Origin of the sequence: Paenibacillus sp. FSL R7-0340 (genome assembly GCF_038002205.1) — a bacterium.
Taxonomy (GTDB): Bacteria; Bacillota; Bacilli; order Paenibacillales; family Paenibacillaceae; genus Paenibacillus; species Paenibacillus polymyxa_B.
Genome location: NZ_JBBOBY010000001.1, coordinates 519,044 through 576,714, shown reverse-complemented (window position 1 = coordinate 576,714; position 57,671 = coordinate 519,044). Strand labels below are relative to the sequence as shown.

The following is a 57,671-nucleotide window of genomic DNA, read 5'->3' as shown; positions in this document are numbered from 1 at the left end:
GGCCTCAATGATTTTCCGGCGGATCTCACTGCTTTCACGTTCTCGGCGTTTGATATGTTTCATGAGTAGATGTACTTGCCCCTTCTGCCTACCCCAATTTGGCGGCGATACGATCAGCTTCCATTATACCCGAGTTCATAGCCCCTTGAAACCCGCCCCCAGGCTGTGTCCACGCCCCTACCAATGACAGACGGTCTACTGCTGATTTGTGCTTCAGTCTTTTTATGCCGGACTGGCGGACCGTTTGTGCGTAGCCATAAACGGCCCCGTCGGGATTAGCGGTATAACGCTGCATCGTGCGCGGTGTGCCCAACTCGGCCACCACTACCTTGCTGCGAAAACCAGGATACAGCTGTTCTAGGCATCCCAGTATCTGCTCTGTCACGGCTTCTTTTTTGGCTTTATATTCGGGACGTGCGGCAGGCCAGTTCTCCAATCTGTCCAAAAATGTAATTGCAATGACACCCTTCCCCGGTTCATTGAGCTTAGGGTCCATAGCGTTATAATTGGTGAGCATCCAGTTGCCTTTGGTATACTGGCCGCTCATCATAACTTCATAATCTGTTTCCGAATCCGGCTCATTACGTAGGATTAAGTCTTCTTCGGTGATACCAAGCTCATGGGGTTCACATGATAATCCCAGATATAGCTGGGTGAGAGATATGCCAGTCTCCAAACTGCTGACAGCTTCCAGCTCACGACGGGCAGCATCATAGTTTTCCAGTAGGCGGCCATAGGTATGATGGGGACTGATACCAGACACAATCCAGTTGGCTTTATATACATCCCCTTTTTTCAGACGGACACCAGCTGCTTTACCGCGTTCGAGCATAATCTCAGACACCTGACTGCGCAGGTGAACTTCTCCTCCCGCTGACTTAATAGCGTCAACCAGTGCATTGGATAAAGCCTGTGCGCCTCCCTCAATGTAATACGTCCCCTCCAAATGATAGCCGATCCAGGGAATGAAAAAATACAAGGCCGCAAGCCGTTTTGGAGGCAATCCATAATAGGCCCACAACGCGGTGAAAAATTCCGTGAATCGGTCAGACAACCCGAACTGGCTTACAGCTTCCCAGGTAGTCATCTGCGTCCAGCGGAAGAAGGTTCCTGCTTTGAGCAGGCCAGCCGCCCTGCGCCAGGAAGTGAGGGAAGAAAAAGCAGAGAAGCCTGTTTCAAAACGGCGAATGCCCGCGAATAGACTATCGATGGCTGCCACCTCAGCAGGAAACATGTTTTTGAGGAGCTGCACATACTCCTGAACATCGGACGGAATATCAATGGTCTGCCCTTCCCAACGAATGGAGTAAGGGTGCTTTTTGCGGAGAGGAACAATTCGCTGGTCCGCATTACAGTCCTTTAACATCCGACCGAAGCTGCCTTCCCCGAGTCCACCGACACCATGCAAGGAGACATCAAAAGTGTAGCCCTTTCTTGTAAATTCAGTTGCGAAACCGCCAGGCAGAGTGTGGCTCTCAAAAACAGCTGTTCGGTAACCGAGCGCGGAGAGTCTTGCTGCACAGGACAAGCCACCCAGTCCTGCACCGATGACAATAGCATCGTATTGATTCATGATTTCATCTCCTTTATTAACATTGTTATATAAGTTAACGGTGTTAAGTTAAGAAGATTATATACCACAACATTCCCGTTGGAAAGCCTCGGTTTCTTATCTTCCTGTCATAGACGAATACAATCTTTTCGATCTATCTATTTGCTGATTACAAATCTCTTCAATGGATTTTTGCAAAATTCTAAGTTGCGAAAGTAGAATTTTTTATAAAAAACATCCAAAATTGTAGCGCTTTCACTTGTCAGATTCCAATGAAGGTGCTATCCTTCAAGTGGGATTGTTACTGAAAAGGCAAAACCCGAGTACACTTGTGTACCCGGAGTTTGCCTTTTTTTTGATTTGTATGAATTCCACAGCAAACAGTCAACCATCCCGAACATGTAGTAAGCGCTTTAAAAAATGACACCAAAGGAGATTAATCTCATGCAAAGAAGACGTTTTGCCCTTGTTTTATTATCTTTCGTGTTCCTGCTTACGATCTTTTTCCCATCCTCCAGCTCTGCCGCAGCAGCCGATGTCCCAGCGCCACAGGCTACCCTGCTTACTCAGGTACAGCCCTTGGGCGAAGTCGTTTCTGCTGTTGTACTGAAATACAGCACCCATATTGACGGGGCATCCTTATCCACTTCCAGCTTTCAGGTTCAATCTGTACTCAATGATGTATATACAGACAGAACCGTAACCGGTGTATATACCAATGATACTGGAGCCATCACCAACCGCAGTACTCATGGTAAATATGTCGTGATTGAGCTGGATACGCAAGATAAAAATGCAAGTACCCTTACTTACGATGCAACAAGCGCAGTTAACCGCATCAACACGTTGAATTATACGATTAGTCAAAAGAAAGATATTGCAACTTCAAAGAAAATAGTTATCCCAGCCTCTGCACAGATTGTAAAAGCAACGGATAAAATTACACCGATCGTGGACGATTTCCAAAAAAACACCTTTGAAAATAAAGAAGGCTTCAAGCTGAACTACTTTACGTTTGAGCCTAAAGTAGAGCCCGGCAAAACCTACCCTCTGGTTGTGTTTCTGCACGGAAACGGCGAACGTGGTGACGGAAACGGAGTAAACCTGCTGGCAAATGCCGGAGCTGTTACTTGGGCTTCTCCTGAGCAGCAAGCCAAACACCCATCCTTCGTAATCGCTCCACAAAGCCCGATTGACCTGGAGCATAAATTCATTTGGGCGGATGAGCCACGCAACAGCGCTGTAGCCGATTTGGTACGTGAAACGGCGTTAAAATACCCGATCGATACCAACCGAATCTATATTGTTGGTATTTCTCAAGGAGCTATGGGAACGTGGAGATTGTTGGAAAAAAATCTTGACTTGTTCGCCGCAGGTGTACCGATTGCCGGTTTGACCAACTATGAAAAAGCCGTTAACATGTATGCGCCTGTTGAACCTACACACGTCGAAGTATTGAAAAACGTTCCTATTTGGGCCTTCCATGCTGCAGACGACACCACTGTAAGTCCTAAAAACTCGCAAGAAATGGTCGCTGCCATTAAAGCACAAAACGGAAACCTCATTCACTTCACTGAATACGAAGCAGGGATTATCAAACCTACAGGACACTTCTCCTGGGTTCCGGCTCTGCAAAATCAGGATATGATTGAATGGCTGTTTGCACAAAAGAAATAAATGTAGTTTTTGTATTAAAACCGAACTTAAAAGTTTCATATTGTGCCACTACGCAGTCGGATAGTGCTTCCCATCGCCACCGCCCCCGGATTTCTTGAACAAAGCCTTTTATAGAGTAGTAATCCGGGGACAAAAGCGATCGCTTCGCTTGTACAGCACTATTCCGTCTACTCCATTTTTATGTTCATTTTAAGTTTGTTTTTTTATATCTCCAAATAATGCGCCAGAACGGTTCGATACCCGTCTGGCGCTTTTTTATATCATTCAAAAAAAGGCACCTGCCTTCCTGTGTACCACCATCAGGAAAGCAGGTGCAATATCAAAACGAGGAGACTGAAAAATTTGACACTGGTATTGCCATTTGCAGTTAACTTGGAACCTGCTACTTCGCGCGTTTCGCAGCTTTGATCGTTTTCAAAGCTCGTCTGCGAGTTACCTTGTTCGGACTCCGAAGCTGTCTTCTGGCAGTTGCCACATCTGCTTTAGCCATGTGCACATCACCATCCTATTCACTTAGGCTCATATTGGGAGCATGCACCTAAAGACTGTTAGTAATGATTATGATTCTCATTATCATTTAAGATTATATAATGAAATCTACTAGCATGCAAGAGCTTTTGGGTAGAGTATGTATCTTTATTAGGACGGTGTTCATTTCACCCTTTTACGCTTCTGTGTTACATTATATAAGTAAAACGAGAACAAAAATTCGAATCAGATTTACGTTCGTCATTTTCATAGTCCTTTATTCCGAACTAAATCAAAGTCTATATCTTCCCGACATGTGTTCCATAACAATTCATCTGTAAGAAAACTTAATGCATCCATGTTGCGCAATCGTTCGACCAACTCAGTAATCACATCTATGTCTTCACGTTGTACATGCCTTGCAAGAGTGAATTCCTCCCGTGTCACCATCAACATATAGATGCGAATGATTTCTTTCCTTTTTTACATGTCGAAGAGTAAGCACGCTATTGTCGATCATCATGACGTAACGGTCCTTGATCAGATAGCCTTCAAAAAGCTCATACATATGCGGAAGATCACAGGGACCAGACCAAGAATGACACTTACTTTTTCAAAATTACTTTTGTTCATTTAGATTTAGCTCCCTTCACATCTATTAAAACGGTCTTTACTAAAGATTAGATTTGTAAATTTTATAACTTTTAAAGATTAACCTTTGTAGTTATTTTATATCCTTTGAAGATAAACTTCAATAGTTAATGTTATTTCTATTTAAATTTCTATAATGAGGTGTATGTATGGGAATTGTTTTTAAACTTGAAGAATTACTTCGAGAAATCGGGATTACTAAAAACGCTCTCGCTCGTGAGGCAAAAATCAGGCCTAATACCATCTATGAGATGTGTAACAATACATCCAAGCGAATCGAATTTAAAACATTTAATACCGTGATGGAAACACTGATTCGGCTCTCTGGTCGTCCATTAACTCTACATGATGTTCTCGAATATATACCTGAAAATGAACTAGAGAAACACTAATTCATTCACAGAATAGTCCGCTGCACCTTATATCTCTGCCCCTGGCAGGGATATTTTTTCCCTTGTTATTTAGCATAATTGTTATCATTATTTCAGAGTACGTGTAACTAGAATCTATACTGATAAAGGAGTATTTTTCAGAAGCAAAAATACGTCCGGCTACCGTAATAGATATGGTAAATGGCAAAACCAAAAGACTTGAACTGGAAACACTAGTCCATATACTTGATGCTTTGAATAGATTTGCCCGCCAACGAAGATTTACAAGGGCTATTACTCTCGCTGATATTATAGAATACATTCCTGAAGATGGAATTGAGAGACAGTGAGACTGTAACATGAGAATGAGGATTACTATTAGCCCAGTGGGCATTTCCATGACAAAATAAGAGGTTGCTAAGGCCCTCTTTTCCCCATATTAAAGAAGCGTTGGGCTTGTTGTCCCAACGCTTCTTTATGGTAAAACAACAACTTATACTATGATTAATCCACTTTGCCGCCCTCTACAACCAATTGATCTGTAAAGCCTTCTCCATAAACAGAGGTCAATGTGTCCTTGTAGGCTTGATGCACAAAGTTTTCCTTGCCTAATGTAGCCAGCTCATTGTTGATCCAGTCTAACAACTCCTTATTTCCCTTTGCTACTGCGGGTGCAATTGTATCTTGACCACCAAAGGCCGGGATGGTTACGGTAAAGCCGGGGTTGGCCTTGGCCCAGGCGATCAGCTCTGTATTATCGTTGGCAATGGCGGCACCGCGTTTGTCTTTGAGGGCTGAGAAGATTTCTGTGTATTGATCGAATTTAAGCAGCTTGATGTCAGGATAATTTTTCGTGAAATAGGTTTCAGCCGTCGTTCCCTTTGCGACAATCAGCTTCTGGTCCGAATTCTTTAATTGGTCAATCGTGGTGATTGGAGCGCTGTCAGGTGACACAATGCCAAAGGATAATTTCATATATGGATTGGCAAAATCGACTTTTTCTTTACGCTCATCCGTCACCGTAAAGTTAGCCATGATGATATCTACCTTGTTGGATTCCAAATAGGCGACCCGGCTGGCAGCATCCACCAGGACAAATTCCACCTTGGACTCGTCACCCAAGAGATCTTTGGCAAACCGCTTCGCAATGTAAACGTCAAAGCCTTGATTCTTCCCTTCCGAATCCACGTAGCCAAAAGGCGGCTTATCTGCAAATACACCAATTCGAATCTTGCCATTCTTTTTAATGTCCTCAATCGAAGCAAATTTAGCCGAGCCTGAACTACCGTTGGTATTTCCGCCTCCTGCACATCCCGCCAAACCAACAAGCAGCAAGCTTAAAGCCAGTAATAACGTCGTGAACTTCATTCCTTTTCTCATCTGTATTCATCCCCCTGTTTATATCGTTTCGTACTGAAATATATCCAGAAAGTGCTGGGCACGCTCTGTTTCCGGTTGGGTAAAAAATTGCTGCGGTGTAGTCATTTCACATATCTGTCCTTGATCCATAAAAACGATACGATCTCCTACCGACTTGGCAAATCCCATTTCATGCGTCACGATAATCATGGTCATGCCCTGTTGTGCCAGCTCTCGCATGACATCCAGCACCTCTCTGACCATTTCCGGGTCCAAGGATGCGGTGACTTCATCAAAGAGCATAATTTCTGGGTTCATACACAGGGCGCGCACAATCGCAATCCGTTGCTTTTGCCCGCCTGATAATTGTCTCGGATACGCATCTTTGCGATCCAGCAGACCCACTCGCTCCAATAGCTGCTCCGCTTGCTCAAGTGCCTCCTGCTTGTTTCTCCGCTGAACTTTAAGCGGGCCGAGCAATATATTTTCTAAGACCGTCATATGCGGAAACAATTCGTAGTTCTGGAACACCATTCCGATATGCTGCCGCACCTCGCGCCAATTCACTTTCTTATCCGTCAGGTCCTGCCCTCTATAACGGATAGCTCCGCTCTGGACTGGTTCCAGACCATTGAGACATCGGAGGAGTGTGCTTTTTCCACATCCCGAAGGACCGAGAACGACCACGACTTCCCCCTTCGTTACATCCAGATTAATCTGTTGCAGTACTTTTCGGTCTTCGAAGCTTTTGTGCAGCCCTCGAATTTCGAGTAAAACCTCCACAGCCTCTCCCATGACACCCACCCCATCCTGCTAATTTTGCCATCTGCGTTCAAATCTTTTGGAAAGTCTGGATAACGGATAGCATACGAGAAAATACAATATGAAAATAAAGCCGTACACCCAGAAGGATGCCGAGGGCGCTTTGATTACACCGAGCTCAATAATCTGCTGTCCGACCTTGACCACTTCCACTACACCGATCAGCACCACTAATGAAGTGGTTTTGATCATCCGTGTCGCCAGATTAATAGAACCGGGAAGCATTCGGCGCACCGCCTGGGGAATGAGCACATGGCGGTATAACTGTCTATATGTCAGTCCCAGTGCCTGCCCGGATTCCACCTGATGCTTGGGCAGTGATTCCAATGCACCACGAACGATGTCACCAATCTCGGCCGCTCCCCACAGGCTGAATACGATAATTGCCGTCAATTCCCCGCTGATATTCACATTCAACAAAGGAGTAAATCCAAAATATACGACATACAACCACACCAGAATTGGAATAATGCGGAATGTCTCCAAATATAATTTCAGCACAAACCGAATCGGTCTTGATTTTAAGGTGCGCAGCAACCCCATCAAAATGCCTAATAGAGTACCGATAATAATGGAAAGTAGCGCAATCTCCAGCGTAACGAGTAATCCCCCTAATAGACGCTCGAAATTGGAACCTTCAAAGAGCACATTAATCCCCGAATTCAGCATATCGCACCTTCCTTTCCACCCACGTCAGCAGTATCGACAAAGGTAAAAGCAGGACGAGATATGCCAATACCAGCAGAATTAGTGATTCTGTTGTTTTGTAGTACATGCCGATCAGGTCTTTTGCCACATTCATCAGATCTAGTAAAGCAATGGCGCCAACAATGGAAGTCTCCTTGAGCAAAAAAATCGCATTCGCTCCCAGAGACGGAACGCTGATGGCAAAAGCCTGTGGCAAAATAACATATCTCGCCAGTTGTATCTTGGACAGCCCGAGACTCAGCCCGGATTCCGTCTGGGTTTTACTCACTGCTTCCATTCCCCCACGGAACGCCTCAGCCATATACCCCCCGCCCAAAAAGGTCATGCCCACAATGGCACACGTCATTTCGCTCATATGCAGACCTATTTTCGTAAACCCATAATACAGAAAATATAACTGTACAAGCAGCGGCGTATTTCGGGAAAGCTCAATATAGGCAACAATGATGCCGCTAATTCCCCTTACCTTGTAATACAGTACTGTGCTGCACAGCAAACCGACGACTAGTGAAAATAGAATAGCAAAAAAGGCGATCTTCAACGTCAGCCACATAGCTTCTCCATATAACGGCAAGCTCTCAACAATAAACTCCCAGTCTAAGTTCATATGTGCATACCTTTCGATTTTCAATTATTCCTATGTATTTGCTCTGCTTAATAACAATGATTGTATTCCTGCCCAATTATTACGTCAATACTTTGATGAAAATTTGTCATATTTATCTATGATTTAGGAAGAAAAGTGTTGTTTTCTTTCAGAAATAAATAAAAAAAGCTTGAAATGAATAAATTTCATTTCAAGCTTTGATTTATGCTATACGATTCATCACACGAGTGGCTCTGTAACTACAGGACCGCCGAGCTTCTCTATAATTAAACGGCTTTCCTCATTTAACCCTTGCAGGGTAATAGATTTGCCGGATTTCGTATACTTTTGCAGCACCTTGCCGATGGCAGTAACTGCGGAGTGATCCCAAATATGAGAATGGCTAAAGTCCACCACGACACGTTCTGGATCATCCGAAGGTTCGAAATGATCGACAAAATGAGTCGTTGAAGCAAAAAACATCGGACCCCTGACATGGTACACCTTCTCATCGTTGTTCTCCGTCGCGCTAATGCGAATTTTAGCCATTTTCCAGCCAAAATGCAGGGCACTCAGCAGTACGCCCACGATCACGCCCTTGGACAAATCATGCGTAGCCACCACGATGATCACCGTGACTACCATAATTAACGTATCTGCTTTCGGAACCTTGGCAATGTTTCGGAGCGATTTCCAATCCACGGTTCCGATACACACCATGAACATGACTCCCACCAATGCGCCCATTGGCACTTCCTTTACAACCCCGCCAAGCACAAGCAGCAGAAAGGCCAGAAACACCCCAGCCGTAAAAGTGGACAAACGCCCTCTTCCGCCTGAGCTGACATTAATGACGGATTGTCCGATCATGGCACAACCACCCATACCACCAAAAAAGCCATTTACAAAGTTGGCAATCCCTTGGCCGCGGGCTTCCCGGTTTTTATTGCTTTTCGTTTCGGTCATTTCATCCAAAATACTGGCTGTCAGCAGCGATTCCAGCAGTCCAACCAGTGCCATCGTAAAGGAATACGGCAGCAAAATCCGCAAAGTATGCCACGACCACTCAATTTGCGGCAAATGGAATGAAGGCAGCGAGCTGGTTAGCGTACCGATATCTCCTACCGTTTTCACATTCAATCCAAATACATACGTAATGATCGTCATAATGATGATTGCCGTCAATGGAGCAGGAATGCTTTTCACAAATCTCGGTAAAATATACACAATGAGCAGCGTCCCCGCTACCATCGCGTACATGATCCAATTAGCTCCATGAAAGTGGGTGAGTTGCGCCATAAAGACGAGGATCGCCAGCGCATTCACAAATCCGGTCATGACCGGCTGCGAAATAAAGCTTATAAAACGACCTATTTTCAATACACCCAGCAGCACTTGTATGATTCCTGCCAAAATGGTAGCTGCAAACAGATATTCCACGCCATGATCCTTCACCAGGCCAACGACCAGCACAGCTACAGCCCCGGTCGCTGCCGAGATCATCGCCGGACGTCCACCTGCAAAAGAGATGACAATTGCCATCGAGATGGAGGCGTACAGTCCGACCATGGGATTGACCCCTGCAATGATCGAGAAGGCAATCGCCTCGGGAATTAGTGCTAGCGCCACAGTCATGCCCGCAAGTATATCGGCCCGGATATTACCGAACCATTGTTGTCTAAGATTCATACTGTCTCGTTCCAGCCTCCTATATTTACAGAGAGTAGCGTGTTGACTCGCAACCCGTGTGTTTCGGGCATCCGTCCAGCTGCCAATCGCCAAGGCTCTCCTATCATTCAGCTCGTCTCTCTCAAACGAACCCGGTCCGTTACATTCAGTCCATCATTATAACGTAAGGAATTTGCAGAGACGAATGAGTTAAAAGGCTGTTTACAGAAAGAAATCATCTATTTCCTTGAAATATCGCCCAGTATCTTCATCTTATTCGTTTTCTTATATTTAAAATTTTCGCAATTACTAAGATTCTAACCTGCTAAAGTTTATCACCTTAACTTCATACTCAGACTCCGCGAACTGTAAATCTTGATCCGCCGTAACCAGTACCAATTGGTTTATAATAGCTGTCGCAAGAATCAATGCATCTGGGGTCTTGAGCTTTCTTGCAAACTTATCTTTTTGTTCTCTTCTGATACGCCCCGCTTTAACTGCGATCTCTGAATTAACTGCAATAAATTCCCCGCCAAGAAAAGGTATCGAATCTAAGTCAGTATCAGTGGGCAACCCGGCTATAAACTCGGACTGAGTTATAACAGAAAAGAAAATATTTTCTTTATCTTCCTCAGCTTGTCGTATCACTCTATCCAAAGATGAGTCAAGCCTATGAAGGGCAATAGCTGCATTCGTATCAAATAAATACCCCCTCTAATCCCAATCCTCTCTGGATTGTTTAACACTCTCTTCGATCTCAAGTAATTGCTCCTTACTTAGGCTGCCTCGGGAATTTAAAACAGCTTGCAACCCTTTCGGTAACGGGGACTCTAAATCAATAACCTCAGTTTCCCCCTGTTTATTTTCTATAGTAACTTTTGATGGTTCAAACCCAATATCACGAAGGAGACTTAGGAGACGTATTCGATGTATATCAGTTAATTTTTTTGCCACTAAAATCACTCCTTAGCAAAAGATTAGTTTCCAGTCATAGCTCGATTGATTCGTTTTCTTATATTTGAAATTTTCGCAATTCCTGTACAAGCTCCGATAGAGCTTCAGCAATCTCCGAGTCCGCATGGTGCTGAAGTAGGCTTTCAAAGTCAGGCAGTGCTTTCTTCAATAATCGATAGCTATAGTCATAATAACTCCAAAAAGCTACCGGATCATAACCGCGTGCTTCTTCCTCTTCCCACTCCAGTTCATCTTCTTCTGGATCGCTGTCTGCCGGCCATAGATATTTTTCGTCCAGCAGCATGGTTAGAGATTCCACAGACTTCTGTGAATCCTCCTGTGCATTTTCCATGTCCAATGCTCCAACAACCGCATGGTACAGTTCCAACTCACTCAGCGTGATATCATCCGAATTTCTCGTATGCATATTACGCAATAAGAAAAGTAACACCCATGGCGTAACCTGCCACAGTGTGCCTTGATGCTCTATCAGATCAGCAATTGCTGCGTACTCCCCGTTGGATATCAATTGTGGCAACTCCGTGCCCCTACCATAAGGAGTAATCAGGCGGTGCCATGGCACATCTGCAATTAGGAGATTATTCATCTTATGTGTATCCATAACCCCCTCCTTCCTGGTCGGTATCTAAAACCTTCCCGATTTAAAAATGGAATACAGTAAAAAGGCAACCATTAAGAGAGCTACAACAAAGCCGATTTCAATGGCAGGTACATTCCACAGCATGGTCGCCTGATGATTCAGCGATGAACCGATAATCAGTCCGACCATAATAATGCTGAACGCTAACAACACGATACTGAATGACAGGCGGTTGCTGATCTGATCCAGCCTGCGCAGAAGCATTTCCAGCTCCGGCACAGTAACCTCCAGCTTAAGCTTGCCCTTGCTGATAATCGAGGCCAAATGTCTCGCCTGTCCTGGCAGTTCCATCAGCGTCTCCACCAGCTCGGTTGCACCACCCAGCAGCTTGCCACGGATACGACGACCACTGAAGCGTTCCTTCAACAGCTTGTTACCAAAGGGCTCAGCCAAAGCAATAATACTGAGATCAGGGTCCAGATGCTCCACGACCCCCTCCAGTGTCAGCAACGCCTTGCCTAGCAACAGGACGTCCGACGGCAAACCAATCCGATGGCGCTGTGCTGCGCCAAACAGGTCGTTCAAAGCGTCACCAATACTGACCTGTGAGAAAGGAACGTCTGAGTAATCTTCGCGTATCTTGTCCAGATCGGCACGCAACGCATTCAGGTCAGTGTCTGGTTCGACCAGACCTAACCGTTCGATAGACCGAACCATGGCATCGGTATTTTTGCGCATCAGGGCAATAATGAGGGAAGCGAGATGATTCTTCATCTCTTCGCTCAGCCTTCCCGTCATACCAAAGTCCAAATAAGCGAGACTGCCATTTTTCAGAACGAGTAAATTCCCCGGATGGGGATCGGCATGAAAAAAACCCTCCATAAAAATTTGATGCAGCATGCTGTTCACCAGCCGCTGCGCCAGTTCTTTCAAGTTATATCCACGGCGTAATAGCTCTTCACGACTACCCAAGTGAGTTCCGTCTAGAAACTCCATGGTCAGTATACGGGAAGAGGTATGATCCCAGTATATTTTCGGAATATAGATATGTGGGTCCTGCTCAAATTGGAGCGCAATCTTCTCTGTGTTACGGGCTTCATGGTTGTAATCCAGCTCCTGAATGAGCGATCTCCCCAGCTCCTCTACCATCTGGCGAAGCTGATACCGCTCTACCCATTCCCAGCGCTTGGCTGCCATAGCGGTCAGTTCCCGCAAAATGTCCAAATCTCGCCGAATAATGCGATTAACGCCAGGACGCTGGATTTTAATGGCGACCATTTCGCCGCTGTGCAGCTTGCCCAAATGCACTTGCCCGATCGAAGCAGCGGCCAGCGGAACATCGTCAAAACGAACCAGTATGTCCTCTAATGACGTGTCCAGCTCCTGCTCTAGAATGCCACGCGCCGTTTCAGATGAAAACGGCGGTACCTGATCCTGAAGCTTAACCAGCTCACGGATAATAGGCTCCGGCAGCAGGTCAGCACGTGTGCTTGCCAACTGTCCAAGCTTGATGAATGCAGGCCCCAGATCCTCCAGCACAAGTCGAATCCGTTCACCTAGCGTTTTGGACTCGGGAGTTTCTCTCGTCAGCCACTTGCGAGGCAATGACAGCAGCTGGAACAGTCCCATTTCTTCCACCATATAGCCAAAGCCATGACGCGCCAGCGCCATGGCAATTTCCCGGTAACGACCGGCGTGCTTCATACGAACCGCCATTTTAATCCAGCCGGTTCGCTTCTTCAGCGTCGCTCGAACCCGTAAGCGCCGCCTTTTCTTTTTCCAGCTCCGCTACCTGTTTTTCCAACAATGCCACACGCTGCTCCAAACTTGTAACATCATTTTCGGTAGGTACTTCCAGCTCCTGCAAAATGCGGCTAACCTGTTCGCGGATCACTGTTTTGAATTGTCCCTGTTCCTCTGCCCCTCGTTCGATCAGACGATCGACCAGCGCTTTGGATTCCGAGGGCGCAAGTTCTCCCCGGTTTACGAGATCCTCGACGGCTTTCTCCACCTTTTCTTTGCTGACAACGGTGAGGCCCCACCCCAATGAGATGGCTTTTTTGAACAAATCGCTCATAATATATCCTCCCCTACCTGTGATTACCTATAGTATAACCTGAAAAGGGGAGCCGCATAAAGCTCGCAGCTCCCCTTCCTCAATGAATGGAATGATCTATGTTTAACCTGGAAAGCGTCCAGCCCACTTGGCAGCCTGAAGCAGCAGCTTGCGGTATCCCTCGTGCTGGAAGCTTGGCTGATTATGTCCAGGCATCAAATAGACGACCCGACCCAAGCCATAGGACAGTGACCATGCCGCCGGCCACCACTCGCCCTCGTGTTCATATTCCATCAGTAGTGTTTTTTCAGTGAATGGATCAAAGTCAAAACGATACGGTTCCTCTTGGATCTCAAACGGCTCGATTCCTTCCATAATCGGATGATCCGGCGCCGTTACTTTGAAGGAAAGTGGTCCGGCAGCCGGATGCCGCAAGAAACGCGCCCCCATTAATTGTGCAATCTCATACCGTCCTTGCAATGTGATTCCGTTATGCAGCACAAGCAATCCACCCCCGCCGCTAACATAGGACAGCAATCCTGCTGTTTGTTGAGGAGACAGAACCTCCTTGCGGCTATCACAGTACGAGATACATAGATCGAATGGGGTTAGATTTTCCTTGAGCAGCATTTTACGATTCTCACTGCATTGTACGGTCATCCAATCCTGTAAAATATGGCTAATCTCTTCGTCCACCCCTTGCAGCGGGTGAAACTCCGGATACGAATAATCTCCTAACAACAATGCTTTTCTTTTTTCCATGATAAATCCTCCTTGCCTGACTTGTATATAAGGACTTTAAAGGCGGGACCCGTGTCATTTATTCTTGTTTGTGGGGTCAAAACGCTCAGAAAATTCCGTTTGGCCCTCATCCATTTCCCATAACACCGCCATCATTGTCCGAGCTACGGCATATATAAATAATTCTACAGACGGCCTATTAAATCCTTTAGCAGAAGATTATAGCATATATGTTCGCTCGGGATAAACTTATTCAAAACTTATTCAAAATTTATAAATCTGAACGATGGCGATTCGGCCTGTTTATGGTATACTCGTAAGAAAAAAAGTGCGTCCATGCTTGATTAACAATAAAGGGCCGCTTTTTGTAAGAATTTATGCTTGCGGTTATAGAATTGATAAGAATTGCCTCAAACCTTATACATTCTATAAATCTTAAAAAACCGGGGAGGTTGCATGAATGAAAAGGACTGGAATGACCCGGCCCTTGGACAGCTTGGGGCGAATTGTGCTACCTAAAGAGTTGCGCATGACGATGGAGATTGACATCGGCGATCCATTAGAGTTTTTTATTGAAGACCAGACACTCATGCTCCGTAAGTACAAATCAACCAACTGTATATTTTGCGGTTCGGTTGATACCAACACCTACTTTAAAGATCAGTTTATCTGCGATGAATGTGCAGCCTCGATGAAAACGGAAGATTTACTTCCGGTCACAGCGACTGAAACCCATTCACCCCCACTTAAGCAAAATATGCATATGAAAAAAATTTATCAGCGCACAGATGTTATTTTGGAGAAAATGAGAGAGCTTATGGAAGAACATCCAGCATCTTCACAAAAACAACTCGCCTCCATGCTTGGTGTGAGTCAGGGAAGGATTTCCCAACTGAAAAAGCTCATGTAAGCGAATCACCAAAAAAGTAATGTATACGCTTCCAAACTATGTAAGGTTTAAGTCTATTGAAATTTAGAAAAGCCGGACCCTTTAGGGGAATCGGCTTTTTTTCGTTTTTATGAAGTAGTGGACTCGTTTGCAAAACTATTGACCGTAAGCCCGGCATTGTTCAACCCAGCGTGCTGCCGCTTTGGGAAGAGAAGCGAGATGAACATGCGTGTAGGCTGCCAAAAGGTTCCCTTTCGCATAGCCCTCGCTCTGGAGACCACGCATCCCCTTGGTTTGATAGGCATAGAAGTAGGGGGCGGATGATTCATCATAGTGCATGACAGAATAATGAAATTCATGTCCCCGAATTGTCTCTCCAGCCTCCAGCAGCAAGCAATCCTGCAAAGCGGTTGCTTCCCGGTATCCCAGTGCGGCCCGTTTCTCCTGCATGCGGACGTCCGACGGAATAACCCCGGCCATGTGATGGGCATTACCCATACGATCCGTAAGTGTCCGTGCCAGTACCATATAACCGCCGCATTCGGCGAATACTGGCATATCCCGGCTCACCGCGTTGCGGATATCTTCCAAAAAGCCTGTATTTGCAGCGATATCTGCGGCAAACTCTTCGGGGAAACCGCCGCCCAGATATAGGCCGCTTGCCTGCTCAGGTACGCGTTCTCCCGCCAGAGGACTGAAATAGACAATCTCCGCTCCCGCCTGACGTAGCAAATCCATATTTTCCGGGTAGTAAAAATTGAAAGCCGCGTCTCTGGCGACGGCGATGACGGGACGTTCCTCGGTATCAGCTTCATGCCCTGCTGATGGAAGCCAACCCGGGGAAAACAACGGTTGTGCGGGCAGAGACAACGGCGGAGCCGAATCTGCCAATGCCCGCAGTGCATCCAGATCCGTACCCGCGCGGATCAGCTCTGCCGCCCGTTGGAAAAGCGGCTCCAGCTCGCCGCGTTCCACAGCAGGCACTAATCCCAGATGACGCTCGGGAATATCCAGCCCGTCATCACGCTTTAACCAGCCGAGCACGGGGATGCCGCACTCCTGCTCAATCGCCTTTTTGACGATGCCATAGTGCCCTTGGCTACCGCAGCGATTCACAATTACGCCCACAATGCGCAGCTTGGGCTCCAAGCGCTGAAAGCCGAGCACAATAGCGGCGGCGCTTCGTGCCATACTGCGCACGTCGACCACCAGCAATACAGGGCTGTCCGTCAGCATGGCGATCTCAGCGGTCGAGCCGGTGTTGCTGAGCGGGTCCTTGCCGTCATACAGCCCCATGACGCCTTCAATCACGGAAATATCCGCGCCTTCAGAAGCACGGATAAAGATTTCACGCACCGTATCTGGTGAGGTCATCCATGAATCCAGATTACGGGAAGAAGTCCCGGTCGCGGCAGTATGATAGGTCGGATCAATATAATCCGGTCCGCACTTAAAACCCTGCACTCGCAGGCCGCTATCGGCGAACGCCTTCATCAGCCCGAGGGTAACCGTCGTTTTGCCTGCACCGCTGCCTGTGCCAGCAACAACAATACGGCTTCTGCGCGTAGCGGCAGATGGATCAGACTGTACAGCAGCCTGCTTCATGACGTCAGTCATAGGAAACCCGCGCTACAGACAACGTCATATTGCCGCTTTTTTTCTTCTCCAGCAGCCAATGGTCTGCACCAGAAGACAACAAGGCTGAAGGTTCACTGACCCCATATGCGCCAGTGTATTTGAAGACGGTTTCCGATGGATTGGGAAGCTGCACCGTATTCAGCTCTGACGGAGTATACGTCACCAGTTCCCAACCGTATTTGGCGCAAAGAGCAAGTAAGCCCTCTTCGTCCTTTTTCAGATCAATAGTGGCAATATTCCGTACGCTTTTCACGGACAAACGCAGCTCCTTCAAGGTGTCCAGCACACCCGCCTCCAGCTCCTCTAATGCAGTCCCACGGTTGCAGCCGATGCCAAGCACCAAGCTTTTCGGACGGTACAGCACGCCATTAGAAAGAAGCTGCTCCTCTTCCTCCGGCTCCAATAAACGGTCACTCACGACCAACGCGGCGTTAAATGGTTCTTGTAATGCTTCTGCCGTCGAAGCATATACCTTGATATGTCCAGGTACAGGCTTGTCATAACGCCACCAGTTCCGTTCGCCTGTCTCTTGTATGAGCGCAACAGGCTCCTCGTTCACAACAGCGGCGCTCACAGGAGTGGCCTTGTCGAAGCTATCGACCACCCATCCCAATTCCCGACCAAACATGTCCACCGGAATCGTGCCCTGCACGTCTGATGCAGTCGTGATTACAGCACGTGCGCCTAGTACAGTCGCTACATGGCGGGTCAATTCATTGGCGCCACCCAAATGGCCAGACAATACGCTAATGACATGCTCGCCTCGATCATCAATGACAACTACCGCTGGGTCTACCTTTTTATCCACCAAAATTGGTGCAATCATACGAACTACTGCACCGAGAGAAATAAACAAAATAATACCGTTATATTGTTTAAATAAATCCGGCAAAATCAGCTTGACTGAGCCTTCGAACAACTGAATGCCACGCTCCTGCTCGTCGCCACGCTCAAACTTGGACATGTAATACACATCCGTGCCCGGAAAGCTGGCTCCCAAATTGCGAACCATTTCCACTCCATGCTTCGTGATCGCCACAGCGGCAAATGGATTACTCACCGGACTTCACTCCCTTCCGGTAGCCATGGGTGAACGACTTGTCGTACAGCTTGGAACGATGCGCATCCTTGTCCACCAGTCCCGGGTCCAGCGCCCAGCCTGCCAGAATCATGGCATGCATCGTTATGCCTGCTGCACGCAGATCAGCTGGCAATTGGGCAAGCGTCGTGCGTACGATCTTTTGATCCGGCCAGGTCGCTCGCTGTACAACCGCTACAGGTGTGTCCTCGCTCCAGCCTGCCGCCAGAAACTCAACGACTACCTTCTTCGCCAGCGTTGCACTGAGGAATAAGGCCACTGTGCAGTGATGGGATGCCAAATCACGCAGCTTTTCCCGATCTGGTACAGGTGTACGGCCTTCGGCACGTGTCAGAATGACGGTCTGCGTCAGGTCAGGCACAGTTAGCTCTGCACCCAACACGGCCGCAGAAGCAAAGACCGAGCTGACGCCCGGCACGATTTCGTATGCTACTCCGCGCTGCTTCAGCAACACCATCTGCTCCAAAATGGCTCCGTACACTGCCGGATCGCCTGTATGTACGCGAGCTACACTGCGTCCAGCCTGCACAGCCTCGCTCATGATCTCGACCTGCCGCTCCAGGTCCATGCCTGAGCTTTGCAGTACCTGCGCCTCTGGTTTGGCCGTGGCAATCAACTCGTCGTTCACGAGTGAATCCGTGTACAATACCACATCGGCCGTGCGTAGAATCCGGGAGCCTTTGACAGTAATCAGCTCCGGGTCGCCGGGACCTGCTCCTACAATATATACTTTGGGCTCCAACGTCATTTGCTCACCACCATTAAACTCAAATATTCAAGTTCCTGTCCGCGCAGCTCACGTGCGTTGCGCCATACCATTTCATAAGGAGAAGTGACCTTGGTAATGACAGAAGCACGGTCCCCAAGATGGAGTTCATCCAGCACATCCAAAATCAAATCCAGCACCTTGGCAACCTTGATAAACACGACCGTATCGTGATTCTCAATCGCCCGCTTCATCGCTTCCCGATCATCCGTAGCCGGAATAATACCGACCTGCTGATCTCCGTCTGCCAAAGGCAATTCCAGCGCTGCCGCCGCCCCCAACACAGACGAAATGCCCGGAATAGATACAATCGGCACCTCAGGATGGAGATCCTTCATGAGCCGTGCCAAATGAATAAAGGTACTGTACAGATTAGGGTCTCCCTCTGTGACAAAGGCTACATCCTTGCCTTGACTCAGTGCCTCCCAGCAAGCAACCACCGTTTTGTTCCATTCACGCTCCAGTACAACCGGGTCCTTGGTCATTGGAAAAATGAGTCCCAGCATCTCCTTTTCCTCCGGGTTGACGTACAACTCCACGATCTCGTGAGCATACGACTTACCTCCCCGGCGTTTCTTCGGATAAGCCACAACTGCACATTCCTGAATCATGCGATACGCCTTGACTGTAATCAGCTCGGGATCACCCGGCCCCACGCCTACGCCGTAAAGTGTTCCTGTTGCCGCTGTATTCATGCTGTCTCTCTCCCCCTCTTGAATTACCAGCTTACTCCCCTGAAACTTCATCAGCCACGTCCACCACCGGCTGTCCTGTAATAACATATATCGGATTGAGTCCATCAAAACGAGTCATATTCAAAATCGGCTTGCTACGCGCTGTTTGCAGTAACGTCACCGAAGTATCGAGTCCTGCTGCTTGCATCGCCTTCATACCGTCATGCAACGTCTCAATCGTTGCAGCATTCACTACAATTCGTCCATCCTTACGTAGACGGGAAGCACACAGACGAATCAGCTCAGCCAATTCTCCCCCGCTCCCACCGATAAACACCGCATCCGGGTCTGGCAGATCTTCCAATCCGGCAGGCGCTTTGGCATGAATGACCGGGAAATCGGTACGGAATTTGATTTTGTTTGCTTCGACATTAGCCAGATCGCCTTCATTCTTCTCAATGGCAAATACTTGCCCATACCTGGCCAGCCGCGCACATTCCACCGCTACAGAGCCGGAGCCTGCGCCGATATCCCATACGATGCTTCGTTCGGTCAGACGCAGCTCGGACAAGCTGAATACGCGTACTTCACGCTTCGTGATCAGCCCTTTTTCCGGCTTGCGCTGGTGAAATTCCGCATCCTCGAAGCCAAATCCCCGACGAATTGCAGGCACGTCTTCGCCCTTACGGCGGCGTAAAATAACCACATTCAATGGTTGGAACGTTCTCTGTGCCATCTCTTCCAGCGTATAATGCTGATACGCCTCATCCGGTCCGCCCAAATGCTCGCCGACAAAGGCATCATATTCCGTCATGCCATAATGCAGCAAATAGGCAGCGACTGTGGCGGGATGATTTCGGTCATCCGTCAGCAGCGCGACCTTGTTCTGTCCGTCGATCCGCTGCGCCAATCCGGTCATCGGACGGCCGTGTACGCTTTCCAGCACCGCATCCTGCCAGCTTTCACCGAGACGCGCAAACGCCAGCTGAACCGAGCTGAGATGCGGCAAAATATCCAGATGTTCAGCCCCCAGCTTGGCAGACAAATAACCTGCAATTCCAAAAAAAAGCGGATCGCCTGACGCAAGCACGACAATATCCTTGTCATTGCGCAACCGTCCCAATTCTTCTACCACGGCAGATAAGCCGCTCTTTAATGTTCGTTTTTCCCCTGCGAATGCCTTGAAAAAGGCTAGCTGGCGTTCTCCACCAACCAGCAGGTCGGCACGCTCAATGTGCTCCAGCGTCTCCTGCGACAGACCTGCCGCTCCATTTTCACCGATACCAATGACACGAATCACTCTACTCACCGACTCTCGCCCTCCCCAGCACGTTCCCTTTCATCGTTACCAGTACCATTTCCACGACAATTCCACCACCTGCATGGTCCAGACAATGCTGACATCCATAGGTACACAGCTTTTCAAAAAAGCTCAGCGCATTCGCTTCGGTCATCATATCTGCCACCTGCGTAGCTGTATTCGCCTCTGCCACTGCCGCTGCAAGCGACTCGTCCACACCTGCTTCACGCGCGACCTCAGCCAAAAAGCCAAAGTCCACCGGTGCGCTCTTGGAGTGAACCATCATGACACCTTGAGCTACCTTCGACAGCTTGCCGGGCATACCGACGAGAATAATCTTTTTCATTCCCAGCCGTTTCCCGTGCTTAATGGCAAAGCCGACAAAATCCCCCATCTGAATAAAGGCCTCTTCCGTCAGCTGATCGTACATTTGCATGGCATATTTTTCACTGCTGCCACCCGTGGTCAGGACTATTTCCTGGCAGTTCATCGCTTGCGCAACCGATATGGCCTGCACGACACTGGCTTTATAAGCTGACGTGGAAAACGGAACGACCACACCACGCGTGCCTAGTATGGAAATACCGCCAAGAATGCCAAGTCGCCCATTCAACGTTTTCTTGGCAATTTCTTCACCGTCCGGTACGCTGATGACGACACGGACACCTTTGGCCGATCCGTGCTCTTCAAGCACGCCTGTCACTGCCTCCGTAATCATCCGGCGCGGCACCGGATTAATCGCTGCTTCCCCGACAGGCACAGGCAGACCGGGCTTCGTTACCCGCCCCACGCCGATGCCACCGTCCAGCTCAATGCCCGGCTCCTCGCGCCAGCTAACAGAGGCGCTAATTCTCGCCTGATGCGTGGCATCTGGGTCATCGCCACCGTCCTTGATCGTCGTGCAGGAAGCTTCGTCCGCGTCCAACACAGGCTCAATCAGCTCAAACGCATGATCAAAGCCCGCGGGCAGCGATATCACTGCTTCCTTCGGCGGAATGCCCGTGATGAGCAGTTGTACCGCTCCTTTAGCCACTGCAGCCGCACAAGCTCCAGTCGTAAAGCCTGACCGCATTGGCTTGTCCGGTGCGGGAGCTTCACCGCTTTTCATCCGTTTGGGCCTGTCGACGGACGCCGCTTCCTTTTCCATGTCAATTCCTCCTTAACCTCTTCTGCTGATCATGTTCCAATTCATTTCATGATACAGCAAACGGACAACCGCATCTAGCGGACAGCCATTAAGGAGATCGCATTCAATGCTGCTACGACAATTGTACTGCCGCCCTTGCGTCCAATATTCGTAATGAACGGAATATCCAGCTTGCGCAGCTCGTCCTTGGATTCTGCCGCCGAGACGAAGCCTACGGGCATGCCAATTACCAGTCCGGGCTTAGCTGCTCCTTCTTTCACCAGACGAATTAACTCCAACAACGCTGTCGGTGCATTACCAATGGCATAGATACCGCCTTCGCCCGCCTGAATCGCTTTGCGCATCGAAATAATGGCGCGTGTCGTATTCAGCCTTTTCGCTTCTTCCATGACGTCAGGGTCAGATATGTACACATGCACATCCCCACCAAATTGACGGATACGATCCTTGCTCAGCCCAGCTTGAATCATTTGCACATCCGCCACTACCTGCTGTCCTGCGCGAATAGCTGCAACCCCGGCTTCAATCGCTTTTGGATGAAACACCATGCTGCGGCCCAGCTCAAAATCAGCAGATGCATGAATGACACGCTGTACAACGGGATATTGCTCTGCTGTAAAAGGATGCTCTCCCAGTTCTTCAGTGATCATCTCGAAGCTTTTGCCTTCAATCTCCTGCGGCTGTACCGTTAGCGGTTTGAAATCTGTTTTAAAATCCATCGTATCGACCACTCCCTTATGGAAAATTAGAAAATTAAATTAGCTTAGAACATTAAAGTTACCTATTGTTCCACTACGCAGTCGGATGGTGCTTCCCATCGCCACCGCCCCCGGATTCCTTGAATAAAACTTATGATCAGCGTAGAAATCCGGGGACAAAAGCGACCGCTACGCTTGTACAGCACCATTCCGACTACTCCGTTTTATATTCATTTTTCAAGTTCGTCTTATATAGGGAAAATAACATTCATGTTAAGGAGTTACAAACACCTCTACACAAAAACTGCACATTTTAAGATGACTATATTTTAAATACATGCCAGAAATCGTTCTGAATTCATCGGATTGACTGGACCGACCAACTTCATAGGCTTATGTCTTAAAGCACAGACTCCTCTTTGTCTATACGCAATGCGTCGATGACTCCGTCGAAATGATCAAATACTGTGCCAAATTCCACTTCCGGCCTGGAAATCAAAAGTACGTGAATCCCCAGCTCCAATGCAGATTGAACCTTTTCATCCACTGCTCCCGTGCGTCCGCTTTCCTTGGTGACCATCACGGTCGTGCCATAGTGCTTGTACAATGCTTCATTCATCTCGCGGGAAAAGGGTCCCTGCATGGCAATAATATTCTTTTGCTCCATGCCCAGTTCGCTACATTTCTCCATATTGTCCAAGCGCGGCAGCATGCGTGCAACCAGACGAATCTCCGGGTCTCCGAGTAAATGCTTGGTGAACGTGCCGAGCGTCTTACTGCCTGTCGTAAGCATTACAGAGCCTTTGAGTTGCTTCGCTTCTAATGCGGCCTCTTCATAGGAAGACACGATGTGGAGCAACGGATGATTGTCATATACCAGTCCCGTTCGCTCGTAGCGAATATAAGGAACTCCGGATACGCGAGCGGCTGTCATCGCATTCGCATGTGCTTCTTCTGCAAAAGGATGACTGGCATCAACGACGGCCAGTATTCCCTGCTCCCGAATCATTGCAGCCATTTCATCGGCTGTCATTCGTCCTGTACGTACGTCTAGTCCCACTTCGGACAAGCTGGCTGCCGCGCTTTCGGTTACGACCGAGGTCAATACGCTGAAGCCATTGTCACGGATTTGCAGCGCCAATTCCCGAGCGTCGCTCGTTCCGCATAGCATGAATATCATGAGCCCTTCACCTGCCCGCTTCCGTTCACTACAGATGGCGTATGTGAATGCTCGTGATGGTGATCATGGTCATCATGGCTGTGAGCATGGACATGCTCATGAGTGTGATCGTGGCTGTGTGTATGGTGATCATGATGATCGTGCTCATGTGCATGATGATGATGTTCATGGTCGTGCTCATGCTCATGATGGTGATCGTGGTCATGATCGTGGTGATGATGGTGGTGCTCCTGCGCCTCCAGACGGAACTGGCAGTTATCACAATTGGCCGTAACCTTGCCAAACAAGCCTTCCTTAGCTCGCTCCAGCACCAGTTCAATCAATTGGGGATGGAAACCAAAATATCCGCCCATCTCCACTTGTAATGTAGGGTGAGCCTCGGCAAATTCCTGGGTCATTTCTCCGATGCGCTTAATCAGCACACCCGTGAACAGAAAATAGGGAAGCACGATAATCTTTTTGGCCCCCAATCGTACACAACGCTCCAATCCATCGGGAAAAGAAGGCTGCGTCACACCGATAAAGCTGCTCTCTACCCACGTATAAGAAAGCTGCTCCCACAGCATACGGGTGATTTTGAAAAAGTCACTGTTCGCATCTGGATCGCTACTTCCGCGTCCTAACACAAGTACCGCCGTTTCTTCGTCGGATACCTCGGGAAATGCCTCTACAGCGCTATTCATTCCCGCTGGAATCGCAACCGGACGGGCCTCTTTCAAGCGGCTTTGCAGAATGCTGACGATTTTCTCGTGAACACCAATCGGGCGTCCGTATACAAATTCCACCTGCGGATATTTTGCTTTTGCCCGATCAATAGCCATCGGAATATCAATTTTGGCATGTACCGCTGCGAACAAGATAATCGGAATAAGAACGACACGCGTCGCCCCTTTCTCCACACATGTTTGCATCCCTTCAGCAATGCTGGGACGTGCCAACTCCAAGAAACAGGTTTCCACGCACATATCCGGTACCCGGTCTGCCACTGCCTGTGCAAATTCCAGCAGCTCCTGGTTCCCCTCCGGGTCCCGACTTCCATGTCCAACCAACAATATTGCATCCACTGCTGTTTTTTCCTCCTCTTTAATAGGGATAACCTGCATGACGCCCTATTTTATATATATGCTTGTATCCAGTTCATCAGGCCTTCATTCCATTAATCACCACAAACCGCATTCACTTCTACCGTTGCTGGTGCATCTTCATGCCGGAAACCCGCAACGACGCCTACACGTTTAAAAAATTTATGAAAACGCTCATTCGGATGCCCTTTTTCCTTATATTCAGCAATGACGTTCTCCACGATATCAGTAATCTGATCGCCCGGAATCCCTTCCGCTACGGGCTGAGCGGCATGAGCATTGCGACCGAATTTTTTGCCACCGAGGAAGAGGTCGTATCCTCCCTTGCGATAGACGATTCCGATATCCTCCAGCACCGCTCCATAGCAGGCCATACCGCATCCGTTCAAAGCAATACTCGTTTCCTTGGGTGCCTGTAATCCGCCAAGTACAACCTGTAGATGCTCAGCCACAGGCACAGCGTCATCCTTCTCCATATTGCAGAAGTCGCACGCCTTCACCTTAAACACATCGCCAATCGGCATGACAATGAATCGTTCATCCCGCAGCCGTCCGACCAGTTCCTCGGGGTCTGCACACGGCACGCGCAGCACGATCTGATGATCTGGCGTGTATTCCAGCTCGCCGTCATCACCCGCTACCTCGGCGAGCAGCGCCATCTGACGAGCGGTGAACTTCTTGTTTCCCACACCCGGGGAAACGCCCACCTCAAACAGCGCAGGCTTGCCAAAGCCGCCTGTCGCCATCCCGGACGCGGCCCCCGCTCCGGCCACCGCTAACGTTCCGGCGGTGCTCTCGGCGGTAGGCGCTTGCCCGCTCCAGCGAGCGTTGGCTGCGCCAGGCAGCTTGCCGCCTACAGCGAGGCGGCTTAGTGCCTCTGCCGCCAGCGATGCCGGGGCTGCGCCGGTTTGCACAGCAGTCGTTGCCTGCACGGCAGCCATCGCTTGCGGGCGTGCCTGCGTCGCAACCGCAGCGCCGCTCGCGGAGGGTCCAGCGGGCTTAGTCGGGGCTGCGCCTGCCTGCGGTGTATCCTCTTGTGCGCCCAGCGACCACGGCTCCGCTTCCGTGCGGAGACGCTGATGCGGCTTGAGTGCCTGCTCGGTCGCATCTAATGTGTATTTGCGCTGATATCCGCGCGGAGTCACGATCAAGCCGTCATACACCGTCGTCGAGGAATTGCCGATGATTACAGTCGTCAGCATCCCAATGTCATGGTTCAGCATATCTTCCAGCGTCGTTACAATAACTTGCTGACGTTCACGATAAGCACTTTTCACCAACCCGACTGGAGTTTGCGGATCGCGGTAACGCAGCAAAATGGACTGCGTCTCCACAATCTGGCGGGTACGCCGACCACTGCGCGGGTTGTATAATGCAATCACAAAATCGGCCGAAGCCGCTGCTTCTACGCGCTTCACAATCGTTTCCCATGGGGTCAGATGATCACTCAGACTGATCGTGCACGCATCATGCATAACTGGCGCCCCCAACAGTGATGCACAGGACTGAATAGCCGAGATCCCCGGTACGACTTCTACCTCAACCCCGTCCTCGCGTCGCCAGCCTTTTTGCATCAGCACCTCATACACCAGCCCTGCCATACCATAGACTCCCGCATCTCCACTGGAAATGACAGCTACCTTCTTGCCCATCTCTGCTTGGCGAACCGCCTCCTGTGCACGGCTCACTTCCTCTGTCATTCCTGTGCGTACAATCTCCTGTCCGTTCAACAACGGACGGATCAAATCAACGTAGGTATTGTAGCCGATAATGACCTCACTTTCGGCCAGCGCATCCAGCGCCCGTTTTGTGATATGTTCCATATCTCCTGGTCCAAATCCAATCACCAGCAATTTTCCTAATGGGCTCATCGTGCTCCTCCTATTCATCCTTTTCAGGGCAGCTATGCTATCTATTTCAATGATTTATGCACATCGTGTAACTCAAAAAAACCCCATCCTGCCCGGATGGGGTTTCTATGTACGCATCTCTCATCAGACGAACAAACAGCGTAAGAAGACACTATTTGTCTTCCTCCAGCCTGCCGTTGTTTTCCATCTGACTGTTTACGCTTCAAACGCTGCTGCACGTTCATATCCACGCAAACCTCTAGCCAACATGGAAAAAGCAACGTGTGCCTGATTTCCTGATTTCGTACACCCATCCTCTCCGCGAAGGTTAACGGTGCATACAGATCAAGGTAGGTCTCCTGGCTTGGCATCAACGGATTCTTTCGTCTTCCCCGTTTTTCACGAGTGACCATTTTAAAAAATCCTCTTCCTTACAGTGGCGGGACCGCTCGGGATTTGCACCCGATTCCCTGTTACCCTTTGCTCAACCGCAAAGGCACCTTGTCTGTCCGCTATTTGATTATGGGTCTTATCATAACCTTGCCTCAATCAGTTGTGCAAGCACGAAAAACGCTTTATTTCAAGTTCTCTGCTTTATTTTTTAACATATGTAGCAATTCGTCCGGGTCCGCAGAGATACTTAATAACGCTGGGTGCTCGGCCCCGGTAAACCCTTCTTGCACGCTATGACGCACCATTTCTACTAACGGGTCAAAATATCCATTCACATTCAGCAGCCCAATGGGCTTGCGATGAATCCCGATTTGCGCCCAGCACAATACCTCGAATAGCTCCTCGAAGGTTCCCAAGCCACCCGGAAGAGCGATAAACGCATCGGCCATCTCGCTCATTGCCGCTTTACGCTCATGCATGCTTGCTACCTCAATAAATTCGGTAACTCCCCGATGAATGATCTCTGCATCAAATAACAGGGTGGGCATAATGCCAGTGACCTGACCGTCACCCGCCAGCATTCCATCCGCCACCTCTCCCATCAGCCCCCTGCTAGATCCACCATAGATCAGACGGATATGATGGCGAGCCATGGCTTCCCCCAGCTTGCCTGCAGCCTCAACATATACCGATGAATGTCCAGGTCTGGACCCGGCAAATACGCAAATAGAATTCATTAACGTCTCAGCTCCTGTCCTAAGTATCATGCATCGAAACTTATTCATTATATTAGATAAACATTTTCGCTATAACAAAAATCTTTGTCGATGCATGTCCAACAAAAAAAGATAAAGACCTCGTAGGCCCTTATCTTTATTTTACTCTGTATCCCAAAATATAAGTTCATTTTTTAGCATACTGCATTTATAATTTCTATCTCATTTCAATGACCATTCACGATCTTCAGACCACAGCCATGCACCGAATCGTTATGTTCAAAATATTTACCCAACTCCACCATCATCGCGCCCATGCGCTCTTCGGTTGGAAACACGACTCGGTCAATCCCTTCTTCCACTATGGACTGTGCAGTCACCTTCCCTACGGATACAGCAATCACATCCTCACGAAAAGCTTCCAGTAAATCCTCGATTCGATTTTGCTCTCTGGCATATTGGGCCAAAAATCGGATTTGCGGACCACTTGTGAACGTAACAGCATCAACATTACGATGGATAACATCCTCCAGTAACGTCTGCAATTTTGCTTCCTCAGGTGGGATATGCTTATAAGGAAGTACCTGGCGGGTCACTGCCCCCTGCTCGTCCAGCCACTTTACCAACCGTGGAGCTGGATCGCCATGCAGTTGCAACAATACTTCCTTCCCCTTCAGATCGTATGGGGCGAAAGCTCCTGTCAATCCGATCAAACTTCCGTCCTCGTCTCGTACTGCTGGCGTAAAGCCACGCTTTTTGAGTCCATTGACCGTCTTGTAGCCCCGCGCTGCAATGTTGGAGGATTGCAGCAACTCCATAATCTGCTCGGCCACGCCCATATCCTCTGCCATATCGAACAAGGCATCCAGCCCCATACCTGTCGTGAAGATGTACCAGTCCGGAGGGTGCTTCACCCACGATACAACAGCGTTGCGCAGCTCGATATCATCCAAAAAAACGGTGCCCTGGGCCGGGCGCTGTACTGGCTCACCCCCCATCTTCACAACTAGCAGCGCCATTTCTTCTGCTTTACGGGGACCAGCAAGAGCGACTCTCTTACCTGCCATGCGTTGTGCCATTCTGTTGCCTCCCTTGTAGAAGTCGTATTTCTTTCTACCAAGTATACAATCAGAGGGGTAAAAGACAAATAAGAATTACTTTTCCGATAAATACAGTAATCTTATAAGTGGTCGTGTCCTGTTCTGCCTCCATGCTGGCTTTCTTTCTGACTACTGCTATCCCGCTCTCCGTTAGATGCCTTATCATCTCCGCCTCTCCCTTTAGATTTGGGTCGGAGCAACATCCATAGCAACAAGGGCATGATAACAAAAAAAATGATCATCACCGCGGTCCACTCCCGGCTGAAATCATAAATTTGCACGATGTTGGAGAACAGCATAAACGAACAGACGTAACCCAACAAACCTACGGGCCAAACCATCAGACTTCCCCATGCATGGGCAAACATACGCTTTACTGCCAAACTGGTAACGTACAGGTCAACCCCAATCTTCGTAAGAAAGGTCGGTACGGTCAGTGCTGCCACGAACAAGTCGAACCGATCCAGAAAGTCCGTTAGCTGCAATTGACGCACTAGTTCATAGGATGGATAAAATAGCCGGGACAAGATAGGAACACCAATAACCAACTCCGACAGCAACATCAGCATGGTCAGAAATGCGGTTCCGAGCAAATGCCCATACCACGCACTACGCCCATTATAGCTCTTCCCAGAAATCACAAAGGGAACCATCATGATATCGGCCATATATCCCAGCATGCGCCAGCTGCCCTTGATCACTCCATCTACTTCCGGATGTAAATAGGGTCTCAGTACCGAAAAATCCATATTACGCCCGAAAAAAAGCGGCATGGTCAGCAGCGTCAGAATCAACAAAGGTACAAAAATCTCGGTCATATTCACGATGGTGCTTATTCCGCCTTTGGCCATAAACGCCAGAGTCAAAAGCAAAATAAGAGATACGACAACAATCGGAGTCAGCGGCAAAAGTACAACCTCCACCAAATCCGTGATAATTCTCAAATCCCGTGCAAAAATGATCAGAAATAAAATAAGGTAGACTGCAAGCAGCATACGTCCTAGCACAGGGTGAGAGCTCACCATGGCCTGCATCAGGTCCTGATCAGGAAAACGCCGCTTGAGTCTCAACATGGCCCAGATCGGCAAGCATAGCACGATAGCTGCAATTACACAGGTCCAGTAGGCATGTTGATTCGCGTAATCTGCTGCCTGCGCCGGAGCATGTACAAGGGTAATACCGACCTCCATCAATACACCAAGCAGCACGATTTGTCTGGTTGTGAACTGTCTCATGCAGGTACATCCTCCTTTTGCCCGCAGGCATCCATTACACGATTTACAACGTAGGGGGGAGCCACATGTCAATAAAACGGGCCAGCCATGTAGCCACATAAACAGTGCTCTTCGTTGATGTTCCGTAAATCCAGACACCAATGCTAATGACATACAATACGCGTGAGATCCAGCGATTGACGGCAGGTGCATCCCTAATACTTTTGCGGTCAATCAGATACATGAAGAGCATAGCCAGCAATAAAGGTAATAGAAATACTTTATTCATTCTGGATTTGCTCCTTTTTGACCCCGAATGGTTTGGTGACCGCACCGATATTTTCAATATGCACGACCGGATCTATAGTGACCTCCACCTTGGGATACAGTTGATCCCATTGAGGTTTAATCCGTTCCCATTCATCCGGATGACTCGTAATAATAGCCCGGCCCAAACCAAGTACGTCTGAGTGATATTTTTGCTGGATCACCTTGACACCCTCTCCCAGCTCCCTCTTAATTTCCTCGGCTGTCTGCTGTTCCAGCCACTTCAAATTTTCCTCGTTGGAAATATCGAAATCCGTCTCATTTTCCTTCACATTCCCGTTACAGTTCATATGAACGGTCATGCGAATATCGTTCCCACGAATATATGGCTTGATATGGACATTATTTTCGATGAGGTGTACAGATATGTAGCCTCTACCTTTGGGAGGGTGGATAAATATTTCTGTCTCCTTGGCTTGCTCCATACCCAACAGCAGGAATCGACTGAGGTGGTTATCTATAATCCCTGTTAACCTGTCTTTCCGAAATACAGCTAGCCCATCGACCTGAATATTTGTCTTCTTGTCTTTAAGATTAGAGGGGCCATTCTTCACCAGAGACATCACCGGCACCACCGGGTCAATACCATCCAGCAGGACGGAATTTATCAGCAGCTTAACAGAACGAGGTTTTTTCATATAGGAATAGTTGAGCTCACGCACCATTTCTGCCGGATATTGCTCAATCGGGGCATCTGCCTGAAGCACTTCCATCGCTGATCCCTTCGTAATAACAACCAGGGAAGACAGACGGTTTTGCGGAATACGCGCCAGTACATCCATCATTTTGTTAATCCCTTCCCGCGCCAGCGTCTCACCGAACAGCAGCACCCGTCGATGGGAGTAATTCAGCGTTCGCGAAACCGCACGCTGTTCCTCGGTGCTTGCTCCCCGGAAGCTTGGGCCTGTTTTGGACTCCAGGTAGTAGGATTTCGTACCACTTGTACCTCCCCCTCCTCCTGTACTGCCCGAAGATCCAAGTTGTCCGGGTAAAGCGATTTGCATCGTTACCCGGTATTGATCGCCTTCTTTATCCAGACCCGTGCCCATCACAAAGGCCACATCGTTCACTTCACGGCGATCCCAGCATCCTCCCAAAAGAACAGAACAAAGCAGCAAACAACAGAGCACAGCCGCTTTACGTATTTGTTGTGTATCGGATTCGGGCTTCATCACCATCCCTCCTCGGTTGTAGGCGATCCATTCATCTTTTCCTTCGCTCGTTTGTTGTTGTCTTTACCAATCCAGGAAGGACGTTTAGTCATTTTCCACCAAGGCGCGCGAACGACGATATCCTTTTGATCCATATGTTTGTATGGGCTATATCCGCTCATATAAGGAACACCAAACGATGTTAACTTGGTTAGATGCGTAGCAATCAGCGTTGTCGCAATAATGATCCCAAACAATCCGAATAATCCCGCCATCAGCATAATTGGAAATCGTAGCAGACGAACCGTGATGGCAAAGTTAAAACGCGGGATGGTAAACGACGCAATACCTGTGAGCGACACAATAATGACCATCGGGGCCGATACAATCCCTGCTTGTACAGAGGCCTGACCGATGACTAGCGCTCCAAGGATACTGACAGCCTGACCGACCGTTTTGGGGAGACGAATCCCCGCTTCTCGTAACGCTTCAAAGGAAATTTCCATCATTAGTGCTTCCACCAAAGCGGGGAAAGGGATAGACTCACGCGCTGCCGCAATACTCAAAATAAGCGTCGTCGGCAGCATATCATGATGATAGGTCGTCACCGCTACATATAATGCAGGCAGAAAGAGAGCCAATATGAGAAAAAGAAAACGAATCCAGCGCACCATATTACTGATAAAAAAGCGCTCGTAATAGTCTTCGCTCGCTTGCATCATCTGCCACATCGTGACTGGCCCAATCAGGGCAAAGGGCGTTCCGTCTACAAAAATAGCAAAACGTCCTTCCAATAATTGCGCAGTGACGGTATCCGGGCGTTCGGTGTATTCCATTTGCGGAAACGGCGAAAACGGGTGATCCTCAATCAGTTCCTCAATATATCCAGTCTCCAGAACACCATCAATTTTAATATCGCTAAGCCTTTTTTTAACATCCTCCACCAGTTTTGGATCTATGATCCCTTCAATATAAGTAAGGACGACGCTCGTTTGAGTTTCTGTTCCGATGGTCATGCTGTACATCTTGAGCTTGGAGGTTTTCAATTTGAAACGTAACAGTGCCGTATTGACGCGAAGTGTCTCTGTGAATCCTTCACGCGGTCCACGAATAACCGATTCGGTCTGCGGTTCCTCCACTCCACGGCGGACACCCCCCTTGGCGCTAAAAATATACGCACGAGGCGTGCCATCTACAAACAAGGCGGCATTGCCGTCCAGTATCGCTGCCGATACCATCTTCCATTCGTCCATCGTTTTGGTCTGGGACATGGAGATACGAGTTTCATCCAGCGGCTCCAATTTGCCGTTCACTTCAGGGTCCTTGAGCATCATGCCCAGAATGACAGGCCGCAGAATATGGTCCTGCAAATCCTCCGATTTTACCGTACCTTCAAAATAAGCCAATAACCCTTTGCGTTCAGGGGAAATCATGAGCTCTCGATAGACGATATCAGAGCAATCCTTGAAAATATCACGCAAAGCAATCAAATTGTCTTCCACACTGCTACGCAGCGGCTGTTCCAGCCATGAAGACTCAGGCAGTCCTTTAGGCACATTGAAATTTCGTGTCTTGCGGTCTGCGGCTGGAATCGCTCGCCGGCTCCACGGTGGCTTCGGCAACTTGGGAAAGCGCCCTTTCTTCATCGTTATTCCCCCTTTACGAATGAGCCGAACAGATAATATGACATATAGGATGTACCAGCCTGCAAAGGATTATGTATCCAATGAACTCAACATGTTGAACAGATAACAAAAAGACCCTGCACTGATGCAGGGCCTTCGAAAATCCATTATAAATCTGGAAATTTATGATAAAGGAATGATTAATCTCCCCAATACTCCTCGGGATGGTATTCAATCTCAGAACTAGCTTTGAACGTAAGCTCATCTGTCTGATCATGATATTCCACGCTTTCCGGGGTGACGTAATACCAATGCTTCACCACGGGTCCATCGTCTACCGGCGTTACAAAACGAAATACGTTCAACTCCCCGCTATAACGCACAATCGCCTCCGCCGTCTCATGCGGCAGTCCTTGAAGCGTAAAGCGAAACACGCCGTCCGCCGATTCCAAATGGCAATCGAAAACCTGCTTGCGGCTGTCAGCAAAGCTACGTCCCGTGACGGCATGCTTGATCAGCCATGTTTCCTGCTGCGCCATTGTGCGCACCTCCTTTTAGGGCAAATCAATCAACATATAAAAAACAGAATCTTCTGCTTTCAGTGAGAGCTTCGGCTCCTGCTCAATACGAGCGGAATCGCGTCCTTGCAGAATATGTTCACCGTTCACACGCAGCGAGCCTTCGATGACGAATAGGAACACGCGCCGACCCTCGGCCTGTGTGAATTCTACTTGCTCTCCAGGCTGAAGCTTGCTTAAATAAATCGTTAAATCCTGATTGATTGCAGCTATTTCACCCTCTGTGCCTGGTACGCGCTTTCCGGCAACGACAGGCAGAAGCTGACCGTGAAGACGCTCAGGATTGAACGCTGTAGCCTCATATGACGGTTTCAGGCCTCTCGTATGCGGGCTAAACCACAATTGCAGTAGACTGACATCCTCCGTTTGTGAAGCGTTGTGCTCCGTATGAATGATGCCGTGGCCCGCTGACATTCGCTGAATGCCTCCAAAACGAGTCACCGCTACATGTCCACGGTTGTCTTCATGACGCAATTCCCCATACAGCACAATCGAAACAATCTCCATATCACTGTGCGGATGCGCCCCAAAGCCCCGTCCCGGTGTGATGACATCGTCATTACAGACACGCATAGGACCAAACGCTGTATTGTTCTCATCCTGATACTCCGCGAATGAAAAGCTGTGACTCCCCCGCAGCCAGCCCTTATCGAAGCTGAATCGGGAAGCCGCCGGATATATTGTAAACATAATAGCCCTCCTTCAGGAAGAAAAATGAGATCAAATCCCTCTCATTGTAACCGAGCCCCAGCGATAAAGCTACGCCTCTGTCTGAGTGATAATTTCGTCTATAAAAGACTGCAAAGTACTGGTAACAAAGGCTTCCTTACGCCGGATAAACACCGTTGTTACTTCATTGTACGGCTCAGGCATCGCATGACCGCAGACAAGGCCTTGAGCCACCAGCCCACTGATCGACGATTCGGGAAAAACAGTCATTCCAATACCAGCCGCCACACTGCCGATAATTGTCTCAAATGTCCCAAACTCCATAATCTGCTTGGGAATAATCCCCTCCATCTTGAGCCAGGTTTCCAGCCGTCCCCGGTAGCCGCAACCTTTTTTATACAGCAGGAGTGGACGGGTTGTAAGATCCTCAACAGAAAAGTCATCTCCTTGGGATACGAGGACCAGCTTTTCCTGAAATACATCAAACTGTTCAATCAGCGGATGCTTCACCGGCCCGGTCACAAAAGCTCCATCCAGCCGCATTTCTGCAACCTCCTGCACCAGAGACTCTGTAACCCCGGCCTTGAGGGACAACTCGACATCCGGGTACTTGCTATAGTAAGCATGTAAAATGGCCGGGAGGGCAATGACAGTCTCCACAATGCCAATCTCCAGCACCCCCGAAGGTGCAGAGGTATTCTGAAACGCATGTTTCATTTCCTCGAATTGCGATAAAATGCTTTTCGTATATTGCAGCAGACGCTTGCCCTCGGCATTGAGGATCATTCCCCGCTTATGTCTATTAAATAAAGGCGTTTGCAGTTCCTTTTCGAGCAGCTTGATTCTGGCCGTTACATTGGACTGGACATAGCTAAGCTCGGCTGCAGCCTTGCTGACACTGCCATTCGCAGCCACCGTCTGGAAAATGTTTAAATCGTTCAGATCCACTACTGCTCCCCCTTATTGTGAAGGACAATGGGCCATCAAAATTGACGCGCCTTGTCACTTATTATCATTTTAAATGATCATAATGTTTATTTTCAATCATTTTACCAACAGCTTCCTATCCTTTATGATGTGTCCATAAGATATGTCCGCTGAGACCGGCAAGGAGGAGCTTTTGTACACCATGAACAGACAAATCATGACCGGATCTTTATTATGCCTAATCGCCAGTATGTCCTGGGGGGCGATGTTTCCGGTTTCGCACATTGCATTACAACATATCAATCCACTGTACTTTTCATTTTTGCGCTATTTATCGGTTACACTCATTTTAGTCGTGCTATTGTGGCTCAAAGAGGGACGGACTGCATTTCGCTTTGAGGGCAAGGGTAAGACGTTGTTATTCTTCGGGACCATGGGATTCACCATTTATAATATGGCCGTTTTCCAGGGGCAGCACGCGATGGGGGCAGTAGGTACTCTCGTAGCCTCTATAATGGAAGTTCTAATGCCGATGATTTCCATTGCGATGGTGTGGATCATGACCCGTAAAATGCCTCCGAAATATACACTAATCAGCATGGTGATTGCGCTGGCTGGGGCTTTACTAGTGATCACGAACGGAAAATGGACCTTTTTCACGCTTGCCGGACAACATTTACTGCCGCTGCTGCTTATTTTCGTAGGCGTCGTCGGATGGGTCGTATATTCCATGGGAGGCAGCCATTTTGCAGGATGGTCTACTCTTCGGTATTCAACTCTAACCTGCCTGCTCGGAACTCTCGTCTCCTTCGTAGTCGTCACATTTGCCTCTGCGTTCAACTGGATTGTGGTACCGGACTGGCAGGCTGTGTGGTCAGTTAAATACGAAATGAGCTTTATGATCCTGCTTCCAGGGCTAGCCGCCCTGCTTAGCTGGAATGCCGGAATCCGAAAGCTGTCTCCACTGAACGGAATTCTATTTATTAACTTTGTACCGATTACCACGCTGGTACTCATGTACTTCCAAGGTTATGCTATTAGCCGTTTTGAACTATATGGTACAGTGTTAGTCATTTTCGCACTGATTCTGAACAATATGTTTCAGAGAAGTTCGCTGCGTCCTTCCGACAGCTCACGGGATGTCCGTTTCCGCCTGGATCGCCGCAAGTCCTTCCAACGTTAACTTCTAACTCTGCAAACCAAAAATTATGCTAAAACATTTAAAAAAAGCGCCTGGATACAGAGTACAATCTCCTGTATCCGGGCGCTTTTTATCATTTTAAGATTTTCCTTCAACCTGAAACCGTCCAACCAGTTCGCGTAGCTCCTCTGCCATTTGGCTCAGGTCCGCTGTAGATGAAGCAATTTCCTCTATAGAAGCGAGCTGTTGCTCAGCTGCCGCTGAGATCGACTCGGTGTTGCTCGCTGCCTCGTCCGAAATGTGGGAGATATCGCTCATAATATCTACGACACCTACAGTCCCCCGTGCCATTTCCTGAGTCACTCCGGTAATGTCATTGATATGCTCCATAGCTCGTTCCACGGCCTGGCTGATTTCCGCAAAGGATTGCTCAGACGTGGTTACCGAATCAATGCCTTCCGTCACCCGTGTCCGCGCTTGATGCATAGCACCCAGAGCATGATTCATATCCACCTGCATCGCTTCAATGCGCTCCGAGATCAAGGTAGCCGATTTGGCGGATTCCTCAGCTAGCTTACGCACCTCCGTAGCGACCACGGCAAATCCCTTACCATGATCCCCAGCGCGTGCGGCCTCAATGGACGCATTCAGAGCTAACAGATTGGTCTGTTTAGCGATACCGGATATAACGCTGATAATATTCACGATTTCACCGGAGCGCTCATTGAGGGAGTCCATGGCCTGTCCGAGATCGTTAACGGTCTCGTCGATGTCATGCATCTTCTGTACAGCCTGCGTAGCAGCCTTGCTACCCTCCTGAGCCGACTCGGCGTTCATCTTCACATGTTCAGATACGCCCAGCATACGCTCGGATACGTTCGCTGCTTGCTGAGCAAGCTCCTCCATATGTACAGAGCCGTGCTTGACGCTCTGCACCTGACGTTCGCTGCCCACAGCTACTTCCTGGATAGCAATGGTGACATGCTCAATCGCTTGGGTCGTCTGATCTGCACCCGCAGCCAGCTCCTCCGCTGAAGAACTTACCCGATCTGTCGTTTCGTGTACGCTTCGAATCATCGTGCGCAAACTATCGACCATAGTTTGGAAGTGAGAAGACAATTCGCCTACCTCATCCGTTTTTCCAGTTTCCAAATCGCCCGTCAAATCTCCTTCACTGATTCGTTCTGCTGATTTTTGCAGCTTACGAATCGGTACCAGAACAGAACGGGTGATCAGGAAAATCGCGATAAGCGCAATCACCAATGAGGCAGCCAACACAAAAATGGTTACATAACGTATGGCAGCGGTGGCATCACTAATCTCGGATTGATAGAAGGTACCTGCTATTTTCCAGCCGGTATCTTTATTCGTTACATAGTTCAGGTACTTCTCTTGGCCTTCATACACATATGTATACTGCCCGCTCTGCGCAGCATACATATCATTTATAAAGCTTGCATCAAGAGATGTACCCGGCTTAGCCGTAGGGTGGACTACAAATTTTTTCGTATGATCCAAAATGATGATATACCCCTCCTGGCCGACTTTGATGGAGGCCAGTTTGCGTACACTTTCCAGATTTAGAGAAATCCCGATAACCCCGGACTGGTCGGAAAGCGTCTGAGATACCACCACAACAGGAATACCTGATGAATTGATGATAACAGGGGTGATCGCTACCTTACCGGGTTGCTTCATCGCTTCGATGTACCATGGCCGTGTGCGAGGATCAAATGTCCCTTCGTCCTCCTTGGGCACCCCCCGAATCATCAGCCCGTCCGGTGTTCCAACAAAAATATCCGTCGCATCTTCGTGCAAGCCCTTGTATTGAATCAGTTTGGGCTGAATCAATGGGCTGTTTCGACCATCTATCATTGAGGCGTCCAGACGCTCCGCCAAATACTTCGCATCTTTAATTTTACTGGCGATTGCGTATTCAATAATCGAGTTAGCCGTCGCTACACCCTGATTTGCACTGCTGTAGAGCTGTTTTTCCATAGCATTATATGATGATTTATAGGTCGCAATGGAAATACTTAAGCTCGGAATCAGCAAAACAAGCAAAAAGCCTAAACTTAGCTTGTTCCTGAGTGTCCATATAGTTTTTCTCTTTCGCGTTGTTCCCATGTTTTTTCCCCTTTGCTCATAAAACGATATATTTGAATTACATTCAGTGTTAGTTATATCGGTTGAAAGTAACAAATGATTTACAATAAAATTTCACAAAGGAGAAAAACAAAAACCGCGCCCTATGAGACTAAGGACGCGGTTATATGAACATTTAGACCTGTACGTTACTGTTTTCAGCCTTTTTACGGCCAAATAACTGATCCACTGCCAGAAAACGTCCACCGACGAGCGCTTGCTGAAGGCTGGTGAACAGAATCAGCAGATCAAATTCAATCGAGCCAAAAGGCTGTCCTTTTTTAGCGGTTAGCAATACACCGATCATAACGATGGTCAATGCCGCACCAGCCAGTCGTGTTCCGATACCCAGAACCAGTGCAATACCCCCAACCAGCTCAACCGTGGCGACCACAGGAGCCATCCAACCAGGGAGTCCGATGCTTTGGAAGAAACCAGAGGTTCCGTCTAATCCCTGAAACTTTTGTGCACCGTGAACGATAAAAATAACCCCTGTAAAGATTCGTACCAACAACAATCCAATATTCATAAGCGTTTGATTCATTTGCTCATCTCCTTTTAAGTTGTATAAAAATCCTGTAACAAACTACATAATGTAGTGTATTGTACATCGAGAATCAGGAGCGCGAAAAGCGCCACCCGTAGGAAACATCTTATCCAACTAGATTAGCGCCAGTGCGAACATAAGTGTCAGCATCACTAGCACATAGCTGGAAAACATAATCGAACGCCAAGGCATTTGAATGACAGGTTCTTGCTGAGGGTCTAAAATACGTGAGATACGATAATTAATGGACGTTTCTGCAAACGAGGAACAAGCGGCGGAGTTTACCAGGCGAGTATTGGCAGGCGTCATACTCAGAAGCTTGAGCAATGCGCTCCCAATCCCAACTGGTGAACCGGCTCGATGAATCGCTTCGTTATCAGCCAAAATTTCACGGGCCGTCTTATAATGATTGGTAATGTGACGCAGAACCGGCAAGTAAAATAGCTGTTTAGCACACACTTGCAGCAACCAGGTCTTCAACGGATCATAATGTTTCATATGATAGGCTTCATGGTATATGACCGCTTCTTCCTCGTGCTTGTCCAGTACGGACAATAGTGCAGAGGACAATACAATACGTGGCTTCCATAATCCCATGGTGAAGGCGGCTGGCTTAGGATAATCAATGACCCATATCCGATCGGTCCCGAGTTCACGATATCGCTCACCCAGTGCTTCGGTCAGCGGCAGGTCACGCATTCGGTGCAGTCTGCGAAAAGCTGCCCTGGTAGCCATACACTGTCTGACTGCTTCTCCTCCGGCGATAGTGAAGGTAACGAGAACCAGCCCGCTGAGCGCATCCACCATGTAGCCGATTCCGTAGTGCTGCAACAAGCTTCTGCATATTTGAAACACGTTATAATTCAATTTCCAGCCGAAAACATGCTGCCCGGCGTACATACCCATCTGTATAAGGGCGAAACCCGAAATCAAGGCGCCTGCTGTAAACAGTAATTTAGAACGTGTTTTCCACATCGTCTACATATCCTTTTTCCATTGTTTAATTTTTTGTTCCAGACGTTCGATCAACTTCGGATCGGCCACCTCCAGAGCATCAATCATATGATTGACAGCAAGCGGACCAAATTCATCAACCAATTCGTGACTCAGTCCCTTGGATTGCTCATCCATGAACTCATCCCTGCTTAATACTGGACGATATAAAGACGTTCTCCCACGTATACTCTTACTCAGTATTCCCTTTTCCACTAAACGGTTCATCACGGTCATTACCGTATTGAAGTTAAAGTCCCGATCCCCCTCCAACGCGGTCTGCACTTCTTTGATACTCCGATCCGAAGTGGACCATAAAATATCCATAATTTTGGCTTCCAGAGGTCCGAAAAATCGGTTAAGCCCGGTTTCGCCAGCTTTAAAATTCAGTCGTTTCATAAGAAGCACCTCACACTACCGATTGTAGTGTATATATCCGGATAAAGTCAACCGTCACACCTAATGTCAGTTTCTTCATGGAATCATATACAAACCGCCGAATGTCTCCATCCGGCGGAAATTCATCGGTATTCATAGCTTTTAGTTCAATCTGCCAATCTGTATCCTACACCTCTTACGGTTGCAATATATTCAGGTTCCGCAGGTCGATCATCCAGCTTCTTGCGCAAACTTTTGACATGCACATCTACAACGTTGCTGCCGCCTACAAAATCCGTCTCCCAGATATCGTGCATCATTTGCTCGCGGGAGATCACTTTGCCTTGAGCATCAATCAGCTTCAGCAGCAAATCGTATTCTGTTTTAGTCAGATTCAATTGACTCTCTTCTTTATATACCAGCATTTTATCTCGGTCAATCCAGATGTCCTTGAATACCGTACGACGGCTGGCTTGCGCTACCTGACGGGAAGCGGCAGGATGGCGTACAATCATCCGTTCAATGTCATGCACCATATGATTGGCAGCCAGCGGCCACACCAGCACCTCTTCCGAAGGAAGCAGCTCATGCGCATGTACAGACATCCGATCCTGTACCACATACATAACCGGTGTGTCTTTCATATGTTCTACCTCAAGACGATTGCGGATATCCAGTAATTCACTCTGTGGTTCGGTGGCGGTCAAATCGTAAATCAACAAATCGCTTCCCAGATGACGCTGCACTTCAGGCTCCCAGCGATGAAAAACCATCACATCAAAACACGCATCTGACAACGTACGCACCAACCCATGAACTACACCCGGTACCGAACTGATCAGAATGATACGACGTGTAGTCGGACAATACAAAGGCTCATTGGAGGGAACGGTCTCCACCGTAGGTGTAGAGGGAGCTGCTAACATCGATGTCCAACTGCCCTTCACCCGTCTAGGCATGTCAGCCACTTTGAAACGATTCGTTATCTGATTCGCTTGCTTTGACATTCCTTACACACTCCTCCGAATACGACATGGGCATGGGCAATATTATACCCCGTTTCATGCGCAACCGTGTCAATCCAATCATGTGGGACTTCACTCATTACTTCATCTACTCGGCCGCATACCTGACAAATAATATGCTGATGATCGTCCATCCGTCCATCATAACGACTAGCAGCTTCCCCCAGCTTCAATTCACGGATTAATTCCTTATCCGTCAAATAACGTAGGGAATTATATACTGTTCCATAGGCCAGATTATATCCGCGCTCCATCAACCGATTCATAACATCAGCCGCAGTAGGATGATCGTGGGCTTCACGAACCACATCATATACCGCTTGGCGCTGCGAAGTTAAATTTAAAGTTCTCATACCGCATCTCCCTTAACCAACGCAGATTATATTAATTACAAAATTACAATCACAATAAAGATCAATTTAGAATAAGTATAAATCTTAATTTATTTCAAGTCAATGGGATCGGATAAATTGAACGGCTTTGCAACACAATGTATACATGGTACATCTCAGCCCATACACATCGGAGGAATATTTTATGAAAATACTGTGGATATTCACCCTCTTTATGATACTTATGCTCGGCACCAATCTGCTAGTGAACTGGCTATTCGGTACTCATACCCCATGGGAGCCCATGGCATTGGCTTTTAGTACTATGCGTCCATCCGAATATATCGTCTTGTCAGGAATGCTGCTCGTATTCTTTGTGACCGTGGCAAAAAAACAAATTGAGTACGGATTTCGCTTCCTTTTTTCACGATGGTCCCGTTTTCTGAAAGTTTCCGCTTCTTCCTCGGGTTCTAACTCTGCTTCGATGCAAAAGAGCGGCCAAAAAGAGCAGCAAGGGAAAGATGTAAACAAATAACGGATGAATATAAATAAACGATAATCGTCCAAAAGCAAGGTGCTCAATCATGCTGGGTGTTTGTACCTGTGACCACAGTAAGACAATGATCCCGACAAAAAGTAGTGTTTTCCGGTAGGGGAGGTTAAAAATATCGGAGATCCCGAGCACCGCAGCATAGAAGAACAGGGCAATTTTAAAAAAATCGCCGATAATCATCGTCATCAGAACAATCACATCCAGACGCTGTAAATATTCTGAAAACTGTACATTCCCAAATGTGCTGAGTAAAGGAAAGATGGAGCGCTGTGCAATGTCAGTGCCCATAACAGCCACATTTAGTATTGCGGCTTCAGCTAAAACGAGACCACCTACGATAATGCCCGCATAGCCTGTTCTGGCCATCTGCGACGTTTTTTCCAAATGGGGCACGAACATCATAAAACAAATCATTTCTGCGTATGGAAATGCCAAATGTTCCCTAATGGCTGAATGAAGCACAGATTTAAAGCCATGCTCCATCACCGGCGTCAGCTCATGCAAATGAATGCTGTCCGATAAAATCAACAGTACATTCCCCACAAAAATGACGGTCACCACTGCAATAAGCATTATTTGTCCTGTTCGAGCTAATACTTCAAATCCTAACCAAAGGACATACATTACGCACAAAACCATAAGGAAGGCAACGACCAGGTTGGGCGTTTGCTCCAGTACGGAAATACGAATCAGCTCTGTCTCATCGCGCAAATTCCCACCTGTTAGAAATAAAAAAAACAAAATATATAATACTCCCATGACTGTTCCACATGTATGACCGACCAATTCGCTAGCATAGGTTGTGAGAGGCTTACCAGGGAACGTTTCAGCTGTGTAGCAGTACATTCGGAACAATACCATACCCAGAATCATAGCAACGAGTTGAATAATCCATGTGTCCCGCTGCATATAACTATCCATATTAATGGTGACTGCGTTCCCAATCAGAAAATGAAACATAAGAATGAGCAGTTGTCCGGTGCTGATGTATGTTTTGTTTTCAAGACGATGACTCACGAGGCATACCCCTTTCTTTTTTTGTTGCGGATCTTTTTCAGCCATGACACCATAAGCAACAAGAAAGGAAAAAACACAGCAAATACCGGAAACATCCATTTCAGTACAAACTCGCCTGTTGCAAGATGTTCTTGATAACCTTGGGTCATCAACACGCAAGAAACAAGCATGATAAGCCCAAACGGCAGGATCAGTTTATGGTACGAAACACGCAATACATCTTCAGCAGCCTTAACCGCTGCATAATAGAAAATAAAAATTTTAAAAAAATCAAAAATAATGACAGTCATGACCCCAATTACATCCACTCTATCGACGAAATCTGATATTTCGACCTTGCTGATCATAGAAAGCAGCGGGTAAGTGGCCCGTTTGAATACGTCCTCCCCAAGCACAACCACATTTGACAGTGTAACAAAAGACAGGATTGCGCCTCCCAACAATACAGCGGTGACCCCAACCCCGTTGGCACGGTAGCTTTTCTTTAATGTGGGAAGGATCATCGCAAACGTGACCATCTCACCGTATGGCAACATCAAGGCTTGTGAATAAACAACCTCCCATATCGGCTGCCAGCCATGCTGGGCAATAGGAAATATATTGCTCATATGAACAATACCTGACAATAAAATCATGATATTCGTAGCGCAGCCCAGCAGCAGCAGCAAGAATAACAGCATAAGTCCCGTCCGGCCTGCGACCTCAATTCCCAAATGCATCACATACATGACAAGACCAATCATCAGGACACAGACGATAGTTAACGGCGTATGCTGTAATGTCCGATCGGCAATCAGTATTCCAGTATCTCGAAGATCGCGTGCTCCGCCGTAAAGAAAAAACACAATATATAAAAAGGCAAGCACGCTCCCAGCAGTTTTGCCTAGGAGCACCTTGCAGTACTGTGTCATGAGCAGGTCGGGAAAGTGGCGGTGAAGGCTGCCGTAGCATAGAAAAAGTAGGGCTCCCAAACCTGTGGCGATAAGAATAGCAATCCACGCATCCTTGCCCGCATCTCTTCCGGGAATAGACATCATGGACGTCCCCAACTCAAACAGCATCATCAGGGAAATCATCTCTTTTGCGTCGATTTGTATCTTTTTCAATGCCTTCCCTCCTTTCCCGATTTCACTAATTGGACTCTCCCTTCGAATAAGGGTTAGTCCGTGACTGTGTATGCTTCAGTACCGAAGTCACCTGAACACGAACGGTGCTTTCTGCAAAATAGCGGTTCCATTCAGGTGAGAGTTTTTTCCACTGTTCAGGATGGCTTTTCTCCAGTGCATGGCCTAGGCCGAGTACATCACTACGGCTACGCTGAACCTCCTTAACCGTTGAAGTAATCACTTTTTTTGTTTCCTCTCCCCACTGTTTCTGCAAGCTATACATAACCTCTGGACTTTTTAAGTCAATCGAGCACTCGGCTTCCTGAATCGTCCCGGTCTGCTCCAAATTAATAACAAAAACCGGCTTCCCTTGCTCGATCAGACTGTGTACATGGGTTTTAGAATACAAGGTTTCGATTCCAATGATTTCACCTTTTTTGCCGCAGCTCAACGCGGTTTCAGCACTTTTCACCTTGTTATTCACCATAGATAGTCCCAACGCTTGGTCATCGTCCAGCCATTGGATGAGACGATCCTTCTGGAACACTCCCATACCCTTGATGCTAACAATCGCTTCGGGCAAAATACTATCCACGTTAGCCTTAAGGTGGGCCTGCTCCAAATTACCTTCTACTTCTACACCAGTAAGGACAGGGCCACTACCTTTATTGGACATACTCCGGATAACATCGTCTAGACTCACTGCGTAATCCCCGGCGTACATACGCTGGGACGCTTCCAGCTTACCCGAGATATCATTAGCAGGAATACGACCGATGGCGGTCATGGATGCCAGTACGTTCTTGGCCGTTTCACCGCGTGCTACCAGCATTTTCATCGTTAGTCGGGGCTCCGCAGCCCTTTCCAAATAATCCAACGTATCCCCGATACCACGTCGAGCCAGCTTTTCTCCAAAAACGACAATCCTCGCATGGGCCAGAGAAACTACCCGCGGAATCTTCTGTGAAGCTTTGCGAATTACTTGAAAAAGGTTGCTTCCCTTTTGCTGATACAGCACGACTGGGGTATTTCCTCGGGCCTTAGCCCCGGCAATTTCATCCGCTACGATAATCTGTAGGGAAACCTCATAATCCGATTCCCCATCCGCATCAATGCCTATAGCCGCGACTACTGCCCGCTGGTTCAACTCCACTGAATCCCAGCAGCCAGAGAGAAGCGGCATGACTAGTAGCCCCACCAAACTCAGCACCCATATTCTCCATTTAAAGGTTACTGCGCTTCGTTCACTCCCCTTCTCCAGATACACCCTGAGCGCCCCCCTCCCGCATCGGTGAAGTTTTATCGGAAGGGGAAATCCCGCTTCCATCCTTCATTCGTGTCTGATTCGTTGATGTAATACTTTTAGGACGTTTCCGCATCATCCAAAACGGCATTCGCAATACGGCATCCTTTTGACTCTCCAGCACAAAAGGACTGAAAGGGGCCATGTAGGGCACCCCAAAGGAGCGAAGGCTGTTCATATGAGCGATCAGCGCAATGAGCCCCAATGTAATGCCATACAGTCCCATAAATGCAGCCAGCACCATAAAAACAAACCGGAACAGTCTCCCGGCTACCGCCATGTTATATGTCGGAATCGCGTAGCTGGCAATCCCCGTCAGCGCTACTACAATCGTGAGCAGCGGAGTGACAATTCCAGCCTCCACAGCCGCTTGTCCCAATACAAGCGCACCGATAACGGATACCGTTTGTCCGCCCACACGGGGCATTCGAATACCTGCTTCTCGCAAGATTTCAAAGGTGATTTCCAGAATAAACGCCTCCAGAAATGCCGGAAAAGGAACGGATTCCCGCTGCGCTAGTATGCTGATGAGCAGTGGGGTTGGTATCATTTCATAATGATAAGTGGTTAAAGCGATGTAGAGAGAAGGCCCCAAAATCAGAATAATAAAGCTGATATATCGGATGAGTCGGACGACAGTCGCCATGTCGTAACGTTCCGAATAATCGGAAGAACTTTGAAAAAATTGAGCAAATACAGTAGGCATCACCAGTACAAATGGATTTCCATCCACAATGAGTGCCACCCGACCCTCCATAATGTTGCTGCTAATTGTATCTGGTCTTTCTGAGTTGTAAATTGTCGGAAATGGTGTGAGATTTTGATCCTGTATCATCTCTTCTACCATGCCTGACTCAAATATGGCGTCAATATTGATGGCTTTTATCCGTTCGCGAACTTCATCTACAACACTTGAATCTGCAATATTCTTCATATATAGTATGGCCACATTCGTGAGGGACGTACTTCCCACTTTGAACATCTCCATCGTAAGATCGGAGCTTTTAATCCGCCGACGTACAAGAGAGATGTTCGTGAACAGGGATTCCACAAATCCGTCCTTCGGCCCCTGGACGACAGACTGTGTGGAGGGCTCGTTAACCGCCCGCGTCTCTCCTCCACGTGTGCCGCATGCGATGGTTTTTATACAGCCTTCCAGTAAAATGATCGTATCTCCCATCAAGAGTTGTTCCATCATGGAATTCCAATCATCGCACTCCTTCACTTCACCCAGTTCCAGCGCGTGAGCCTGTATTTGATTGTAAAGCTCTTCTGCACTTTCCACCTCAGCAGCCACCTCGGCAGATGGGCGGCTAAGCAATGATTTCATGACGAGTTCATTCACCGTATCCGTCTTGACCATACTATCTAGAAATACAATAGCGGCGGGCACATCCGCCTTCAGTCCCACATTAAAACGGCGAATCAAGAAGTCTGGGCTGTTTGACGTCGATTCCTTAATTTGCTGCAAGTTGGTATCCACATGAGCCTCGATCTTTAAAGAACGTGAAGAATTTTTATTATTCTTGTCTGCACCCGACTTTTTATTATGTTTGCGATAGGGATAGCGAATCATGAGCAAACCTCATCTCCAGTAAGGCAGCAATAGATACCGCCTATTTTTCCTTATTCTTGTATCTTTGGAGTATGCTCAATCTATTCCCAGTTATGCACCAAACACGTGAACGAAACGTTATAAGCGCATCAGCGTAATAAATTTCAATAAATTCTTCATTTTCAAGCTTAATGTCAGTTTTTTTGATAAAATGAAGAAATATGCCTCTCGGGAGGGTTAGCATCTTGTTCAGTACGTTTTTTGTAAATACCTGTATCCTTGTCACCTTTTTGTACATAACTGGCCTCATATCACAAAGATATAAAATCCGTCTGCACACCTTGAAGCGTAAGATACATTGGATCGGAGGCGCCCTTTTTGGGTGCTATGGCATTGTTATGATGTACTATTCAATTCCAGTAGGATTTAATACGATTGCCGATCTTCGTCATTTGGCCATCGTAGCTACCGCAACGTACATCGGCGCCCCAGCAACGCTCATGGCTACCCTATTTATATGTGTAGGTAGATTATTGCTGTTTGGTATCAACACTCAAGCCAGCGTAGGTGCTATTTTTATGATGCTCGTTGGGCTGGGGTGCGCTTTATTGTCACATCTGTCCTGGTCACGTTTACCCAAGCTGATGATTATGAACGTTTTTGCTATGGGCATTATATTCTGTTCCCTTATGATTAATTTGAAGAATCTTGATGATGTTCTGCACGTTTATCCGCTCCAATTATTCATATCCATGATCGGCGGATGTCTTCTGTACCTCATTGCTGAATCTATCAACACATCCAATGAGCTATTACTTCGACTGGAGCATACCTCCTACACAGACCATCTCACTAATTTAAGCAACAGAAGACAGCTTGAGTTTTCATTGGAAGAGAAGCTCCCTCAAGCTCGTCAACGTCATGAGCACTTATCTGTACTGGTGTTGGATATTGATCACTTCAAGGAAGTCAACGACACCTATGGGCATGCGGCAGGAGATGCAGTGCTGCGCCAGCTTGGGCAGATTCTAATGGAAAAATGTCGTCCTAATGATGTAGTCACCCGCAGCGGGGGGGAAGAATTCACCGTGCTTTTGCCAAATTGTGCTTTTCGGCAAGCGTTGCGCATAGCTAATCAGATTCTTAGTGGAGTAAATCAGCACGAGTTTATTTTAGCGGACGGTCTTGTTCTTAAGGTCACGGTGTCCATCGGTGTGACGACATTTCCTGGTACCGGGGAAGATATGTCCGGGGCAGCCCTGTTGGAGCAGGCAGATAAAGCACTATACGAAGCTAAAAATGCAGGACGTAACCGGGTTTGCTCATATGAAACATAATTTGAGGCATGACCATTTCATAGAAATAGCCGATACAACCCTCTTTTGAGAGTCGTATCGGCTATTATCATTTTGAATGAAATGTGTTAATCCCTCTGGGAAGGAGACTTGGCATCCTTATCTTCATTATGATTGCATTTTCCCACCACGAGTGATGTACGATTGGCAAGCGAAGCCAGCGTATGGGACCCCCATACTTCCAGCATACGTCGTTCGCTCTCGGCTAAAATTTCGGATACGGCTATCGCCAACTCCTCACAAAAAGGATTGGTTTCCGGTTCATGCATCATACCCGGGAAAATCGGATCACATATTTCAATGGCGTGGTATATATCAGCAAGTGTAATATGGTCGGCCGAACGGGTAAGCACATAGCCTCCCTCACGACCTTCGCGTGCTGCAATCAAATCTGCCTGTACAAGTCGCGTCAGCACCCTGCGCACCAAAGTGACTTCGCAGTCAATGGAACGGGCAATAGAACCGCTGGCACAGAGTTCTCCGTGCTTTTCCAAATAGACAAGCGCCTTTACCGCCACCCCAAGCCATTTGGGCGTTGCGGTGCGTAGTCGTTTTTCACTATTCAAATGAGATGACACCCCTAAGCTGTAGAAACTTCGTTGAATGCATTGTACGTGATGTCAGAAGTAAGTTCAAGCCTGAAAGCCGGAATCCTCTGTAGCATTAGCGCCCAAAGTAAAATGAGCTAGCCGCACTTCCCCGCTCAACAACAGGTATACATCACGTGTGCCAGAGACTGAATGTACCGCTTCCGAAAGCGTAACCCATGCTTGCGCCCCTCCTGTATTGCCCACGTTCACACGTGCCACAGCTTCGCTGTCCGGTGCATCCAAACGCAACTCAATTGTGGCATCGCTACTGTTGCATGACACGCGACACTGAAGCTCGACCACACTCACCGTATCCATGTCTACGCCATGAAAGGCAATCCAACCGGAACGTTGAGGTGTGCGCGGACGTACACAGGCCTCCCTTTGCTCCTTGCTTTCATCCAGTACGATGTCGGAGCAATTATCAAAGTTTTCAGCGCGGATACTTCGTCCAGCTTGGCGTGGTGGAATAACTTCGCCACGAACGTACACAGGGTGCTCCAACCGGATATCCGCTGAGGAAGCGCCTGCCAGCAGTGTATATTCACCCGATTCAACGCAATAGCAATCCCGTGTAACATCCCAAATCGCCCAATCCTTCATCCGAATCGTAAAGGAAACCGTTCGCGTCTCACCTGCCTCTAAGCGAATACGTTGAAAACCGCACAATGTCTTCAATGGTCGCTTTACTCGTGAGGCACCAGGCCGTACATAGAGTTGTACAACCTCTTCACCAGCAGCTACCCCCCGATTCGTCACCTCTACCCACACCTGGAGCGTATCCACGGCATCCAGTGCAGCAATAGACTTTACGCTATCCTTTGGTGCATCCGTACGCAGGTCATTATATTCAAAAGGCGAATACGTCAATCCATGGCCAAACGGATACAAGGATTCACCTTCAAAATATTGATAGGTACGACCGCCGCGAATAATATCGTAATCTTTGATGTCGCCCAATTGATCCTCGCTCTGAACCCAGGTCATGTTCAAACGCCCCGCTGGCGCGTAATCTCCAAATAACACATCCGCTATTGCTGTACCATGCTCTTGTCCCGCATGAGACGTGTATACGATCGCTGGAATATGCTCCTGAACCCAAGGGATGGCAAATGGATAGCTGCCCGTCAGAACCACAATCGTATTCGGATTGACACGATACACTTCCTCGATAAGCCGTTGCTGGGAAGCTGCCAGTTCCAAGCCTGGGCGGTCATTCTCTTCCTTTCCATTGATGAGCGGGTGATTTCCAACAAATACAATTGCTGTATCTGCCGCTTGCGCAGCGGCTATCGCTTCCGCTAAACCATCTGACACCGTCTCTACCTGGAATGTTTGGCTCTGTCCTAAAAATGTCGAGGATGTCGAGGCGTTACTCTCTACAGCGTTAAGTGCAGATTTTTCAGCCTCCACTACCTTTAATGAGCCCTCCGTTCCGGCAATCACTGGTTTGCCATTCCATGTTGTCCACAGATGCTCTCCTTGTCCAACAGGAGTCAGCCCAAAGACCTCTTTGACATACCAGCCATACGCTTCATCAGCTGTAACACGGAGCGTTTCCTCATCACTCGTCACGTAAGTACCCAGATGCTCATCATGTAACGTCACACTGCCATAGCCCCAATCCGTCATGGTCAATACTGTGGGCTCTCCATCCTGGGACAGGCGCATCTCACCGGAAGAATCGACTGTGAGCTTCGCTCCGTCATTCACCGCCGTCAAGATCACGCGTTTCTTACCGTCACGGTACACGACGCGTTCCTTTGCGTCCTCGCCTTCCAGCTTGGCACGAATCGCCTCCAGCGGTGTAACCCGGTAGGGCAGCGTACCGGAATACCAGTCGCGGTACACCTCATTGCCATGCGTACCAATGACCGCTACTTTGCCACACCGGGCAGGGTTCAATGGCAAGAGTTCATGCTCATTTTTAAGCAGTACGATCTGCTCCCTCGCCGCACGCAACGACAATTCACGGGCTTGCTCTGTCATGAGAGCTTCCTCTCCGATCGAGGCATAGGGATTGTCTGCCGCCGGGTCGAATTCCCCCAAACGAAAACGGACACGGAACGTATGGAACAATGCCCGATCCAAGTCTTCTTCTTGTAGCATTCCTTGCGCCAAAGCTTCTCGAATCGCCTGCTTGGAGAGCTCCGCATCATCTGTAATGCTGTCAATTCCCGCCCGAATAGATTCGGCCACGCCAGGCGTATGGGAATCGTAATACTGATGATCGTTGACAATCCCCATGACATCACCCGCATCACTTACAACAAAGCCGTCCATCCCCCATTCGTCCCTGACAATATCGTTAACCCCATGATATAACGTAGCAGGCGTTCCATTAATCAGGTTGTAAGAAGTCATCATCGACTGTGCGCCGCCTTCCGTAAAAGGCTTTTCAAAAGCTCTTAGGTAATATTCTCGCAGGTTTCGCGGGTCTATACTGGAGGAGCCACTTCCCCGATCCACTTCATTGTTGTTACCCAGAAAATGTTTTAAAGTGGCAACCGCTTTCAAATATACCGGATGATCCCCCTGTATCCCCTTGACTAACTCCTTTGACAACTCTCCCGTCAAATACGGATCTTCACCGTAAGCTTCCTCATTGCGTCCCCATCTCGGGTCACGCTCCATATCCACCGTAGGTGCCCACAGGGTCAGACCGTTTAATTTTGGATCACGACGATAGTAAACACGTGCCTCATCTGCGATAACAGAGCCGATGAGGCGCATTAATTCCGTATCCCAAGTACATGCCAATCCTACAGGCTGAGGAAATGAAGTCGCCTCACCTAACCACGCTATCCCGTGTGCCGCTTCCGTACCGTGCTTATAAGCTGCGACTCCCAATCGGTCAATGGCCGGCTGGTATTGCAACATGGATTCAACCTTTTCCTCCAAGGTTAGTCGCGACACAAGATCCCGTACACGCTCATCCAGATGAATCTTCGGATCTTGAAATAAATATTCGATACCCGTTGTTTCATGACTCATATCCGTCATCTCCTTAGCTTAATTAAGATGATAAAAAGTTCATTTATGAAAGCGTTTTAATATATCATAGCTAAAAAGGGGTACCCCGGCAACAATACGGAAAACATCCTATACTGGTTGAAAGAGAGACCGCAGCATAAAGACAAAAAAAGTTGTATTTTACCTTCAATATACAAAGCTAAAAATAATATTTTTTGGTATAATCAGGATATATCATTGAAGGAGGAAGCGCTAATGAAAAATACCGGAATGACAAGGCCTCTGGATCAATTGGGGCGGATCGTACTCCCTAAGGAAATGCGCACTACAATGGATATCAATATCGGTGATTCACTTGAATTTTTCGTAGATGAAGAAGGGTTTGTACTAAGAAAATACACCGGTGTCTCCTGCAAATTTTGCGGCGCAGTGGATCATTTAACTTATTTTCGCGACAGCTTTATTTGCGCAGAGTGCATCCAGGTATTAAAGACCGATGAAAATGTGCATGCCACAAGCACCGATGCTATCCAGGCTCAAGAAGATTCTAAGCCGACCCGAACCAATACAACCTGGCAACCCAAGCAATCTAGAGTGCAGCAAGGTGAAATGGTAAAAAAGCTACGCAAGCTGATTCAGGAACACCCGAATCTGCCACAAAAAGTATATGCCGAAATGCTAGATATTTCCCAAGGCCGGGTGTCCCAGTTGAAAAAGCTACTCTAAACCTTCCCAAAACAATATCCCAAGATCATATACTATGTACTCGCAAGCCTATCATTTTCATCGCAACTACGATGGCCAGATATAGAGTAAGGTGCATATCCGCGGATGTGTCCCTTACTCTGTATCTGGCTTTTTTATGCTGCCCGCTTCTACCAATGTGACAATAGTCACATACTCTCAATGTATACGTATATACAATATATAGATCGAAACAATTGGTTAACACAAGATATCATCAATATGTTGTTTTTGTGAAAAATATATATATTTTACTATATGGAGGGTTTTACGATGAAGGTGCTGGAGGAACATCAATTATACGACATCGGCGAGCGGGTCATTGGGGCACAAGATCTGGACATGCTGCGGGAGAATGCAAATTTGAATGGAGAATCGTTCAGCGGCAAAATGAGCAAGCTTGGGTCCGAGTATGCCAAATGGTATGCGCGCCTGCGGGTACTTCCGCCTGAACTGACGAACGCAATTGACCACGGATATGTATATGTTCACGATTTGGACCAATATGCGCTCGGAACTACAAATTGTATCTTTATCCCGTTTGGTCGTTTACTGCGAGACGGCTTCAATACAGGCAACGGCTCTGTGCGCACACCGCAAACGATTATGTCCGCTATGGCACTGGTCGCCATTATTTTCCAATCTCAGCAAAACAGCCAATTCGGAGGTGTCTCCGCCAACAAAATAGATTGGGACCTTGCCCCATACGTTGCCCGGTCCTTCCGCAAACATCTGCGCAAAGGACTTCGGTTGTTCGAGGAAGAGATAGAATCCCATCTGTCTGACGACGAACTACATATGGCCAATCCCCATTTGCAAGAAGTCTGCCCTCGTTCATACGCATTCGCACGCGAAGAAACGGAAACGGAAACCCGGCAGGCTGCTGAATCGCTCATTCATAACCTGAACACCATGAGCAGTCGGGCAGGTGGACAGATTCCATTCACTTCACTGAATTACGGAATGTGCACGTCTGCTGAAGGACGGCTTGTTACTCAATCGCTGCTGGAGGCCACTATTCGCGGCTTGGGCAGCGGGGAAACTCCTATTTTTCCGCAGCATATTTTCCAATGTAAAGAGGGAATCAACCAGGCAGAAGGCGACATCAATTATGATTTGTTCTTACGGGCGGTAGAATGCTCTAGCAGACGGATGTATCCCAATTTTGTGAATGTGGATGCTACCTTCAACTTGCCTTTTTACCGTGCTGATGACCCGGATACCATTATAGCGACAATGGGTTGCCGTACCCGCACCATTTCTGACCGTTTCGGTAGAAACCGGCAGAGTGGCAAGGGAAATCTCTCCTTCAATACCATTAATCTGGTGCGGCTTGGGATTGAGTATGGTATTTGCACAGGCAAACGCCTGACACCTGACCGTGATCGCTTTGATGCGAGACTGGAAGAAGTTATGCGCATTGCGGTGGATGGCCTAATCCATCGCTATCAAATCCAGACCAGCCAGCCGGCCAAAGCTTCGGACTTTATGATGCGCGAAGGGGTATGGGAAGGTGGAGAAGAACTGGCGCCAGATGATAAGGTGGGAAGCGTACTAAAGCACGGTACGCTTTCGATCGGGTTCATCGGGCTGGCTGAGTGCATGAAGGCACTATACGGGAAACACCACGGGGAGGATGATTTCGTATACCGCGAGGCACAGCGAATCATCACTTCCATGCGCGTGTATTGCGATCGAATGAGTGAATATCACAATTTAAATATTACATTGTTCGCTACGCCTGCCGAAGGTCTGTCGGGCAAGTTCACATTGCTGGATCAACGTGATTTCGGAATTATTCCCGAGGTAAATGATCGAGAATATTACACGAATTCTTTTCATATTCCCGTGTATTATACGCTCCCGGCTGCTCGTAAAATCAGCTTGGAAGCTCCGTTCCATAACCTCTGCAACGCTGGTGCGATTTCATACATCGAGCTGGATGGTAACGCGCGGAATAACCCGGATGCGTTCCTTAAAATTGTTCAGTACGCGCTGCATCAGAACATTGGCTACTTCTCCATCAACCATCCGGTGGATCGTTGTACGGAATGTGGTTATGAAGGGATTATCGGGACAAGCTGCCCCCAATGTGGCACAGATGAGGAGCACACACACTTTCAGCGCTTACGTCGGGTAACCGGATATCTGACAGGAGATTATACCGTTCGCTTTAATGCTGCAAAACAGGCAGAAGTTCGAGACCGGGTGAAACATAAGTGAATTTGTGTGGCTACATTCCGGAATCTCTGAACGAAGGATACGGCCTGCGCACCGTCGTGTTCATTAGCGGTTGCCGTCATGCCTGTCCCGGATGCTTTAATCCAGCGTCGTGGAGCTTCCGTGCAGGTGAGCCATTTACACCCCAACGACAACAGGAAGTCATTCGTGACATCATGGATAATCCGTTGTTGGACGGACTGACTCTCTGCGGGGGAGATCCGTTTTTCTCAGCAGCAGAATGCTCGCAATTTGTGCGTGACTTCCGCGAGGCCTGTCCCGACCGAACCGTGTGGGCTTATACTGGCTTTGTCTATGAAGATTTACTCACAGATCAGGAGCGACAGGAGCTAGCACTTTTGTGCGATGTGATTGTGGATGGTCGTTTTGTAGAACAGCAAAAAGACCTGACCCTTCCCTTCCGGGGCAGTCGCAACCAGCGTCTGGTAGATGTAAAAGCCAGTATTCAGGCAGGCTATACCGTTGCATTGGCTTAACGCGAAGTTTACCCGGCAAGATGCTATATATCTAAGACAAGTCCCCATCATGGGTAAGGCTTGTCTTTTTTTCATATAGCTAACTGTTTCCATTGGAGTTTCTATTGCGCATCCTGTAAGTTTCACTTATGATGGTGAACAAGTATACGAGTGCATAATTATTCGTCATACCTTAACCGCATAGCTTGGAGATAGGTGTCTGTTCTATTCAGATCAGGCTTAAAAGGGAAGCCGGTGCAAATCCGGCACGGTCCCGCCACTGTAAACGGGGAACTTTCAGCTGTTCATATATCCACTGGTCCACAGACCGGGAAGGAATGCTGAGAGTCATGATCCGTAAGTCAGGAGACCTGCCTATTTTAACAACATCGCAAGTACCTACGGAAGATAGGGAGGTGTTAAGAGCAGTCGCCGTATTTTTGATTTTTTAATCACGGAGGCATTCTTTCCCCTACTTATTTTTAACTCTGGGGGAAGAATGCCTTTTTTGGTACGTAAAAATAAAACAGCTACCCACTAGGAGGAAAAGTACATGTCCATTATTGAATGGCCTGAATTGTCCGGCTTGATTAGCAGTAATCTGGGATATCCGCGTATCGGCGAAAACCGGGAATGGAAGAAAGCACTGGAACGCTTCTGGAACGGCAGCATTAACGAAAGCGAACTGCAGACGGAGATGAAAAGATTACGGTTGGAGCATCTGAGCAAGCAGCGTGACAAGGGGATTGATCGCATTCCTGTCGGAGACTTCTCCTATTACGATCACATGCTGGATACATCTGTAATGTTCGGTCTGGTACCCGAACGGTTCAACCATCGTCCCGCAGGTCCGGTTCCTCTGTCCGTGTATTTTGGGATCGCTCGTGGACAGAAGGGAGCAACCGCCAGTGAAATGACCAAATGGATGAATACCAATTATCACTACATCGTTCCTGAATTGGCAAACGCAGTCCCGGTGTTCACTGAAAATAAACCCTTACAGGCTTATCGTGAAGCAAAACGAGAACTAGGCATTGATGGGAAACCGGTCCTCATCGGCCCCTATTCATTCGTTACCTTATCCAAAGGCTATGATCGTAAGGATTTGGCCACCATCGTACGAAGCTTCCTGCCACTGTACACCCGTATCCTGTCTGAACTAGCGGCAGAAGGCGTTCAGTGGGTCCAAATCGATGAACCTGTCCTAACCACCTCATTCCCGGCAGAGGATTTGGACATTATTCAGGAAGTCTATGAAGCTTTGACTCAAGCTGCGCCCTCCTTGAATATAATGCTGCAAACCTACTTTGGCAGCCTGGACCATTATGAGCGTCTGTCCGCACTTCCGGTACAGGGATTGGGTCTTGATTTTGTGTATGATGATGGCGAAAATCTTCAGCATATATTGCAGCATGGCTTCCCTAAAGGAAAAACGCTGGGCGCTGGGGTTATTGACGGGCGCAATATATGGCGAAGCGACCTGAACGCTGTGGCTGCCCTGCTGGGTCAGTTAGCAGAACAAACCACTGCCGCACAGCTTATCGTACAGCCATCATGCAGTCTGCTGCATGTGCCAGTCAGTCTGGAGGCAGAGCACAAGCTGGACAAGGAGCTGGTGCAAGCGCTGGCCTTTGCCGATGAAAAGCTGGAGGAAATCGCCGTCCTGACGGCTGCACTTGGCAAACACGATCCTTCCGCACTCGCCAAGCTTGAGCAAAGTGCGGATGCGGTAGCCCGTTTCAACAGTTCAGCGGCACGCGTACAGACAGCTGCCGATCTGGCCGACCTGTTGGCAAAAGAGCCTCTGTCACGCAGCGTTCCTTTCGCCGAGCGTCGTGAGATTCAGCAAAATAAGCTGAAGTTGCCTCCACTGCCTACGACGACCATTGGTAGCTTCCCGCAAACCGCCGAGATCCGCAAGGCCCGCCTGCACTATCGCAAAGGAGAATGGTCAGCCGAGCAATACCGGGCGTTCATCCAA

At 48.1% G+C, this 57,671-nt stretch carries 53 protein-coding genes, 2 pseudogenes and 2 riboswitches (2 of these 57 running past the window's edge); of the genes and pseudogenes, 9 read left to right on the top strand and 46 right to left on the bottom strand.

The window, feature by feature from the left end; genetic code table 11:
- Window positions 1-63, bottom strand: the beginning of a protein-coding gene (locus tag MKX59_RS02580) for a TetR/AcrR family transcriptional regulator (protein WP_023990768.1). It extends 552 nt beyond the left edge of the window; the window shows 63 of its 615 coding nt (coding positions 1-63); the start codon lies at window positions 61-63; its stop codon lies off the left edge, out of view.
- Window positions 64-88: 25 nt separating this feature from the next.
- Window positions 89-1,573, bottom strand: a complete 1,485-nt coding sequence (locus tag MKX59_RS02575) for a phytoene desaturase family protein (protein ID WP_071558112.1) — start codon at window positions 1,571-1,573, stop codon at window positions 89-91.
- A 423-nt stretch (window positions 1,574-1,996) separates the two neighbouring features.
- Between MKX59_RS02575 and MKX59_RS02570 the strand changes: the two genes are divergently transcribed.
- Entirely contained in the window at window positions 1,997-3,229 is a 1,233-nt protein-coding gene (locus MKX59_RS02570; RefSeq protein WP_071558111.1) for a PHB depolymerase family esterase, read from the top strand.
- Between the two features lie 382 nt (window positions 3,230-3,611).
- On the opposite strand, the gene MKX59_RS02565 is transcribed toward MKX59_RS02570, so the two are convergent.
- Window positions 3,612-3,719: a putative metal homeostasis protein gene (locus tag MKX59_RS02565; protein ID WP_175405225.1), complete on the bottom strand. Its 108-nt coding sequence runs from the start codon at window positions 3,717-3,719 to the stop codon at window positions 3,612-3,614.
- A 245-nt stretch (window positions 3,720-3,964) separates the two neighbouring features.
- Window positions 3,965-4,330, bottom strand: a pseudogene (locus MKX59_RS02560) (hypothetical protein).
- Between the two features lie 167 nt (window positions 4,331-4,497).
- On the opposite strand from MKX59_RS02560, the gene MKX59_RS02555 reads away from it, so the two are divergent.
- A complete protein-coding gene (locus MKX59_RS02555) occupies window positions 4,498-4,740 on the top strand; it encodes a helix-turn-helix domain-containing protein (protein WP_023990771.1) in 243 nt (80 codons plus the stop codon).
- A gap of 483 nt (window positions 4,741-5,223) precedes the next feature.
- Here MKX59_RS02555 and MKX59_RS02550 read toward each other — a convergent pair whose 3' ends face one another.
- The 11 genes and pseudogenes from MKX59_RS02550 to MKX59_RS02500 all read right to left on the bottom strand — a co-directional run bounded on the left by MKX59_RS02550 (window position 5,224) and on the right by MKX59_RS02500 (window position 14,235).
- Complete coding sequence (locus MKX59_RS02550; RefSeq protein ID WP_025721633.1) at window positions 5,224-6,099, bottom strand: cysteine ABC transporter substrate-binding protein; 876 nt, start codon at window positions 6,097-6,099, stop codon at window positions 5,224-5,226.
- Window positions 6,100-6,117: 18 nt separating this feature from the next.
- The gene (locus tag MKX59_RS02545) at window positions 6,118-6,873 is read right to left on the bottom strand and encodes an amino acid ABC transporter ATP-binding protein (RefSeq protein ID WP_025721631.1); all 756 of its coding nucleotides are present in this window, start codon (window positions 6,871-6,873) and stop codon (window positions 6,118-6,120) included.
- Window positions 6,874-6,891: 18 nt separating this feature from the next.
- Window positions 6,892-7,569, bottom strand: coding sequence for an amino acid ABC transporter permease (locus MKX59_RS02540; protein ID WP_023990775.1), 678 nt, complete (start codon window positions 7,567-7,569; stop codon window positions 6,892-6,894).
- Window positions 7,550-8,215 carry an amino acid ABC transporter permease gene (locus tag MKX59_RS02535; protein ID WP_023990776.1) on the bottom strand — a complete coding sequence of 222 codons (666 nt, stop codon included), beginning with the start codon at window positions 8,213-8,215 and terminating at the stop codon, window positions 7,550-7,552. The genes MKX59_RS02540 and MKX59_RS02535 overlap by 20 nt, the downstream gene beginning before the upstream one ends.
- A 219-nt stretch (window positions 8,216-8,434) precedes the next feature.
- The gene (locus MKX59_RS02530; protein WP_028540738.1) at window positions 8,435-9,883 is read right to left on the bottom strand and encodes a SulP family inorganic anion transporter; all 1,449 of its coding nucleotides are present in this window, start codon (window positions 9,881-9,883) and stop codon (window positions 8,435-8,437) included.
- A 288-nt stretch (window positions 9,884-10,171) separates the two neighbouring features.
- Window positions 10,172-10,558 (bottom strand): annotated as a pseudogene (locus MKX59_RS02525) (PIN domain-containing protein); the annotation flags it as partial.
- An 18-nt stretch (window positions 10,559-10,576) separates the two neighbouring features.
- The gene (locus MKX59_RS02520) at window positions 10,577-10,816 is read right to left on the bottom strand and encodes a hypothetical protein (RefSeq protein WP_016822811.1); all 240 of its coding nucleotides are present in this window, start codon (window positions 10,814-10,816) and stop codon (window positions 10,577-10,579) included.
- Between the two features lie 58 nt (window positions 10,817-10,874).
- The gene (locus MKX59_RS02515) at window positions 10,875-11,438 is read right to left on the bottom strand and encodes a hypothetical protein (protein ID WP_340857532.1); all 564 of its coding nucleotides are present in this window, start codon (window positions 11,436-11,438) and stop codon (window positions 10,875-10,877) included.
- Window positions 11,439-11,462: 24 nt separating this feature from the next.
- On the bottom strand, window positions 11,463-13,133 hold the full coding sequence (locus MKX59_RS02510; protein ID WP_023990781.1) for an ABC1 kinase family protein: 1,671 nt from the start codon (window positions 13,131-13,133) through the stop codon (window positions 11,463-11,465).
- A 1-nt stretch (window position 13,134) separates the two neighbouring features.
- Window positions 13,135-13,494 (bottom strand): phasin family protein, encoded by a 360-nt coding sequence (locus tag MKX59_RS02505; protein ID WP_013312404.1) that lies wholly within the window; start codon window positions 13,492-13,494, stop codon window positions 13,135-13,137.
- A gap of 102 nt (window positions 13,495-13,596) precedes the next feature.
- Window positions 13,597-14,235, bottom strand: coding sequence for a ThuA domain-containing protein (locus tag MKX59_RS02500; RefSeq protein ID WP_023990782.1), 639 nt, complete (start codon window positions 14,233-14,235; stop codon window positions 13,597-13,599).
- A gap of 439 nt (window positions 14,236-14,674) precedes the next feature.
- Between MKX59_RS02500 and MKX59_RS02495 the strand changes: the two genes are divergently transcribed.
- Window positions 14,675-15,124, top strand: a complete 450-nt coding sequence (locus MKX59_RS02495; protein WP_075154870.1) for an AbrB/MazE/SpoVT family DNA-binding domain-containing protein — start codon at window positions 14,675-14,677, stop codon at window positions 15,122-15,124.
- Window positions 15,125-15,259: 135 nt separating this feature from the next.
- On the opposite strand, the gene MKX59_RS02490 is transcribed toward MKX59_RS02495, so the two are convergent.
- From MKX59_RS02490 to MKX59_RS02400, 19 genes are all read right to left on the bottom strand, one after another.
- Window positions 15,260-16,720, bottom strand: coding sequence for a cobyrinate a,c-diamide synthase (locus MKX59_RS02490; RefSeq protein ID WP_075154871.1), 1,461 nt, complete (start codon window positions 16,718-16,720; stop codon window positions 15,260-15,262).
- Window positions 16,713-17,801 (bottom strand): cobalt-precorrin 5A hydrolase, encoded by a 1,089-nt coding sequence (locus MKX59_RS02485; RefSeq protein WP_023990785.1) that lies wholly within the window; start codon window positions 17,799-17,801, stop codon window positions 16,713-16,715. Before MKX59_RS02485 ends, MKX59_RS02490 begins: the two co-directional genes overlap by 8 nt.
- Window positions 17,794-18,588 carry a precorrin-4 C(11)-methyltransferase gene (gene cobM / locus MKX59_RS02480; protein WP_053326306.1) on the bottom strand — a complete coding sequence of 265 codons (795 nt, stop codon included), beginning with the start codon at window positions 18,586-18,588 and terminating at the stop codon, window positions 17,794-17,796. The genes MKX59_RS02485 and cobM overlap by 8 nt, the downstream gene beginning before the upstream one ends.
- Complete coding sequence (cobI, locus tag MKX59_RS02475; RefSeq protein ID WP_023990787.1) at window positions 18,585-19,301, bottom strand: precorrin-2 C(20)-methyltransferase; 717 nt, start codon at window positions 19,299-19,301, stop codon at window positions 18,585-18,587. The genes cobM and cobI overlap by 4 nt, the downstream gene beginning before the upstream one ends.
- Window positions 19,302-19,332: 31 nt before the next feature.
- The gene (gene cbiE, locus MKX59_RS02470) at window positions 19,333-20,589 is read right to left on the bottom strand and encodes a precorrin-6y C5,15-methyltransferase (decarboxylating) subunit CbiE (RefSeq protein ID WP_023990788.1); all 1,257 of its coding nucleotides are present in this window, start codon (window positions 20,587-20,589) and stop codon (window positions 19,333-19,335) included.
- On the bottom strand, window positions 20,582-21,727 hold the full coding sequence (locus MKX59_RS02465) for a cobalt-precorrin-5B (C(1))-methyltransferase (RefSeq protein ID WP_023990789.1): 1,146 nt from the start codon (window positions 21,725-21,727) through the stop codon (window positions 20,582-20,584). Before MKX59_RS02465 ends, cbiE begins: the two co-directional genes overlap by 8 nt.
- Window positions 21,728-21,801: 74 nt before the next feature.
- A complete protein-coding gene (locus MKX59_RS02460) occupies window positions 21,802-22,446 on the bottom strand; it encodes a precorrin-8X methylmutase (protein ID WP_013312413.1) in 645 nt (214 codons plus the stop codon).
- A gap of 379 nt (window positions 22,447-22,825) precedes the next feature.
- On the bottom strand, window positions 22,826-23,605 hold the full coding sequence (cobK, locus tag MKX59_RS02455; protein ID WP_023990790.1) for a precorrin-6A reductase: 780 nt from the start codon (window positions 23,603-23,605) through the stop codon (window positions 22,826-22,828).
- Window positions 23,602-24,669, bottom strand: a complete 1,068-nt coding sequence (locus MKX59_RS02450) for a sirohydrochlorin chelatase (protein WP_023990791.1) — start codon at window positions 24,667-24,669, stop codon at window positions 23,602-23,604. The genes cobK and MKX59_RS02450 overlap by 4 nt, the downstream gene beginning before the upstream one ends.
- 92 nt (window positions 24,670-24,761) lie before the next feature.
- Window positions 24,762-26,558, bottom strand: a complete 1,797-nt coding sequence (gene cobJ, locus MKX59_RS02445; protein WP_028540743.1) for a precorrin-3B C(17)-methyltransferase — start codon at window positions 26,556-26,558, stop codon at window positions 24,762-24,764.
- 311 nt (window positions 26,559-26,869) lie between these two features.
- A riboswitch (cobalamin riboswitch) is annotated at window positions 26,870-27,055 on the bottom strand.
- 57 nt (window positions 27,056-27,112) lie between these two features.
- Window positions 27,113-27,667, bottom strand: coding sequence for an LOG family protein (locus MKX59_RS02440; RefSeq protein ID WP_023990794.1), 555 nt, complete (start codon window positions 27,665-27,667; stop codon window positions 27,113-27,115).
- A gap of 206 nt (window positions 27,668-27,873) precedes the next feature.
- Entirely contained in the window at window positions 27,874-28,725 is an 852-nt protein-coding gene (locus MKX59_RS02435) for a uroporphyrinogen-III synthase (RefSeq protein WP_076264515.1), read from the bottom strand.
- A gap of 101 nt (window positions 28,726-28,826) precedes the next feature.
- Window positions 28,827-29,981 carry a GerAB/ArcD/ProY family transporter gene (locus MKX59_RS02430; protein ID WP_028540745.1) on the bottom strand — a complete coding sequence of 385 codons (1,155 nt, stop codon included), beginning with the start codon at window positions 29,979-29,981 and terminating at the stop codon, window positions 28,827-28,829.
- Window positions 29,982-30,024: 43 nt separating this feature from the next.
- Window positions 30,025-30,249 (bottom strand): hypothetical protein, encoded by a 225-nt coding sequence (locus MKX59_RS02425; protein ID WP_023990797.1) that lies wholly within the window; start codon window positions 30,247-30,249, stop codon window positions 30,025-30,027.
- Window positions 30,242-31,459 carry a Ger(x)C family spore germination protein gene (locus MKX59_RS02420; protein ID WP_340857526.1) on the bottom strand — a complete coding sequence of 406 codons (1,218 nt, stop codon included), beginning with the start codon at window positions 31,457-31,459 and terminating at the stop codon, window positions 30,242-30,244. The genes MKX59_RS02425 and MKX59_RS02420 overlap by 8 nt, the downstream gene beginning before the upstream one ends.
- Window positions 31,459-33,084 (bottom strand): spore germination protein, encoded by a 1,626-nt coding sequence (locus tag MKX59_RS02415; protein WP_023990799.1) that lies wholly within the window; start codon window positions 33,082-33,084, stop codon window positions 31,459-31,461. The genes MKX59_RS02420 and MKX59_RS02415 overlap by 1 nt, the downstream gene beginning before the upstream one ends.
- Window positions 33,085-33,263: 179 nt before the next feature.
- A complete protein-coding gene (locus MKX59_RS02410; protein ID WP_028540747.1) occupies window positions 33,264-33,602 on the bottom strand; it encodes a hypothetical protein in 339 nt (112 codons plus the stop codon).
- 15 nt (window positions 33,603-33,617) lie between these two features.
- The gene (locus MKX59_RS02405) at window positions 33,618-34,331 is read right to left on the bottom strand and encodes a pirin family protein (protein ID WP_023990801.1); all 714 of its coding nucleotides are present in this window, start codon (window positions 34,329-34,331) and stop codon (window positions 33,618-33,620) included.
- A 69-nt stretch (window positions 34,332-34,400) separates the two neighbouring features.
- Window positions 34,401-35,258: a LysR family transcriptional regulator gene (locus MKX59_RS02400; protein ID WP_053326314.1), complete on the bottom strand. Its 858-nt coding sequence runs from the start codon at window positions 35,256-35,258 to the stop codon at window positions 34,401-34,403.
- Between the two features lie 181 nt (window positions 35,259-35,439).
- On the opposite strand from MKX59_RS02400, the gene MKX59_RS02395 reads away from it, so the two are divergent.
- Window positions 35,440-36,420, top strand: a complete 981-nt coding sequence (locus MKX59_RS02395) for a DMT family transporter (protein ID WP_254664414.1) — start codon at window positions 35,440-35,442, stop codon at window positions 36,418-36,420.
- Window positions 36,421-36,516: 96 nt separating this feature from the next.
- On the opposite strand, the gene MKX59_RS02390 is transcribed toward MKX59_RS02395, so the two are convergent.
- The 10 genes from MKX59_RS02390 to MKX59_RS02345 form a co-directional block, all read right to left on the bottom strand.
- Window positions 36,517-38,505 (bottom strand): methyl-accepting chemotaxis protein, encoded by a 1,989-nt coding sequence (locus MKX59_RS02390; protein WP_023990804.1) that lies wholly within the window; start codon window positions 38,503-38,505, stop codon window positions 36,517-36,519.
- A 154-nt stretch (window positions 38,506-38,659) separates the two neighbouring features.
- Window positions 38,660-39,067 carry a DoxX family protein gene (locus MKX59_RS02385; protein ID WP_028540751.1) on the bottom strand — a complete coding sequence of 136 codons (408 nt, stop codon included), beginning with the start codon at window positions 39,065-39,067 and terminating at the stop codon, window positions 38,660-38,662.
- 117 nt (window positions 39,068-39,184) lie between these two features.
- Window positions 39,185-40,045, bottom strand: coding sequence for a M56 family metallopeptidase (locus MKX59_RS02380; RefSeq protein ID WP_023990806.1), 861 nt, complete (start codon window positions 40,043-40,045; stop codon window positions 39,185-39,187).
- Window positions 40,046-40,048: 3 nt separating this feature from the next.
- Complete coding sequence (locus MKX59_RS02375) at window positions 40,049-40,462, bottom strand: BlaI/MecI/CopY family transcriptional regulator (RefSeq protein WP_023990807.1); 414 nt, start codon at window positions 40,460-40,462, stop codon at window positions 40,049-40,051.
- Window positions 40,463-40,608: 146 nt separating this feature from the next.
- Entirely contained in the window at window positions 40,609-41,448 is an 840-nt protein-coding gene (locus tag MKX59_RS02370; protein ID WP_068938992.1) for a winged helix-turn-helix domain-containing protein, read from the bottom strand.
- Window positions 41,424-41,819 (bottom strand): Fur family transcriptional regulator, encoded by a 396-nt coding sequence (locus MKX59_RS02365; RefSeq protein WP_023990809.1) that lies wholly within the window; start codon window positions 41,817-41,819, stop codon window positions 41,424-41,426. Before MKX59_RS02365 ends, MKX59_RS02370 begins: the two co-directional genes overlap by 25 nt.
- Window positions 41,820-42,222: 403 nt before the next feature.
- Complete coding sequence (locus MKX59_RS02360; RefSeq protein WP_025720332.1) at window positions 42,223-43,368, bottom strand: GerAB/ArcD/ProY family transporter; 1,146 nt, start codon at window positions 43,366-43,368, stop codon at window positions 42,223-42,225.
- On the bottom strand, window positions 43,365-44,474 hold the full coding sequence (locus MKX59_RS02355) for a GerAB/ArcD/ProY family transporter (protein WP_068938994.1): 1,110 nt from the start codon (window positions 44,472-44,474) through the stop codon (window positions 43,365-43,367). Before MKX59_RS02355 ends, MKX59_RS02360 begins: the two co-directional genes overlap by 4 nt.
- Window positions 44,475-44,499: 25 nt before the next feature.
- Complete coding sequence (locus MKX59_RS02350; protein ID WP_226887719.1) at window positions 44,500-45,741, bottom strand: Ger(x)C family spore germination protein; 1,242 nt, start codon at window positions 45,739-45,741, stop codon at window positions 44,500-44,502.
- Entirely contained in the window at window positions 45,719-47,353 is a 1,635-nt protein-coding gene (locus MKX59_RS02345; RefSeq protein ID WP_068938996.1) for a spore germination protein, read from the bottom strand. Before MKX59_RS02345 ends, MKX59_RS02350 begins: the two co-directional genes overlap by 23 nt.
- 224 nt (window positions 47,354-47,577) lie before the next feature.
- Here MKX59_RS02345 and MKX59_RS02340 point away from each other — a divergent pair, with 224 nt between their 5' ends.
- Window positions 47,578-48,669: a diguanylate cyclase gene (locus MKX59_RS02340; RefSeq protein ID WP_068938998.1), complete on the top strand. Its 1,092-nt coding sequence runs from the start codon at window positions 47,578-47,580 to the stop codon at window positions 48,667-48,669.
- An 86-nt stretch (window positions 48,670-48,755) separates the two neighbouring features.
- On the opposite strand, the gene MKX59_RS02335 is transcribed toward MKX59_RS02340, so the two are convergent.
- Together MKX59_RS02335 and MKX59_RS02330 are read right to left on the bottom strand one after the other, a co-directional pair.
- The gene (locus MKX59_RS02335) at window positions 48,756-49,253 is read right to left on the bottom strand and encodes an Rrf2 family transcriptional regulator (RefSeq protein WP_025720321.1); all 498 of its coding nucleotides are present in this window, start codon (window positions 49,251-49,253) and stop codon (window positions 48,756-48,758) included.
- 66 nt (window positions 49,254-49,319) lie between these two features.
- Window positions 49,320-52,271, bottom strand: a complete 2,952-nt coding sequence (locus MKX59_RS02330; RefSeq protein WP_310168515.1) for a glycoside hydrolase family 3 C-terminal domain-containing protein — start codon at window positions 52,269-52,271, stop codon at window positions 49,320-49,322.
- A 234-nt stretch (window positions 52,272-52,505) separates the two neighbouring features.
- Here MKX59_RS02330 and MKX59_RS02325 point away from each other — a divergent pair, with 234 nt between their 5' ends.
- The 4 genes from MKX59_RS02325 to metE form a co-directional block, all read left to right on the top strand.
- Complete coding sequence (locus MKX59_RS02325) at window positions 52,506-52,976, top strand: AbrB/MazE/SpoVT family DNA-binding domain-containing protein (protein WP_023990816.1); 471 nt, start codon at window positions 52,506-52,508, stop codon at window positions 52,974-52,976.
- A gap of 291 nt (window positions 52,977-53,267) precedes the next feature.
- Window positions 53,268-55,217 carry an anaerobic ribonucleoside triphosphate reductase gene (locus MKX59_RS02320; protein ID WP_028540758.1) on the top strand — a complete coding sequence of 650 codons (1,950 nt, stop codon included), beginning with the start codon at window positions 53,268-53,270 and terminating at the stop codon, window positions 55,215-55,217.
- Window positions 55,214-55,711 (top strand): anaerobic ribonucleoside-triphosphate reductase activating protein, encoded by a 498-nt coding sequence (gene nrdG, locus MKX59_RS02315; protein ID WP_340857516.1) that lies wholly within the window; start codon window positions 55,214-55,216, stop codon window positions 55,709-55,711. The genes MKX59_RS02320 and nrdG overlap by 4 nt, the downstream gene beginning before the upstream one ends.
- Before the next feature lie 176 nt (window positions 55,712-55,887).
- Window positions 55,888-56,083, top strand: a riboswitch (cobalamin riboswitch).
- A gap of 160 nt (window positions 56,084-56,243) precedes the next feature.
- Window positions 56,244-57,671, top strand: partial view of a 5-methyltetrahydropteroyltriglutamate--homocysteine S-methyltransferase gene (gene metE, locus MKX59_RS02310; protein WP_053326322.1) — the 5' portion only. Its footprint extends 891 nt past the window's final position; only the first 1,428 of its 2,319 coding nucleotides appear in the window; it begins with the start codon at window positions 56,244-56,246; its stop codon lies beyond the right edge, outside the window.

Coding starts and splice junctions, on each gene's coding strand:
- MKX59_RS02575 (WP_071558112.1), bottom strand. CDS start 1,573: ATGAATCAATACGATGCTATTGTCATCGGTGCAGGACTGGGTGGCTTG.
- MKX59_RS02570 (WP_071558111.1), top strand. CDS start 1,997: ATGCAAAGAAGACGTTTTGCCCTTGTTTTATTATCTTTCGTGTTCCTG.
- MKX59_RS02565 (WP_175405225.1), bottom strand. CDS start 3,719: ATGGCTAAAGCAGATGTGGCAACTGCCAGAAGACAGCTTCGGAGTCCG.
- MKX59_RS02555 (WP_023990771.1), top strand. CDS start 4,498: ATGGGAATTGTTTTTAAACTTGAAGAATTACTTCGAGAAATCGGGATT.
- MKX59_RS02550 (WP_025721633.1), bottom strand. CDS start 6,099: ATGAGAAAAGGAATGAAGTTCACGACGTTATTACTGGCTTTAAGCTTG.
- MKX59_RS02545 (WP_025721631.1), bottom strand. CDS start 6,873: ATGGGAGAGGCTGTGGAGGTTTTACTCGAAATTCGAGGGCTGCACAAA.
- MKX59_RS02540 (WP_023990775.1), bottom strand. CDS start 7,569: ATGCTGAATTCGGGGATTAATGTGCTCTTTGAAGGTTCCAATTTCGAG.
- MKX59_RS02535 (WP_023990776.1), bottom strand. CDS start 8,215: ATGAACTTAGACTGGGAGTTTATTGTTGAGAGCTTGCCGTTATATGGA.
- MKX59_RS02530 (WP_028540738.1), bottom strand. CDS start 9,883: ATGAATCTTAGACAACAATGGTTCGGTAATATCCGGGCCGATATACTT.
- MKX59_RS02515 (WP_340857532.1), bottom strand. CDS start 11,438: ATGGATACACATAAGATGAATAATCTCCTAATTGCAGATGTGCCATGG.
- MKX59_RS02510 (WP_023990781.1), bottom strand. CDS start 13,133: ATGGCGGTTCGTATGAAGCACGCCGGTCGTTACCGGGAAATTGCCATG.
- MKX59_RS02505 (WP_013312404.1), bottom strand. CDS start 13,494: ATGAGCGATTTGTTCAAAAAAGCCATCTCATTGGGGTGGGGCCTCACC.
- MKX59_RS02500 (WP_023990782.1), bottom strand. CDS start 14,235: ATGGAAAAAAGAAAAGCATTGTTGTTAGGAGATTATTCGTATCCGGAG.
- MKX59_RS02495 (WP_075154870.1), top strand. CDS start 14,675: ATGAAAAGGACTGGAATGACCCGGCCCTTGGACAGCTTGGGGCGAATT.
- MKX59_RS02490 (WP_075154871.1), bottom strand. CDS start 16,720: ATGACTGACGTCATGAAGCAGGCTGCTGTACAGTCTGATCCATCTGCC.
- cobM (WP_053326306.1), bottom strand. CDS start 18,588: ATGACGTTGGAGCCCAAAGTATATATTGTAGGAGCAGGTCCCGGCGAC.
- cobI (WP_023990787.1), bottom strand. CDS start 19,301: ATGAATACAGCGGCAACAGGAACACTTTACGGCGTAGGCGTGGGGCCG.
- MKX59_RS02465 (WP_023990789.1), bottom strand. CDS start 21,727: ATGGAAAAGGAAGCGGCGTCCGTCGACAGGCCCAAACGGATGAAAAGC.
- MKX59_RS02460 (WP_013312413.1), bottom strand. CDS start 22,446: ATGGATTTTAAAACAGATTTCAAACCGCTAACGGTACAGCCGCAGGAG.
- cobK (WP_023990790.1), bottom strand. CDS start 23,605: ATGATATTCATGCTATGCGGAACGAGCGACGCTCGGGAATTGGCGCTG.
- cobJ (WP_028540743.1), bottom strand. CDS start 26,558: ATGAGCCCATTAGGAAAATTGCTGGTGATTGGATTTGGACCAGGAGAT.
- MKX59_RS02440 (WP_023990794.1), bottom strand. CDS start 27,667: ATGAATTCTATTTGCGTATTTGCCGGGTCCAGACCTGGACATTCATCG.
- MKX59_RS02435 (WP_076264515.1), bottom strand. CDS start 28,725: ATGGCACAACGCATGGCAGGTAAGAGAGTCGCTCTTGCTGGTCCCCGT.
- MKX59_RS02430 (WP_028540745.1), bottom strand. CDS start 29,981: ATGAGACAGTTCACAACCAGACAAATCGTGCTGCTTGGTGTATTGATG.
- MKX59_RS02425 (WP_023990797.1), bottom strand. CDS start 30,249: ATGAATAAAGTATTTCTATTACCTTTATTGCTGGCTATGCTCTTCATG.
- MKX59_RS02420 (WP_340857526.1), bottom strand. CDS start 31,459: ATGAAGCCCGAATCCGATACACAACAAATACGTAAAGCGGCTGTGCTC.
- MKX59_RS02415 (WP_023990799.1), bottom strand. CDS start 33,084: ATGAAGAAAGGGCGCTTTCCCAAGTTGCCGAAGCCACCGTGGAGCCGG.
- MKX59_RS02410 (WP_028540747.1), bottom strand. CDS start 33,602: ATGGCGCAGCAGGAAACATGGCTGATCAAGCATGCCGTCACGGGACGT.
- MKX59_RS02405 (WP_023990801.1), bottom strand. CDS start 34,331: ATGTTTACAATATATCCGGCGGCTTCCCGATTCAGCTTCGATAAGGGC.
- MKX59_RS02395 (WP_254664414.1), top strand. CDS start 35,440: ATGAACAGACAAATCATGACCGGATCTTTATTATGCCTAATCGCCAGT.
- MKX59_RS02390 (WP_023990804.1), bottom strand. CDS start 38,505: ATGGGAACAACGCGAAAGAGAAAAACTATATGGACACTCAGGAACAAG.
- MKX59_RS02385 (WP_028540751.1), bottom strand. CDS start 39,067: ATGAATCAAACGCTTATGAATATTGGATTGTTGTTGGTACGAATCTTT.
- MKX59_RS02380 (WP_023990806.1), bottom strand. CDS start 40,045: ATGTGGAAAACACGTTCTAAATTACTGTTTACAGCAGGCGCCTTGATT.
- MKX59_RS02375 (WP_023990807.1), bottom strand. CDS start 40,462: ATGAAACGACTGAATTTTAAAGCTGGCGAAACCGGGCTTAACCGATTT.
- MKX59_RS02370 (WP_068938992.1), bottom strand. CDS start 41,448: ATGTCAAAGCAAGCGAATCAGATAACGAATCGTTTCAAAGTGGCTGAC.
- MKX59_RS02365 (WP_023990809.1), bottom strand. CDS start 41,819: ATGAGAACTTTAAATTTAACTTCGCAGCGCCAAGCGGTATATGATGTG.
- MKX59_RS02345 (WP_068938996.1), bottom strand. CDS start 47,353: ATGATTCGCTATCCCTATCGCAAACATAATAAAAAGTCGGGTGCAGAC.
- MKX59_RS02330 (WP_310168515.1), bottom strand. CDS start 52,271: ATGAGTCATGAAACAACGGGTATCGAATATTTATTTCAAGATCCGAAG.
- MKX59_RS02325 (WP_023990816.1), top strand. CDS start 52,506: ATGAAAAATACCGGAATGACAAGGCCTCTGGATCAATTGGGGCGGATC.
- MKX59_RS02320 (WP_028540758.1), top strand. CDS start 53,268: ATGAAGGTGCTGGAGGAACATCAATTATACGACATCGGCGAGCGGGTC.